56 protein-coding genes (1 of these 56 only partly in view) are annotated in these 57,071 nt (G+C 64.3%); 9 read left to right on the top strand and 47 right to left on the bottom strand.

Going from position 1 to position 57,071, the window contains the following annotated elements:
- The 33 genes from flhA to motA form a co-directional block, all read right to left on the bottom strand.
- Positions 1-1,225 carry the 5' portion of a flagellar biosynthesis protein FlhA gene (gene flhA, locus IF809_RS08780; protein WP_462837386.1) on the bottom strand. Its footprint begins 857 nt before the window's first position, so only the first 1,225 of its 2,082 coding nucleotides appear in the window; it begins with the start codon at positions 1,223-1,225; its stop codon lies off the left edge, out of view.
- Positions 1,226-1,303: 78 nt separating this feature from the next.
- Complete coding sequence (gene fliQ / locus IF809_RS08785; protein ID WP_128964483.1) at positions 1,304-1,570, bottom strand: flagellar biosynthesis protein FliQ; 267 nt, start codon at positions 1,568-1,570, stop codon at positions 1,304-1,306.
- 2 nt (positions 1,571-1,572) lie between these two features.
- Entirely contained in the window at positions 1,573-1,995 is a 423-nt protein-coding gene (gene flgD, locus IF809_RS08790; protein WP_462837387.1) for a flagellar hook assembly protein FlgD, read from the bottom strand.
- Between the two features lie 14 nt (positions 1,996-2,009).
- Positions 2,010-2,417 (bottom strand): flagellar biosynthesis repressor FlbT, encoded by a 408-nt coding sequence (gene flbT / locus IF809_RS08795; RefSeq protein ID WP_128964481.1) that lies wholly within the window; start codon positions 2,415-2,417, stop codon positions 2,010-2,012.
- Positions 2,417-2,764, bottom strand: a complete 348-nt coding sequence (gene flaF / locus IF809_RS08800) for a flagellar biosynthesis regulator FlaF (protein WP_453982238.1) — start codon at positions 2,762-2,764, stop codon at positions 2,417-2,419. The genes flbT and flaF overlap by 1 nt, the downstream gene beginning before the upstream one ends.
- 58 nt (positions 2,765-2,822) lie before the next feature.
- Positions 2,823-3,869, bottom strand: a complete 1,047-nt coding sequence (locus tag IF809_RS08805) for a flagellar hook-associated family protein (protein WP_453995664.1) — start codon at positions 3,867-3,869, stop codon at positions 2,823-2,825.
- A 3-nt stretch (positions 3,870-3,872) separates the two neighbouring features.
- Complete coding sequence (flgK, locus tag IF809_RS08810; protein ID WP_462837388.1) at positions 3,873-5,348, bottom strand: flagellar hook-associated protein FlgK; 1,476 nt, start codon at positions 5,346-5,348, stop codon at positions 3,873-3,875.
- A gap of 34 nt (positions 5,349-5,382) precedes the next feature.
- Entirely contained in the window at positions 5,383-6,636 is a 1,254-nt protein-coding gene (locus IF809_RS08815; protein ID WP_128964477.1) for a flagellar hook protein FlgE, read from the bottom strand.
- A 101-nt stretch (positions 6,637-6,737) separates the two neighbouring features.
- Positions 6,738-7,322 carry a transglycosylase SLT domain-containing protein gene (locus tag IF809_RS08820; RefSeq protein WP_462837389.1) on the bottom strand — a complete coding sequence of 195 codons (585 nt, stop codon included), beginning with the start codon at positions 7,320-7,322 and terminating at the stop codon, positions 6,738-6,740.
- Positions 7,273-8,619 carry a flagellar hook-length control protein FliK gene (gene fliK, locus IF809_RS08825; RefSeq protein WP_462837390.1) on the bottom strand — a complete coding sequence of 449 codons (1,347 nt, stop codon included), beginning with the start codon at positions 8,617-8,619 and terminating at the stop codon, positions 7,273-7,275. The genes IF809_RS08820 and fliK overlap by 50 nt, the downstream gene beginning before the upstream one ends.
- The gene (locus tag IF809_RS08830; RefSeq protein WP_462837418.1) at positions 8,616-9,764 is read right to left on the bottom strand and encodes a chemotaxis protein; all 1,149 of its coding nucleotides are present in this window, start codon (positions 9,762-9,764) and stop codon (positions 8,616-8,618) included. The genes fliK and IF809_RS08830 overlap by 4 nt, the downstream gene beginning before the upstream one ends.
- A 32-nt stretch (positions 9,765-9,796) precedes the next feature.
- Positions 9,797-11,116 (bottom strand): MotB family protein, encoded by a 1,320-nt coding sequence (locus IF809_RS08835; RefSeq protein ID WP_453982232.1) that lies wholly within the window; start codon positions 11,114-11,116, stop codon positions 9,797-9,799.
- Positions 11,117-11,123: 7 nt separating this feature from the next.
- Entirely contained in the window at positions 11,124-11,828 is a 705-nt protein-coding gene (locus IF809_RS08840; RefSeq protein ID WP_462837391.1) for a hypothetical protein, read from the bottom strand.
- Positions 11,825-13,450 carry a flagellar basal-body MS-ring/collar protein FliF gene (fliF, locus tag IF809_RS08845; protein ID WP_164938478.1) on the bottom strand — a complete coding sequence of 542 codons (1,626 nt, stop codon included), beginning with the start codon at positions 13,448-13,450 and terminating at the stop codon, positions 11,825-11,827. Before fliF ends, IF809_RS08840 begins: the two co-directional genes overlap by 4 nt.
- 293 nt (positions 13,451-13,743) lie before the next feature.
- Positions 13,744-14,652: a flagellin N-terminal helical domain-containing protein gene (locus tag IF809_RS08850; protein WP_128964470.1), complete on the bottom strand. Its 909-nt coding sequence runs from the start codon at positions 14,650-14,652 to the stop codon at positions 13,744-13,746.
- A 277-nt stretch (positions 14,653-14,929) separates the two neighbouring features.
- Positions 14,930-15,838 (bottom strand): flagellin N-terminal helical domain-containing protein, encoded by a 909-nt coding sequence (locus IF809_RS08855; protein ID WP_128964469.1) that lies wholly within the window; start codon positions 15,836-15,838, stop codon positions 14,930-14,932.
- Positions 15,839-16,105: 267 nt separating this feature from the next.
- The gene (locus tag IF809_RS08860; RefSeq protein WP_128964468.1) at positions 16,106-17,011 is read right to left on the bottom strand and encodes a flagellin N-terminal helical domain-containing protein; all 906 of its coding nucleotides are present in this window, start codon (positions 17,009-17,011) and stop codon (positions 16,106-16,108) included.
- Between the two features lie 240 nt (positions 17,012-17,251).
- Entirely contained in the window at positions 17,252-17,992 is a 741-nt protein-coding gene (fliP, locus tag IF809_RS08865) for a flagellar type III secretion system pore protein FliP (RefSeq protein ID WP_453982229.1), read from the bottom strand.
- A complete protein-coding gene (locus IF809_RS08870) occupies positions 17,989-18,432 on the bottom strand; it encodes a flagellar basal body-associated FliL family protein (protein ID WP_128964466.1) in 444 nt (147 codons plus the stop codon). The genes fliP and IF809_RS08870 overlap by 4 nt, the downstream gene beginning before the upstream one ends.
- Positions 18,433-18,462: 30 nt before the next feature.
- On the bottom strand, positions 18,463-19,158 hold the full coding sequence (gene flgH, locus IF809_RS08875) for a flagellar basal body L-ring protein FlgH (RefSeq protein ID WP_453982227.1): 696 nt from the start codon (positions 19,156-19,158) through the stop codon (positions 18,463-18,465).
- Positions 19,159-19,932 (bottom strand): MotE family protein, encoded by a 774-nt coding sequence (locus IF809_RS08880; RefSeq protein ID WP_462837392.1) that lies wholly within the window; start codon positions 19,930-19,932, stop codon positions 19,159-19,161. It abuts the gene before it with no gap.
- A 67-nt stretch (positions 19,933-19,999) separates the two neighbouring features.
- Positions 20,000-21,130 (bottom strand): flagellar basal body P-ring protein FlgI, encoded by a 1,131-nt coding sequence (gene flgI, locus IF809_RS08885; RefSeq protein ID WP_462837393.1) that lies wholly within the window; start codon positions 21,128-21,130, stop codon positions 20,000-20,002.
- Positions 21,127-21,603 (bottom strand): flagellar basal body P-ring formation chaperone FlgA, encoded by a 477-nt coding sequence (gene flgA / locus IF809_RS08890; RefSeq protein WP_462837394.1) that lies wholly within the window; start codon positions 21,601-21,603, stop codon positions 21,127-21,129. Before flgA ends, flgI begins: the two co-directional genes overlap by 4 nt.
- A 13-nt stretch (positions 21,604-21,616) precedes the next feature.
- On the bottom strand, positions 21,617-22,408 hold the full coding sequence (flgG, locus tag IF809_RS08895) for a flagellar basal-body rod protein FlgG (RefSeq protein WP_128964461.1): 792 nt from the start codon (positions 22,406-22,408) through the stop codon (positions 21,617-21,619).
- 18 nt (positions 22,409-22,426) lie between these two features.
- A complete protein-coding gene (locus IF809_RS08900) occupies positions 22,427-22,756 on the bottom strand; it encodes a flagellar hook-basal body complex protein FliE (protein WP_462837395.1) in 330 nt (109 codons plus the stop codon).
- Between the two features lie 2 nt (positions 22,757-22,758).
- Positions 22,759-23,175, bottom strand: a complete 417-nt coding sequence (gene flgC / locus IF809_RS08905) for a flagellar basal body rod protein FlgC (RefSeq protein ID WP_128964459.1) — start codon at positions 23,173-23,175, stop codon at positions 22,759-22,761.
- Between the two features lie 11 nt (positions 23,176-23,186).
- Positions 23,187-23,567, bottom strand: coding sequence for a flagellar basal body rod protein FlgB (gene flgB / locus IF809_RS08910; RefSeq protein WP_453995638.1), 381 nt, complete (start codon positions 23,565-23,567; stop codon positions 23,187-23,189).
- Positions 23,568-23,652: 85 nt separating this feature from the next.
- On the bottom strand, positions 23,653-24,738 hold the full coding sequence (flhB, locus tag IF809_RS08915) for a flagellar biosynthesis protein FlhB (protein WP_462837396.1): 1,086 nt from the start codon (positions 24,736-24,738) through the stop codon (positions 23,653-23,655).
- Positions 24,739-24,751: 13 nt separating this feature from the next.
- Positions 24,752-25,792 carry a flagellar motor switch protein FliG gene (locus tag IF809_RS08920; RefSeq protein ID WP_128964456.1) on the bottom strand — a complete coding sequence of 347 codons (1,041 nt, stop codon included), beginning with the start codon at positions 25,790-25,792 and terminating at the stop codon, positions 24,752-24,754.
- Positions 25,793-25,794: 2 nt separating this feature from the next.
- Positions 25,795-26,169, bottom strand: a complete 375-nt coding sequence (gene fliN, locus IF809_RS08925) for a flagellar motor switch protein FliN (RefSeq protein ID WP_128964455.1) — start codon at positions 26,167-26,169, stop codon at positions 25,795-25,797.
- 72 nt (positions 26,170-26,241) lie between these two features.
- A complete protein-coding gene (locus tag IF809_RS08930; protein WP_462837397.1) occupies positions 26,242-26,556 on the bottom strand; it encodes a hypothetical protein in 315 nt (104 codons plus the stop codon).
- Entirely contained in the window at positions 26,537-27,478 is a 942-nt protein-coding gene (locus tag IF809_RS08935; RefSeq protein WP_128964453.1) for a flagellar motor switch protein FliM, read from the bottom strand. The genes IF809_RS08930 and IF809_RS08935 overlap by 20 nt, the downstream gene beginning before the upstream one ends.
- Positions 27,475-28,371 carry a flagellar motor stator protein MotA gene (gene motA / locus IF809_RS08940; RefSeq protein WP_453995632.1) on the bottom strand — a complete coding sequence of 299 codons (897 nt, stop codon included), beginning with the start codon at positions 28,369-28,371 and terminating at the stop codon, positions 27,475-27,477. Before motA ends, IF809_RS08935 begins: the two co-directional genes overlap by 4 nt.
- Positions 28,372-28,513: 142 nt before the next feature.
- Between motA and IF809_RS08945 the strand changes: the two genes are divergently transcribed.
- The 4 genes from IF809_RS08945 to IF809_RS08960 all read left to right on the top strand — a co-directional run bounded on the left by IF809_RS08945 (position 28,514) and on the right by IF809_RS08960 (position 32,880).
- On the top strand, positions 28,514-29,305 hold the full coding sequence (locus IF809_RS08945; protein WP_462837398.1) for a DUF1217 domain-containing protein: 792 nt from the start codon (positions 28,514-28,516) through the stop codon (positions 29,303-29,305).
- Positions 29,306-29,308: 3 nt separating this feature from the next.
- Positions 29,309-30,037, top strand: a complete 729-nt coding sequence (gene flgF / locus IF809_RS08950) for a flagellar basal-body rod protein FlgF (RefSeq protein WP_462837399.1) — start codon at positions 29,309-29,311, stop codon at positions 30,035-30,037.
- Positions 30,038-30,073: 36 nt separating this feature from the next.
- Positions 30,074-31,399 carry a flagellar protein export ATPase FliI gene (gene fliI / locus IF809_RS08955; protein ID WP_462837400.1) on the top strand — a complete coding sequence of 442 codons (1,326 nt, stop codon included), beginning with the start codon at positions 30,074-30,076 and terminating at the stop codon, positions 31,397-31,399.
- An 845-nt stretch (positions 31,400-32,244) separates the two neighbouring features.
- Positions 32,245-32,880: a MarR family winged helix-turn-helix transcriptional regulator gene (locus IF809_RS08960; RefSeq protein ID WP_128964448.1), complete on the top strand. Its 636-nt coding sequence runs from the start codon at positions 32,245-32,247 to the stop codon at positions 32,878-32,880.
- Positions 32,881-33,782: 902 nt separating this feature from the next.
- On the opposite strand, the gene IF809_RS08965 is transcribed toward IF809_RS08960, so the two are convergent.
- Positions 33,783-35,366 (bottom strand): porin, encoded by a 1,584-nt coding sequence (locus tag IF809_RS08965; protein ID WP_453982215.1) that lies wholly within the window; start codon positions 35,364-35,366, stop codon positions 33,783-33,785.
- Positions 35,367-35,884: 518 nt separating this feature from the next.
- Here IF809_RS08965 and IF809_RS08970 point away from each other — a divergent pair.
- Positions 35,885-36,364: a MarR family winged helix-turn-helix transcriptional regulator gene (locus IF809_RS08970; protein ID WP_128964446.1), complete on the top strand. Its 480-nt coding sequence runs from the start codon at positions 35,885-35,887 to the stop codon at positions 36,362-36,364.
- A gap of 81 nt (positions 36,365-36,445) precedes the next feature.
- Here IF809_RS08970 and IF809_RS08975 read toward each other — a convergent pair whose 3' ends face one another.
- Positions 36,446-37,528 carry an alpha/beta hydrolase family protein gene (locus tag IF809_RS08975; RefSeq protein WP_462837401.1) on the bottom strand — a complete coding sequence of 361 codons (1,083 nt, stop codon included), beginning with the start codon at positions 37,526-37,528 and terminating at the stop codon, positions 36,446-36,448.
- Positions 37,529-38,065: 537 nt separating this feature from the next.
- On the opposite strand from IF809_RS08975, the gene IF809_RS08980 reads away from it, so the two are divergent.
- Positions 38,066-39,130 (top strand): ketopantoate reductase family protein, encoded by a 1,065-nt coding sequence (locus IF809_RS08980; RefSeq protein ID WP_128964444.1) that lies wholly within the window; start codon positions 38,066-38,068, stop codon positions 39,128-39,130.
- A gap of 19 nt (positions 39,131-39,149) precedes the next feature.
- On the opposite strand, the gene IF809_RS08985 is transcribed toward IF809_RS08980, so the two are convergent.
- Positions 39,150-40,154: an Acg family FMN-binding oxidoreductase gene (locus tag IF809_RS08985; protein ID WP_462837402.1), complete on the bottom strand. Its 1,005-nt coding sequence runs from the start codon at positions 40,152-40,154 to the stop codon at positions 39,150-39,152.
- 499 nt (positions 40,155-40,653) lie between these two features.
- Between IF809_RS08985 and IF809_RS08990 the strand changes: the two genes are divergently transcribed.
- Both IF809_RS08990 and IF809_RS08995 read left to right on the top strand, forming a co-directional pair.
- Positions 40,654-41,472 carry a CxxCxxCC domain-containing protein gene (locus IF809_RS08990; RefSeq protein WP_462837403.1) on the top strand — a complete coding sequence of 273 codons (819 nt, stop codon included), beginning with the start codon at positions 40,654-40,656 and terminating at the stop codon, positions 41,470-41,472.
- Positions 41,473-41,576: 104 nt separating this feature from the next.
- Positions 41,577-43,088 (top strand): helicase HerA domain-containing protein, encoded by a 1,512-nt coding sequence (locus IF809_RS08995; RefSeq protein ID WP_462837404.1) that lies wholly within the window; start codon positions 41,577-41,579, stop codon positions 43,086-43,088.
- 5 nt (positions 43,089-43,093) lie between these two features.
- Here the strand turns inward: IF809_RS08995 and IF809_RS09000 are convergent, their stop codons facing one another.
- The 10 genes from IF809_RS09000 to IF809_RS09045 form a co-directional block, all read right to left on the bottom strand.
- On the bottom strand, positions 43,094-44,119 hold the full coding sequence (locus IF809_RS09000; protein WP_462837405.1) for a HoxN/HupN/NixA family nickel/cobalt transporter: 1,026 nt from the start codon (positions 44,117-44,119) through the stop codon (positions 43,094-43,096).
- Between the two features lie 173 nt (positions 44,120-44,292).
- Entirely contained in the window at positions 44,293-45,033 is a 741-nt protein-coding gene (locus IF809_RS09005) for an ABC transporter ATP-binding protein (protein WP_462837406.1), read from the bottom strand.
- Positions 45,030-45,878 (bottom strand): ABC transporter ATP-binding protein, encoded by an 849-nt coding sequence (locus IF809_RS09010; protein WP_164938474.1) that lies wholly within the window; start codon positions 45,876-45,878, stop codon positions 45,030-45,032. The genes IF809_RS09005 and IF809_RS09010 overlap by 4 nt, the downstream gene beginning before the upstream one ends.
- Complete coding sequence (locus IF809_RS09015; RefSeq protein ID WP_128964437.1) at positions 45,878-47,701, bottom strand: ABC transporter permease; 1,824 nt, start codon at positions 47,699-47,701, stop codon at positions 45,878-45,880. The genes IF809_RS09010 and IF809_RS09015 overlap by 1 nt, the downstream gene beginning before the upstream one ends.
- Before the next feature lie 53 nt (positions 47,702-47,754).
- A complete protein-coding gene (locus IF809_RS09020; RefSeq protein ID WP_462837407.1) occupies positions 47,755-48,909 on the bottom strand; it encodes an ABC transporter substrate-binding protein in 1,155 nt (384 codons plus the stop codon).
- 32 nt (positions 48,910-48,941) lie between these two features.
- Positions 48,942-49,520, bottom strand: coding sequence for an alkylhydroperoxidase domain protein (locus tag IF809_RS09025; protein ID WP_128964435.1), 579 nt, complete (start codon positions 49,518-49,520; stop codon positions 48,942-48,944).
- A gap of 14 nt (positions 49,521-49,534) precedes the next feature.
- Positions 49,535-50,134: a CMD domain protein gene (locus IF809_RS09030; protein WP_164938982.1), complete on the bottom strand. Its 600-nt coding sequence runs from the start codon at positions 50,132-50,134 to the stop codon at positions 49,535-49,537.
- 33 nt (positions 50,135-50,167) lie between these two features.
- Entirely contained in the window at positions 50,168-51,202 is a 1,035-nt protein-coding gene (locus IF809_RS09035) for a putative FMN-dependent luciferase-like monooxygenase (RefSeq protein WP_462837408.1), read from the bottom strand.
- 130 nt (positions 51,203-51,332) lie between these two features.
- A complete protein-coding gene (locus IF809_RS09040) occupies positions 51,333-52,115 on the bottom strand; it encodes a MetQ/NlpA family ABC transporter substrate-binding protein (RefSeq protein WP_462837409.1) in 783 nt (260 codons plus the stop codon).
- A 176-nt stretch (positions 52,116-52,291) separates the two neighbouring features.
- The gene (locus IF809_RS09045; RefSeq protein WP_462837410.1) at positions 52,292-53,719 is read right to left on the bottom strand and encodes an MATE family efflux transporter; all 1,428 of its coding nucleotides are present in this window, start codon (positions 53,717-53,719) and stop codon (positions 52,292-52,294) included.
- Between the two features lie 155 nt (positions 53,720-53,874).
- Here IF809_RS09045 and IF809_RS09050 point away from each other — a divergent pair, with 155 nt between their 5' ends.
- Entirely contained in the window at positions 53,875-54,450 is a 576-nt protein-coding gene (locus IF809_RS09050; RefSeq protein ID WP_462837411.1) for a TetR/AcrR family transcriptional regulator, read from the top strand.
- Between the two features lie 219 nt (positions 54,451-54,669).
- Here IF809_RS09050 and IF809_RS09055 read toward each other — a convergent pair whose 3' ends face one another.
- Positions 54,670-56,991, bottom strand: a complete 2,322-nt coding sequence (locus IF809_RS09055) for a molybdopterin guanine dinucleotide-containing S/N-oxide reductase (RefSeq protein WP_462837412.1) — start codon at positions 56,989-56,991, stop codon at positions 54,670-54,672.
- Between the last annotated feature and the right edge of the window lie 80 nt (positions 56,992-57,071).

Consider the following 57,071-nt stretch of genomic DNA (forward strand, 5'->3'; position numbering starts at 1 on the left):
ACAGATTGTCCGACAGCTTGATCTCGGGAATGACGAAACCGTACTGCTTGGCGAATTTCTTGCGGATCTTGCTGACGCGGTGCGCGAGCTCGTTGCGCGAACCGAGCAGGTGGACCGACAGATGGCTGCCGAGCGACAGCTCGATCTCGGCGGTCTTGAGCGATTCCTTGACGGACTCCTTGGCCTCGTTCTGCGCCCGCTCCTCCGCCTTGTGCGCGTCATCCTTCTGCTTCGCCGCGGCCTGCCGCTTCGGCAGCGAGTAGCCGATGAAGGCCATGACGCCGCCCAATAGTACGAACGGCGCCATCGGCAGGCCCGGCATCAGCGCCAGCACGAACATCATCAAGGAGGCCGCCGACACCGCGCGCGGATAGCCGCCGAGCTGGCGCAGCACGGCCTGCTCGGCCGAGCCCCTGGTGCCGCCCTTGGACACCAGAAGACCCGCCGACAGCGATACGATCAGCGCCGGCATCTGCGACACCAGGCCGTCGCCGACCGAGAGCTTTGTGTAGACGTCGGCGGCGCGCGACAAGGTCAGCCCATGATGGGTGACGCCGATGATGATGCCGCCGAAAATGTTGATCGCAGTGATGATCAAGCCGGCGATGGCGTCGCCGCGGACGAACTTCGATGCACCGTCCATCGCACCAAAGAACGCGCTCTCTTCTTCGAGCTCGCGGCGCCGGCGCTGCGCTTCCTTGTCGTCGATCAGACCGGCCGATAGATCCGCGTCGATCGCCATCTGCTTGCCGGGAATGGCATCCAGGGTGAAGCGGGCGCCGACTTCCGCGATACGCGTCGCGCCCTTGGTGATGACGACGAAATTCACCGTGACCAGGATCGCGAAGATGATCAGGCCGATGACGAAGTCGCCGCCCATGACGAATTTCGAGAAACCGGCGACGACGTGGCCGGCAGCCTGCTCACCCTCTCCGCCGCGCGACAGGATCAGGCGGGTGGTCGCGATATTCAGCGCCAGCCGCAGGATCGTCGCGATCAGGAGAACGGTGGGAAAAGCGGAGAAGTCGAGTGGCCGCTGGATCCACAACGCAACCATCAAAATCAGCGCGGACAGCGCGATCGAGAAGGCGAGACCGAGGTCGATCAGAACAGGAGGAATCGGCAGGAACAGGATCGTGAGCATGGTCACGATACCGCCCGCGAAGAAGGCATCCGCGCCGAAGCGTCGCGGGTTCGGCAGGCTAGCAGCTAACGTATCGGCCATGGGTCACCGGCAGCAGGGTCCGCCCCGCAATCTGCCCCCCAAAGCTTACGCGAGGATGGTGGCTGGAGGTTCCGCGGATCAGAACCCGTGCTCGATCCGCGAATAGACCATCTCGGTGAAGGTGGAGAGATGCGCACCGATGAAGGAGCCGGAGATGGCCACGACGACGAGAATGACGATGATCTTCGGAACGAAGGTCAGCGTCGCCTCCTGGATCTGGGTCAGGGCCTGGATCAGCGCGATGAGGATGCCGACCAGCATCGCCGCCCCGACTGCGGGTCCGCAGGCGACGAGAATGGTCCAGATCGCGGCCTGGACGATGTCGAGAGCATCCCGCTCGTTCATCGCTAGCCGCTGATCGTGAGGCCGGGGCCGACCGCAACCTTGGTACCGTCCTGAAGGGTTGCGACGGAACCGTTGCTGTTGATCGAGATCGAGGCGATCTTGCCGCTGAAGGTGGCACCGGTCGAGTCGGTGAAGCTGACGGTCTTCCCGATCAACCCGTCCGCCTGCGACAACGACTGGGAGGACAATAGCGAATCCAGCTTGGTATTGGTTTGCATCGCCTGCTCGACGGTCGAGAGCTGGGCGAACTGGCTCATATATTGCGAGGTATCGGTCGGATTGGTCGGATCCTGGTTCTTCATCTCTGCGATGAGGAGCTGGAGGAAGGTATTGTAGTCGACGCCCTTGCTCATCGAGGTCGCGCCGGTTGAAGTCGAACCGGCCGGATTGGTGCCGCTGGTATCGGTCGCGCTGGGGACGTTCATGTGCCTCTCCGCTGTCAGGCCGCCTTGAATGGGGATTCCGTGGCGCCGGCCAGGATGGCCTGCTCCAGGGGAAACAGCGCCCGGATCCGCTTCAGCGCCTCGAAGTATCGGGTCCCGCCGACCATCTCGTCGATCGCGGCGAGCCCGTCTAGCATTTCGCGGTTCTCGCACACGGCAAGCAGGGCCGCATGATGCTGTCCATAGAGCGAAGCGGCGGCGCCGATGTCGGTCGGGTTCATCAGCATGAGCTGGACGATGAAATAGAGCTGGCGCATCGCCGTGGTGGCGTCGGAAGCCTGCATCACCTGCCCTTCGAGCAGGAACATCACGTCGTTGACGAGCTCGAGCGAGACCTTGCGATCCACGCGCAGCACCGCACCGTTGATGTAGATTCGTTCACCCGCGCGCAAGGAAATCTTCATTAAAGCGCGTCTCGGATCAGGCGGTTGATTTCGACGAGCTGCATGACGTCGTTCGAGCGTTCTTCACGCAGACGATCGGTCTCCTTGACCACCCACAGGCCGATGGAGATGATGTCAGCGCGCAGTTGCTCGGGCAGCCCGTTCTCGGGATGAGCGAGATCCTCGATGAAGATGGTCCATAGCCGCCGGACATAGAGCAGGCTCTGGACCTGGTCCTCGATGCTGAAGCGCTGCTCCTTCTGGAGACGCTCCAACCGCTCGATGCCGAGGCTGAGCGCCTGGCGCTCGCGCCCTCGCGCCTCGTAGCCGCTGTCTTCAACGACCGTCTCATAGGCTTCAAAAGTCATGCGGACAACTCTGCCAGGATATTGCAGGAAACTGAATCGGGAGCGACGGTCGCCGGGCTCAGAGATAGTTGATCAGGCTGATCTTCTGGAGCTGCGAGGTGAGCGCGAGCGCGGTTTGGATCTGGGTCTGCAAGGCATTGACCCGCGTCGACGCTTCCGCCGGATCGACCTTCTCCATGCCGACGATCTGGTTGCTCAGAATGTCTTTCTGGGTCTTGAGCTTGTCGGTCGCGGTGGTGATCCGCTGCTGGACCGTTCCGACGCTGCCGCCGAGCGCAGCAAGATCCGTAATGGCGCTGCCGACGAGGCCGATGGCCTTGTCGACGACCACCTGGAACGTCGACTGGTTCAGGTTCGCATTCCCGAGATCGGCCATCATGGTGTAGGCCTCGGCGAGCTTACGGAAGCCGATCTGGTTGGCACTGACGGACGTATCGGCGATCTCGGTCGTGGAGATCCTGCTTTGCATGACCTGGTCGGTCGCCGTCGACCAGTTGGTGTTCCAGGCCGGGCTTGCGAATTCGGCATCGAAGCTGGTGTTGAGAAACGTCTGCATTTGAGCCGGCGTAATGCTGCTCACGCTTGCCGAGGATTGCGAGAAGCCGAAAGCCGCAAGGAAGTCGCTGTCGACCTGGTTCTTGCTGGCCGAGCCGGCGGTGTAAGCCGTAATCGGCTGGTTCTGCGTGTTGATGCCCGAGAACAGATAAGAGCCGTTGTACGAGATGTTCAGCGCGCCGATCAGATCCTGGAGGTTGGAGGACGCAGGCGGCAGGATGATACGCCCGCCGCCGTCGGTGCTGCGGGCAGCGATCAGATCCTTGAGGAAATCCGTGGCGGTCGTGCTGAGCTGGGTGATGCGGTCCTGGGTCACATCCAGGCGCCCCGCGACGAGCCCGTTGGTATCGACCAGTTGGTCGGCGAAGTTCAGGTCTGCCCGCAGGGTGACGTCGCCGCCCGTGGTCGCACCAAGCTGGAGGCCGACATCGGCGAAGCGGCCGGTGGTTGCTTCCGTCGAGGCCTTGCTCAGCGCGGCCTGGTTGTTCGTGATGGAATACCTCAACGACGAGGACAACATCAGGGTGGAAATGTAGTTTGCGCTCATCATGACTTAATTCCCCACGGCGGCCAGCAGGCTCTGCATCATCTGATCGACGGTCGAAATGATCTTGGATGACGCCGAGTAGGTCCGCTCGACCTGGAGCATCAATGACATCTCGTCGTCCATGTTGACGCCGCTGACGTTCGACAGCGCCGTCGTGCTGCGGTTGAGCAGCGTCGTCTGATACTGGGAGCTGTCGTTGGCGGTCTTGCGTTGATTTTCGATCCAGCTCGTCGATGACGACGCGTAATCGATCAAGCTGCCGTTCGGCTTGCCTTGCGTCGTTGCATCGAACGGCTGCGAGGCATCCATATTGCTGATGAGCTGCTGAAGCCGCGTCGAATAGCCGCCGTTGCCGGCCGTATTGTATTTGTAGGCGACGTTGCCGCTGATCGCACCATCGCGCAGCAGATTGGGGTTGCCGCCCTGGGCCGGGTCGACCGATGCGGCAACCGAGATCGTGGCGGCTAGACCCACCGAGACGGTGGCGCTCGCCGGCATCGCGGGCGCGCCGGGATAGGTGAAGAGGCCGGGAACATCAGGCAGCGCAGCGCCCGATTGATCGCTTTCCCTGAAAGCGTTGATCAGGCCACGGGCGACTTCGTCGAGCTGGCTCTGATAGGTGACCGTATCCTTGTCGCGCAGTTGGGCGAGACCGGCCAGCTTACCGGACTTGATCGGCATCACCGAATTGGCGCCGGTCACGGGCACGCCGTCGATGAAGACCGCGTTGCCTGTGATGCTCGCCGAATAGGAGGTGGTCGGGGCGAAGCTCACGGTGCGCGCGGTCTTGTCGAACAGGACCACGCCGCTGTCGGTGTAGAGCGCGGCATCGCCGTTGGTGCGGATCGACATCGTGACGCCGACTTCCTGCGACAGCTTCGAGACGATGTTGTCGCGCTGATCGAGATAATCGGTCACGTCGTCGCCAGCGATCGTTCCCTTCACGATCGCCGTGTTGACAGTCTGGAACTGGGAGAGCAACTGATTGATGTTCTGGACCGATATATTCATGTCGGCATCCGCGCCTTCGCGGACCGACTGCACGGTCTGAGTCGCCTGGTTGAGCGCTGTCGCCATGTCCTTGGCGGACGTGACGGCTGCTTGCGCCAGCGTGGTGTTGTCAGGCGCGTTGGCATATTGCTGCAACGCCTGCTTCAGCGCATTGAGCTGGGCCGTCGGCGACTGATCGAGCTGCGGATCGTCCACCGTGGCGGACGCGATCTTCTGGAGACCGTCATAGATCGCGCTCTGCGTGGCCGCCGCTGAGGTTGCGGTCAGGACGTTGCTGTACAGGCCCGACGACGCCGCGCGCTGGATCGCCGCCACATAGACGCCGGCGCCGGGGAGATTGTCCAGCTCGGTGATCTTGCGCGAATAGCCGGTGGTGCTGGCGCCGGCAATGTTGCGCGAAATGGTCGAGGACTGGATGCCCGACGCCATAAGCGAAGAGCGGGCAGAGTCGAGGGCAGATGTAAGGGACATGGGGAGCTCTTGCCCGCAAACCGCGCTGAGGGACTCAGCGCTTCAGGTTGACGACGACGTCGAGCAGATCGGCGCCGGTCTGGAACGATTTCGAGTTTGCGGTGAAGCCGCGCTGCGCCTCGATCATCGAGGTCAGTTCGTTGGCGAGATCGACGTTGGAGTCTTCCAGCGCGCCCGACTGGATGGTTCCGAGACCGCCCTGGCCGGCGAGGCCGACCTGCACGTTGCCGGAGTCCAGGTTCGGCGAATAGACGTTGCCGACCTCGGGCGTCAGATGGTCCGGGCTCGGCACGGTCGCGAGCGCCACCTGGAAGCTCGGCAACGTGGTGCCGTTCTTGAGCACCGCGGTGACCACGCCCTTGCTGTCGATATTGACCTTGTCGACGGCAGACGGCGCATTGCCATCGACAGTCGCCTTGAAATCGAAGCTGGAGGCGACCTGGGTCATGGCCGACATATCGATCTTGAACGTGCCGGAACCGCCGGGAATTGCAACCGTGAGCGAGGTCGCGCTTGGCGGCGGGCCCACGAGGTCCAGCTTGCCTTTTCCAGTCGAGCTCACGTCGAACTTGAAAGTGGTCGCGGCAGAGGGGCCGCTCGTCAGCGCGGTGGCACCATTGTAGACCTCGATGTCCCAGGTGTTCGCGGCGGTCTTTGCGGCATATACGTCGAGCGTCACGGCATTGCCGATATTGTCGTAGGTTACCATCGACGTCTTCGAGGTGTAGTTGCTCGGGCCAGCTGCAGCGGCCGGTGCAGCGACAACCGCCGCGCTCGGATCCAGATTGGCGGCCACGGTCGCCAAGGTCGACGGCGAAGCCTGCAGCGCCATCTTGTTGACGTTGATGACCTGGAGCCCGCCGAAGCCGTTGGCGGCAACGTTCGGTGCGGCGCCGTTCTGGATGTTGTAGCCCATCAACTGGAAGCCGGCCGTATTGACGAGGTTGCCGCTACTGTCAGGCACGAACGAGCCCGCGCGGGTGAGGAAATTGTTGCCGTTCGCGTCCTGCACGACGAAGAAGCCGTTGCCCTGGACCGCAAGGTCCGTCGCGGAGGTCGTGAACTGAAGATTGCCGCGATCGGTGATGGCGTAGCGGACCGTGGTCTCGACCGCGCCGGAGTCGTAATTGCCGGAGCCGCTCTTCAGGATCAGGGAGGAGAACTCCGTTGAAGCCCGCTTGTAGCCGACCGTGTTGACGTTCGCGATGTTGTCCGAGACCGTCGACAGCTTGTTGGACTGCGCGTTCATCCCGGAAACGCCGGTGCGCATAACACCATACAGGCTCATGTAGTGGGCTCCTTTGGCAGATTGGATTTACAATGGGGGGTCTTGCTTGCGCGGGGCTGATGGTTGGCGACGATGCACAACTTGATGCGCCGCTTGGTCATTCAGGTCATCTTGGGTTGGCAGAACGAGCGTGCCTTATCGGTCCACGCGCCGAAGCCGCTGGAGACGAGATGCGCGACGATGTGGCAGACATAGCGCTTCTGCGCCGGCTGGTTATTGGGGCCGGCATTGTAGCGGGCGACCGCCATGGTCCAGCTGCCCTCGCGCTGCTTAAGCTCCTTGAGGAAACGCGCGGCGTAGTCGACGTTCTTGGCCGGATCGAACATCGCCCGCACCGAAGTGAACTTGTCGCCGTGAAAATGGTGGTTGATCTGCATGCAGCCGAGATCGATCAGCTTGATGCCCCTGGCTCGCATCGCTTCGAAATTCGCCATCGCGTCATCCAGGTCCTTGGCGAACACGGTCTGTCCTTCGGCCCCGAGTGCGTAGGGATAGAGCGCGCCGCGCCGCCCGGTCTCGGTGAGGCCGACCGCATAGAGAATGCCGAGCGGAATCCCGTGTTGTTGCGAGGCGCGCGCCATCTCTCGCTCGCAGGAGCGTGCAACGTCGGTCGCCGCGGCTGCGGCGGAGCCGGTGTTACAGATAAACAGGGCCGCGACGAGTGTGCGGCGCCACGTCCTGGTCATGGCGTGCCTCCTGGTTAAGCTGCCGTTCCTGTCGGGCTTGCCTGGCTCCGCCGTCGGACTGACCGGACGACGTGCCCGCGCCGCCGAACGCGCCTTGCGACTGGGACGATTGCTGTTGCTGGCCCGAGAGCTGCGGCTGCGACTGGCCGGATCCGGACTGGAATCCGTCGAGCGAGCCGTGCTGTACCGGCGCGACGTCGGCCACATAGCCCGCCGACTGCATCAGGTCGCGGATCTGGTCGCGCTGCTGATCCAGCATCGTGCTGGTATCCTTGCGTTCGGCAGCGAGCTGGACCGAGACTTCGTTGCCGACGAGACGAAGGCGCATGGTGACATTGCCGAGATCAGGCGGCTCGAGATTCACGGTGAGTATCCTGAGCGGCTGATCCGGCGAATTGCTCTGGGCACCCATGATACCGGGCGAGGCGGATGCAGCCGGCGCGGGCGAACTCTTCAATTCCGACACAACGGCATTTGCGACCTGCTGGGTCGCGCCGAACTGCGCCACGGGAGGCAGATGCGTCTCCTGCTGAACCACCGTGACCTTTGTTGTCTCGGGCAGCGCGTCTCGGCCTGCGGACTTTGCAGCATGCTCGACATTCGCCGCGACGGCTTCGAAGTCAGGCATAGGTAGGCCTTTCGGCTGGACGTCGCTTTCCTGTGGCATCGCCTGGCCGGCCGCCGAGGCCTGAGCGGCCATCGCCGGTTGCGGGCGCGGCCCGGATGCATCGCTCGCGGAATGGGCGGCTGTCGACGGCATGGTGGCGGATGGCGCGACATCTGCCTTTGCCGTGCTTGTCGTGCTCTGTACCTCGCGCTTCGTTGCAGCGGGCCGCTCGTCCCGAGCCGACGTCTCCTTCTTGTCGCTTGACGGCTGGGCCGTTTGCATTGTCACGGCCGGCGCGGCGGCGAGCTCCTGCCCCATGATCGTAGGAACGTTTGACCGGTTCGGGACCTCCGCTTTTGCGGATTTATCGATCCGATCCTGCTTGCGCGACGATTTGCTCTCTCCGGATCGCTCGTGCGCGGTCTCATCCTTCGGCGTGTCGCGCCCAGTGAGCTGGGCGATGCGCGGAAGCACCGGAGCAGCGGTCTTGGCGGTCGTGTCGCCGTTCTGGTCGTCCAGAGCCCGCTTGGCCATGTTCGAGACAGTGTGGAGCAGATCGTGGAACGAGGAGTCGTCGGGTGTTTTTGCCCCCGTCGTCGCCGATCCCTTCACCGAGCGGGAGACCCCGCGCACGAGAGATTCGGCGAGGCCTGCGAAAAGCTGTCCGGAGGTTCCACTAAGCTTGGTCATGGACGGCGATCCCTCGTGAGAAGCTCCAGTTCGCCGAGCTGCGTCTTGGCGCGCGCGAGCGTCGCATCGGATGATGCGAGATCGATCCGCGCCGGCGTCGGTGGCGGTTTTTCGGCCGATGCGAGCGCGGGCGGAGCTGCAATCGGCTTACGGATGTCGAGTGCGAGCTGAAGAGTTGCGTTGAGGAGCTGGACGTCGCGCTCGGCCAGCTTCGATCTGTCGAGCGCCTTCAGCTCGGCCAAACCGCCGTCATACTCGTCGGTGAGCGCGCGGGAGGCGCCCCGGTAAAAATGGGCGCGCTCGCGATCGGCCGCAGCATCGGCGCTGAGCGTCAGAGCGCGCTCGCCCGCGAGCCTGACGACGGTGAGCCTGCCGCGGATCAGAGCGCCGCGCGCGATCACCAGATAGAGCTTGAGGCGGCTGGCGCGGTCGACCTGTTCCAGCAAGGCCGCGATCCGCGCAAAACGACGTTCGTCCAGGGCAAGGCTGGATTGCGTCAGGCCCGTGGAGAATCGCTGCCAGAAATCGCCGGCATAGACCGAGTTCCGGTAGTGGCGGATATAGGCCTGCGTCAGGAACTCGAACTTGTCGAAATCCTCGGCCTGCCCGACCAGCAGGATCTCGCGGCGCAGAGCCGCCTCTTCGACGAGCGTGCCGGGCAACAGCAGGCGCGCGTCGTCCAGACGCTCGATCGCGAGCGAGGCTTCGGAACGAGCGAACAGCGCGCCCTGGACCAGCGCGACCTGGCCGCCCATGCCGGACGAGATCGTGCGCGGCTTGATGTCCTTGAGCAGGTCCCTCGCCTCGTCTTGCCGGCCTTCGACATAGGCCAGCGCGCCGTCGAACAGCCGCGCATCGACATTGATCTTGTCGCGCGGCAACTTGCGGACGATCTGGGGCGCGCCGCCGGAGAGCAGATAAATCACGACTGCCTGGCCGTTCTGCGGAATGCTCCACACGGCGGGATCGGCGGCGAGGAATTTTTCGCCGATCTGCCGAATCAGCGCGATATGGCTGCCATGCGCGGCGGTGTCGCCGTTTGCTATCCCATCCTGCACCGCTTGCAGCGCACGGACGAGCTCATACGGCTCGCCGGACGGCCGTGGCGGATCGGCGACCGCACGTGTCGCCACGAGCGATAACATCGTCAGCAGCGCGGCACCGAGCAGCGACCTCTTCAAGGGCGCTTCTCCCGGATCAGGATCTCGATCCGACGGTTCTGCGCGGCCGCCGGATCGTTCGGGAGTTTCGGTCTCCTATCGGCATAACCCTCGACATGCTCGATCCGCTGCGCATCGATCCCGGATCGAACCAGCATGTAATAGGCCATCTGCGCGCGCGCCGAGGACAATCGCCAATTGTCGTAATTGTCCGATTTGTAGGGACGATTGTCGGTATGACCGCGCACGATGATCACGCCGCGGCGCTTCGCGATCAGCGGTCCGATCTTGTCGATGACGCGGACCAGTTCGGGCCGCGGCTCGGCCGAACCGACCGCGAACATGCCGAAGCTTGCATCGTCGGTCAGGCTCACCAGCAGACCCTCCTCCACCTGGCGAACCTCGGCCACCGGTCCGGCTCCGGCCTTGATGTCCGACAGCGCGTCGGCAATCGCGGACTGAAGCTGCTTGACGGTGGGCTGCTGGGTCTGGGCGGTGTCGCGCGGCTCGGCTTCCTTCGGCGCATCGGTGGCACGCGCCTGCGGTGCTGCATTGGCCTGAAGGTGGGGCTGCGGGTTCGGTTGAGTGTTGCCATCGCGCGCAGCCGATGACGGTGGCGGTCCCGGCGGCAGCAACGGCGACAGACTCGTCGACGAGGCCTGCGCGTCGGGAGCCACGCTGCCGCCGGCATCATCCGTCCTGCCGCGGCGCGGCTCGCCTTGATTTGTCGCAGCCGGGTTGTCGCGCGCTGATGCGTCAGGCTTCGGCTCGCCGTCCATGATGCGGTCGGCTTCCTTCGACGCCTCGGGCGCGAGTTTCCAATAACCGGGATCGAACGGGTCGCGATAGGCTTCACCGCCCTTGAGGCCGTCCTCCTCGACCGACGTCAGCGCGCCGGCGCGCCGCTGGCCCGATGCCTGGTTCGAGCTCGCGGCGATTTCAGCCAGCGTCGCGTAGGGATCGCGGAACAACACCTTCTCTTCGTAGAAGGGCGGCTTCTCAGCCGTCGGCGAGTCGCCGCGGCGCTCTTCGTTCGGCCCCGCCGGCTGACGCTTGCCGTCCTGACCGTCGAACGTCGTCGGCTCTTTCTTGGTGAGATCCTTCAGGCCCTTCGGCGCGGGCGCGTTCTCGGCGAGCTTGATCGGGTTGAAGTAGCTCGCGACCACCTGCTTCTGGTCCTGGTTGAGCGCGTTGAGCAGCCACATCACCAGGAAGAACGCCATCATCGCGGTCATGAAGTCCGCATAGGCGATCTTCCAGACGCCACCGTGCGCCTTCTCGTCCTCGAAGGCGCTCCGCCGGCGGATGATGACGAGCTCGTGCTTGACCTCCTCCATGGTGAAGCTACCGGCGCGCCTCTTTCAGCCGATCCATCCAGATCGAGATCTGCGTCTCGATCGTGGTCTGGTCAGCGAGGACGCGAACCTCGACGGTGTCGGCGGACTGATACTCGACACCCGTGCGGCCCGCGAGATTGAGTTGCGTCCTGACGAGATCGATGAGTTCGCTTGGGCCGGTGACACGGAACGCCGGCACAGGAGAATTCGAAGTCAGCGCCGATATCTGATCGACCAGGGATGCGATCGCCTTGTCGCGGACCGCCTCAGCGAGGAACGACAGCAATATCCGCGCGACCGAGCTTGCGATGTTGCTCTCGATCTCGCGGCACGCCGCATCAAACCCGTTGACGATTGCGACCGCCTGCTGATCGGACCATTTGGCCCGTTCCTCACCGAGCCGGATCGCACTGCGGACCCGCTCTTCGGCCAGCTTGGCTTCACCTTCCGCGAGGCCGGCGGCATGGCCGCGGCGATAGGCATCGTCGAGGAGATTGGCCGGTGCAGCTTCCGCCGGCGCCGGTTGAAGTTGCGGCTGCGCCGGCGCCGGGCGCTCCTGACGCTGCGGTTGAAGTTGCGGCTGCGATGGAGGCTCGCGCCGGATTTCCTTCCTTGCCAGAACGTCCTGGATCTTGGGCGGCGGAGGCGGCGGTGACTTGGCCCGGCCGTTGGCGTCGAATTGCGTCAGGAGTTTTCCGATTGCCGCGTTCATGCCGCCTCCTCGCGTCGCATCCAGTCTTTAAGGATTGCTGCCGCCTGCATCTGATCGAGGCGAACGATCTGTTCCAGCCGCTTCTGCGGCGTGCGCTGCATCTTGCCTTCGAGATCCTCGACGAGGTTGAGCTCGGGATCCTGGCTGTCTGCCAACGCGAGGGCCGCCGCAGAGTCGAGTTCAGCAGCTTCCGCCGCCTCGGTCTGCTCCTGCTGCGCGCGATGGGTCAGAATGCCGTTGACGGCGGGCCGAAGTCCGAACCAGACCAGCATCGAGGCGACGGCCAGGATCGTCACCGCATTGATGACGCTGCCAAGCTGCTTGTTTATCATCTCGACGAAGCTGATCGGCGGCACCGGAGCGAGATCGCGCGAGCCCTCGACGAAGTCGACCGCGGTCACCTGGATCTGGTCGCCGCGCGCCTTGTCCAGGCCGCCCGCGGTTGCTGCCAGCTGGCTAATCTCGGCGAGCTTGCTGTCGACGATGGCCTGGTTGGTCTTGTCGCCGAGGTCGGCGACGAGCCTCGCGCGGTTGACCAGCACGGCGATGAAGAGCTTCTTGACCGAGTAACCATCGCTCACGGTCGTCGTGGTCTTGGACGAGACCTCGAAATTGGTGACGTCCTCGCGGCGCGTTTTGTCCTCGCTCGAGTTCTTGGTTCCGCCGGAATTGACCTGCTGATCCGGCAGGTTCTGCTGCACTGTGGTCGGCGTCGAACGATCTGCGTTGGATGATTTCTCGTTTTCGCGGACGTTGCGAACGGAGCGCTCGGCGCGGGCCTCGGGATCGTAGACGGTCTCATTGATCTGCCGCTTGTCGGTCGAAAGCTGCGGCGCGACACTGACCTCGAAATTGTCCAGGCCCAGATAGGGCGTCAGTGCCTTGCGGATATTCTCCTGTACCATGCCGCCGACGGTCTTCTGAAGGCTCGCCATCTTGGTCGGCGCAGCGCTGGCCTCGTCTTCCTCGGCGAGCAGCATCGAGCCGTCGGCATCGAGGACGGTGACCTTGTCGCGCGTCATGCCAGGGATGGCGGCTGCGACGAGATGACGGATCGACTGAGCCGTGCGGGCTTCGATCGCGCCGTCGGTGCGCAGCACGACGGAAGCGGAGGGCGGTTGCTGCGTGGCGCGGAACGAGCCGCGCACCGGCATCACGATGTGCACCCGCGCCGCCTTGACGCCCTTCATCAGCTGAACGGTGCGCGCGATCTCCCCCTCAAGTGCGCGAAGCTTCGTGACCTCCTGCATGAAGGAGGTCAACCCGAGCGATCCAATTTTGTCGAACAGTTCGTAACCGGAATTGGCGCTGGTCGGCAGGCCCTTCTCGGCGAGAAGCATGCGCGCCTGGCTGGTCTGGCTCGGACGCACAGAGACGGTGTCACCGGCCGCGTTGACGTCGAATGCGATATTCTGCTCGCGCAGCGCGGCGCCAATGCGTGTCACGTCTTCGCGGGTCAGGCCGGTATAAAGAGACTCGAACTCCGGGCGGCTTAGATAGTAGGCCCCCCCGACCACGGTGACGAGGACGGCGAAGCCGATCAATCCCAAGGCCATCAGACGTCGCGGCCCAAGTTCCAGCAGATTGTTGAGCAGCTGCTGTAGCTGCGCGCGACTGAGCATATGACCTCGTACCAATGCGAATGGCAAGGACACTCCGCTGCCAACCTTGTCTGAAGGTTGCGCGCAGACTGGAATGTGTCCGTTCGCAGGCGAGACGTGGCAATTTTTCAGGAGTCTGGGTCGACGCCATCGGTCCCACGGCGACAGGCGGGCGCGCGCATTGTCGCGCGAAGCACGCACAGCATGACGTCTGGTGTCAGGAGATCATGGCGGGCACGTCATGTGCCGGTACATCCGCCGGTCGCGGCGGGACCGTGCTCCCGAGGGAGCACGGTCGTGTTCGATGCCGGAGCTTACTTGAACAGCGAGAGGATGCTCTGGCTGTTCTGGTTGGCGATCGAGAGCGCCTGAACGCCGAGCTGCTGCTGGGTCTGAAGGGCCTGGAGGCGGGTGGATTCCGCGTTCATGTCGGCGTCGACGAGCTGACCGACACCGCGGGTCACCGAGTCCATCAGGGTCTTGACGAAGTCGGTGTTGGTCGCGATGCGGTTCTTGACGGCACCGAGACCGGCGGCGGCCGACGCCACCGAGTTGATCGCGGTGGTGACCTGGGCGATGTAGCCGCTGAGCGTGGTCTGGTCAGCCGCCGAGTCGGTCAGCGTGCTGATGTCGATCGTGTCGACCGACGCGGTGCCGCTGACCTTGTCCAGGATACCGCCCTGGGTCGAGGTATAGAGCGAGTAGTTGGCGATCGTCAGGGTGATAGAGCCGATGGTGGGCGTGCCACCGACGCGGGAGAACGACGACACCAGGTCGAAGGTCGCGGGCGTCGTCGCCGTCGTGCTCAGCCAGTTCACACCGTTGAAGGTTGCCGCCGAGGCAGTGCCCTTCATCTGCTGCTGGATCTGGGTGATGTCGGCCTGGATCTTGGTACGATCGATACCGGCGGTCTTGGCTTCCACGAGCAGCGCCTGCAGCTTGGTGAGGCCGCCGGTGCTGTCGCCGACGACCGCAGTGAGAGCGGTGTATTCGGTGTCGACGGTCGCAGCCGACAGACCGAGCGAGTCGGAGACGGCGGAGAGCGCGGCGTTGTCGGCGCGCATCGAGGTCGCGATCGACCAGTAGGCGGCGTTGTCCGACGCGGTGGCGACGCGCTGGCCGGTCGAGATCCGGTTTTCGGTGGTCTGGAGGCTGGAGCTGACGTTGCGCAGGGTCTGCAGCGCGGTCATTGCAGCGGAGTTGGTGAGAAGGCTAGAGCTCATGTTGACGTCCCCTTGAAAACGAATTGAATGTGTCGGGACATACCGGGCTTGCACCGGTACGACAGGGCGGCATCATGCCTTTGGGCTGCGGAAAAGCGCGCTCAACCTGCCGTAAGGGCGGCGATAGCACGCGAAGTTTGTGCGAAGCTTGTGGCTCGATCACAGCCAGGTAGCGATTTCGAAGCGCCAAGTTGAGATCTCGGCGCGCAAGCAACACAGAGCAAACGAAAGGGCCGCGCTTCGCGAGAAGCGCGGCCCGCTCAGATGGTTTTCAGGCCTAGCGGAACAGCGAGAGGATGCTCTGGCTGTTCTGGTTGGCGATCGAGAGCGCCTGAACGCCGAGTTGCTGCTGGGTCTGGAGCGCCTGAAGGCGGGTGGATTCCGCGTTCATGTCAGCGTCGACGAGCTGACCGACACCGCGATTCACCGAATCCATCAGGGTCTTGACGAAGTCCGTGTTGGTCGCGATGCGGTTCTTGACGGCGCCGAGGCCGGCGGCGGCCGAGGCCACCGAGTTGATCGCAGTGGTAACCTGGGCGATGTAGCCGCTGAGCGTGGTCTGGTCAGCCGCCGAGTCGGTCAGCGTGCTGATGTCGATGGTGTCGACCGACGCGGTGCCGCTGACCTTATCCAGGATACCGCCCTGGGTCGAGGTATAGAGCGAGTAGTTGGCGATCGTCAGGGTGATGGAGCCGATGGTGGGCGTGCCACCGACGCGGGAGAACGACGACACCAGGTCGAAGGTCGCGGGCGTCGTCGCCGTCGTGCTCAGCCAGTTGACGCCGTTGAAGGTTGCCGCACCGGCGGTACCCTTCATCTGCTGCTGGATCTGGGTGATGTCAGCCTGGATCTTGGTGCGATCGATACCGGCGGTCTTGGCTTCGACCAGCAGCGACTGCAGCTTGGTGAGGCCGCCGGTGCTGTCACCGACAACGGAGGTCAGAGCGGTGTATTCGGTGTCGACGGTCGCAGCCGACAGACCGAGCGAGTCGGACACGGCGGAGAGCGCGGCATTGTCGGCACGCATCGAGGTCGCGATCGACCAGTAGGCGGCGTTGTCCGACGCGGTCGCGACGCGCTGGCCGGTCGAGATCCGGTTTTCAGTAGTCTGGAGGCTGGAGCTGACGTTGCGCAGGGTCTGCAGCGCGGTCATTGCAGCGGAGTTGGTGAGAAGACTTGAACCCATTTTGATGTCCCTTCGAAGATTGATGATGGGGGACATACCGGACTTGCACCGGTACGACAGGGCGGCGTCATGCCTTTGGGCTGCGAAAAGCGGTTAGGGCCCAACCTGTCGTACGGCGACCGTATCGCGCGAAGCTTGTGCGGGGCTTGTGGCTCTGTGTCCCGGCCGCAACAGGGCCGCCGAGATTGCGACGCGGGCGAGATGTCGCGTCAAACGGAAAGGGCCGCGCTTCGCGAGAAGCGCGGCCCCCTCGGATGGTGTTCAGACTTAGCGGAACAGCGAGAGGATGCTCTGGCTGCTGCTGTTGGCGATCGAGAGCGCCTGAACGCCGAGCTGCTGCTGAACCTGGAGGGCCGACAGGCGGGTGGATTCCTGGTTCATGTCGGCGTCGACGAGCTGACCGATACCGCGGCTCACCGAGTCCATCAGCGACTTCACGAAGTCCGTGTTGGTCGAGATACGATTCTTGACGGCGCCGAGGTTGGCGGCGGCCGAAGCCACCGAGTTGATCGCGCCGGTGACCTGCGAGATGTAGCCGCTGAGTGTGGTCTGGTCCGCTGCCGAGTCGGTCAGCGTGCTGATGTCGATCGTGTCGACCGACGCACTGCCGCTGACCTTGTCCAGGATACCGCCCTGGGTCGAGGTATAGAGCGAGTAGTTGGCGACCGTCAGCGTGATGGCACCCGTGGTCGGCGTGCCACCGACGCGAGAATAGGACGACACCAGGTCGACCGTCGTCGGGGTCGTCGCCGTCGTGCTGAGCCAGTTCACGCCGTTGAAGGTCGCCGCGGAGGCGGTGCCCTTCATCTGCTGCTGGATCTGGGTGATGTCAGCCTGAATCTTGGTGCGGTCGATACCGGCGGTCTTGGCTTCGACCAGCAGCGACTGCAGCTTGGTGAGACCACCGTTGCTGTCACCGACCACCGAGGTCAAAGCGGTATACTCAGTATCGACGGTCGCGGCCGACAGACCGAGCGAGTCGGAAACGGCGGAGAGCGCGGCGTTGTCGGCGCGCATCGAGGTTGCGATCGACCAATAGGCGGCGTTGTCGGAAGCGGTCGAGACGCGCTGGCCCGTGGAGATCCGGGTCTGCGTGGTGGCGAGTTGCGAACTCACAGACCGCAGGGTCTGGAGAGCGGTCATGGCAGTCGAGTTCGTAAGCAGGCTTGACATTGCGAATGTCCCTTTATGTACGCGTTACATTTTCACGAGGGGACATACCGGGCTTTCACCGGTACGACAGGGCGGCATCATGCCTTTGGACGATGTGGGTGGGGTCCAACCCGCCGTGCCGCATTGCTAGCACGCCGAATCTTGCTTCCGGCTTAATGTAAACTGGAATTATGTAGCAAAATCATATGGTTAATATCACCACTTGCTAACCTTAACCAATCCTTAAGACGATGCTCTCTGTTACGAGAACGACCGCACCAAGCCGGAGGCGAGCAGGTTCCAACCGTCGATCAACACGAAGAACAGCACCTTGAACGGCAATGCGAGGATCGACGGCGGCATCATCATCATGCCCATCGACATCGTCAGCGTCGCCACGATCATGTCGATGACGAGGAACGGCAGGATGATGAGGAATCCGATCTCGAAGGAGCGCCGGAGTTCGGAGATCATGAAGGCCGGGATGATGACGCGCATGTCGATGCGCTTGTCGTCGAACTTCTTGCGGAAGCTTTCCGCGGCAAGCGACTCGAACGTCTGCAGGTCCTTGTCGCGGACGTGTGACAGCATGAATTCGCGGAACGGATCGCTGATCTTCAGATAGGCTTCTTCCTCCGAGATCTCGTTCTTCATCAACGGCTGGACGCCGGTCTCCCAGGCGCGATCGAAGGTCGGAGCCATGACGTAGAACGTCATGAACATCGCGAGGCTGATCAGCACGAGGTTCGGCGGCGTCGTTTGCAGGCCGAGGCCCGCGCGCAGGAACGACAGCGCGACGGCGAAGCGTGTGAAGCTCGTCACCATGATGAGCAGCCCCGGAGCGACGGAGAGCACCGTCAGGAGCGCCATCAGCTGGATGATCCGGCCGCTGGTCGAACCGTTACCCGGCGGCAGCAGCGAATTGAGGTCGGGAATCTGGGCGAATGCCACCTCGGGCAACACGACCAGCAGCAACGCGAGCAGCAGGACCTTCAATTTCACTGGATCACCAACGTCTCAATGATCAATTCGCGGACCTTTCCGGACGAGCGGATGCTGGCGCGTTCGGACAGATCGTCGCGCAGATGTTGCAGTCCGCGCGTGCCCTCGAACTGCGTGACCGAGGCCGACCGCAGATAGGTGACGATGTCTTCGCTGATATGAGCCGCCAGAATGCCGGCATCCTCGTCGCTCATGCTATCGGTCACCATGGAGGCCTCCACCCGGGCCCAGTTGTTGGCTGGAGCGGCGAGATTGGTCACGATCGGCGACAGCTTCCTGAGGCGTGCGCTGCCGGCGTAGCTCGACGCGATCGGCGGCGGTGTGGCGCCCTTCTTCGCGTCGGCGACGCGTTCGACGGCAGCGAACAGGTGCAGGCCCGCAAGCGCGCCCGCGCCGATCGCGACCAGAGTCAGCACGACGATGGCGGCAATCAGGCGCATGACGCCTCCTGCTCCCACGACGATCCAGCCTCAGAACGGTGCCACGGCATCATAGATCCGATGTCCCCATCCCGGCTGCTGCACGTCGGACAGATTTCCGCGACCGCCGTAAGATACGCGCGCCTCGGCGATCTTTTCGTAGGAGATCGTATTGCCGCGCGAGATGTCGCGTGGACGCACGATGCCGCCGACGTTCAGCACACGCATTTCCGTATTAACCTTGAATTCCTGCGAGCCGCTGATCATCATATTTCCGTTCGGCAACACGTCGGTGACGATCGCGGCGATCGAGAGCTTGATGTCCTCGGCGCGGTCGATCTGGCCGTTGCCCTTGATCTGGGTGTTGGTCGAGAGGTTGGCGTTGGCCTGACCTGTGTCGCTCCATCCGGCGACATTCATCAGCCAATCGAGCCCGAACTTGATCTGCGAATCGCGCGAACGACCGGTCTTGTTGTCGAGCTTCGCCTTGTCCTGCATCGAGATGATCACCGTCACGACGTCGCCGGTGTGCCGGGCGCGCGGATCGCGGTACAGATCGGTGCCGTCGTCCCAGGTCGAGCGATAGCTCACGGGCGTGCGGACACGCGGCGTTACCGGAATCGGATCGGCCTGCGACCTCAAGCCACTACCGACCGGCGACACCTGCGGACCGGTCAGGATCTCCGCCGGATCGTGCGAGCATCCGGCAAGAAGCACGAGCGACAGGATGAGGATCGGCGTCTTCATTCACTTGGTCTTTCCGTCGTCCACGCGACGCATTCCGCCGAGCAGATCGGCGAGATGGGCCGCGCGTGACGTTTCCATCTCGTTGAAGATCGCGCTCGAGCTTCTCGGGCTGAGCTTTGCGAGCACCGCGGCGGCGGTCTCGTCCGCCATGCCGGCGATCTGGGTGGCGGCAGCGTCCGGTTTCATCCGCGAATAGATCTCGACGACGCTCGCCTCGGCCTTCTTCAGGAAGTCGTCGCGTAGCGCCATCCATTTCTCGTATTCGGCCCGCTTCGCCTCGACTTCGGCGATCCGCTCCCGTAGCTGGGTCTCGGCCTTCTCCAGCTCTTTCAATTGCCAGGCGAGCCTGGCATCGACGGCAGGATCCGCTACGTTGCTACAGAACAGCGCTATCTCGTTGTCTGTAGGCGCGACTGCTTGCGCGGGCGCTGGCTTCGGCGGCGCCGCAACGCTGCCGGGCTTCACCGGACGCGTCGGCACAGGCGGTGGAGCGGGAGTGGCGGCCGGCGGCGGCGGCGGAGCCTCCGGCATCGGCACGGCGCCGGTGGTCGCGGGTCCCGAATCCTCGGCCGCCCACGCGCTTGCCCGGGTGTTATCGCCTGGGGCCGATGCATGCGGCTTCTGCGGCCCGGGCGCGCGGGCGCGCGCGAAGGACAGCAAGTTGAGCGGCTTCGACGGCTTCGGCTCGTCCAGCGCCAGCGCCGGCAATGTGCCCGCGAGCGCGAACATTGCTGCGAGGAGAAGAAGTTGCGCTTTGTGATCCAGCTTCAGCATCGGGTCGCGTGCGATTCTCGGTCGAGACCAGAGCATTGAGCGACCAAGCTTGCACGACGCTTATGCATCATTGCACGATGACTTCGGCCTGCAGCGCGCCGGCCGTCTTGATCGCCTGAAGGATCGCGATGATGCCAGACGGCTTCAGTCCGATCTGGTTCAACCCGCGCACGAGGCGCTGGAGATCGACGCCGCTCAGGATCGCCACCTGCGATCCCGCCTCGTTGGCCTCGACGACCGTCTGGGGCACGACGACCGTCTGTCCTTGGGAGAACGGCGCCGGCTGCGACACCACGGGCAGCTCGGTGACGCGGACCGTCAGATTGCCATGCGTGACGGCGACCGTCGAAATCCGCACGTCGCGTCCGATCACCACCGTGCCGGTGCGTTCGTTGATCACCACGCGCGCCGGCGTATCGGGTTCGACGGTCAGCTCGCCGATCTCGGCGACGAAGCGGACCGGACCGACATAGCGCGGCTTGGACAGCACGATGGTCCGGTAGTCGCGCTCGAAGGCGATCTGGGACCGGTAGCGGCCACCGGCATAGCGATTGACGGCATCGAGGATTCGCGTCGCGGTGACGAAGTCGGGGTTCTTCAGCTCCAGCACCAGGAATTCCATTTCATGGAGGCTTCCTTGCACCTCACGCTCGACCAGCGCACCGTTCGGAATGCGGCCCGCCGTCGGCGTGCCCTGGCTGACGTTCTGCGCCTGGCCTCCGACGCTGTAACCGGCGACGGTGACCGCCCCCTGCGCCACCGCATAGACTGCGCCGTCGGCCGCGCGCAGCGACGTCATCACCAGCGTGCCGCCGAGCAGCGACGTTGCATCTCCGAGCGACGACACCGTCACGTCCATCCGTTCGCCCGGCCCGATCGACGGCAGCAGGTCCGCGGTCACCATCACGGCCGCGACGTTGCGCGTGCGCAGAGTCGTCGGCCGCGGCGGATTGGTGGTGCTGGTCGTCTCGTTCCGAACGTTGATGCCCATGTTTTCGAGCATCGACTGGAGCGACTGTTCCGTGAATGGTGCGTTGCGCAGAGTGTCGCCGGTGCCGTTGAGGCCGATGACCAGGCCGTAACCCACGATCTGGTTTTCACGCAGCCCCTTGATGTCGGCGATGTCCTTGATGCGGACGGCAGCCTGGGCGCTGGCGGCGGAAAGAATCAGGATGAGGGCAATCAGCAATCTGGTCATGAACCGTCCGCGACCTTGACTGTGCCGTCCGCCTGGACGATCGCCCTGATGATCACGCCTGTGTCAGTGTTCCGCACGGTGATGAGCGAGCCGGGCGCGCCGGATTGCATGGCTGAACCGTAGGTCACGATTGACAGGCCCGAGTCTTCGACCACGACCTTGACCGTGGCGCCACGGGCAATGGTCCAGGGATCTTCCACCGAATTGGTCGGAATCGGTTGCCCCGGCAGCAGCGCTCGCCTCGCCATGCGGCCGACCAGCACCTGACGGCCTTCGATGAACAGGGCGACACCGAGCACGTTCGGCGCAAAGCTGCGCTCGATGATCATGTCGTCCTTGATCAGCTCGCCGGCGCGGATCGCTACCGCCGGCACGGGAAGCCGCCGCTCGTCCGCCGCGGCAAGCCGCCCGGAGACGAGCACCAGCAGCGCGGCGGCCAACCCGCGCGCGATCAGGCCCACCCAGTTCAACATCGATATACCAGAACTAGCGACTGAGATTCTTCGACACCGTCTGCGCCATGTCATCCGACGCCTGGATCACCTTGGCATTCATCTCGTAGGCGCGCTGCGCCGAGATCAACTCGGTGATCTCCTTGACGGGATCGACGTTCGAGGCCTCGAGATATTGCTGGTTGATCTTGCCGTAGCCGGCATCGCCCGGGAGGCCGACGACCGGCGTGCCCGACGCCGTGGTCTCGCGATAGAGATTGCTGCCCAGTGGCTCGAGGCCGGCTTCGTTGGCGAAGTTGGCGAGGTTGATTTGGCCGATCTGCCGCGGATTGACTTCGGTGTCGAGCTTGGCGAAGACCTGCCCGGTCTGGTTGACGGTGACCTGCACCGTTCCTTGCGGCACCGTGATGTTGGGGTCAAGCAGGTAGCCGTCGATCGTCACCAGCTGGCCGTTGGCATTGGTGTTGAACGAACCCGCGCGGGTGTACTGCACCTCGTTGTTCGGACCGAGCACCTGGAACCAGCCGCGACCGTTGATCGCGAGGTCGTAGGGATTGCCGGTCTGAGTCAGCGCGCCCTGGATGTGCAGCTTGCGAATCGCTGCCGACTTGACGCCAAGGCCGAGGTTGGCGCCCTCCGGGATCGGCGAGGAGCCGTTGACATTCGCGACACCCTGCATGCGGTCCATCTGGTAGAACAGATCGGTGAACTCCGCACGCGCGCGCTTGAACGACGTCGTGTTGATGTTGGCGATGTTGTTCGCGATGACCTCGATATTGGTCTGCTGGGCATTCATGCCCGTGGCCGCGATGGCGAGCGATTTCACTATCGTCACTCCTTCAGATCAAATCGACATGCGAACGACTTCTTGGTAGGCCTGCACGACCTTGTCGCGGACCGCGACCGCCGTCTGCAGGGCCTGCTCGGCCGACATCAGCGCCTCGACGACCTTTCGTGTCGATTCCTTGCCCTGCATCGCCGAGATCGAGGCCGCCTCACCCGCCTTCAGCGTCCCGATGGCGTCCGTGGTCACCTGCTTCATCACGGAATCGAAGCCGAGGTCGCCAGCGGATTGAACCGCAGACGTCGCCGTCGGCGCGATGGACTGTGTTTCGGTGGCGCGGGAGGCCGCCTGCCCTGCCGTGATCGCGGTGGACGAAATTGCCTCAAGCATTGTCAGCTCCTCAGGAGATCGATGGTCATGCCGAGCATCGACCGGACCTGCTTCACGACCTGGAGATTGGCTTCGTAGGACCGGTTGACTTCCCGCATGTCCGCCATCTCGATCATCATGTTGACGTTGGGCATCTTGACGTAGCCCGCCTTGTCGGCCGCCGGGTGTCCCGGGTCGTACTCGACGCGATAGGGCGTGGTGTCGACACCGATTTCCTTGACCTTGGCCAGCTGCGTGCCCGATGCGCGATCCATCGCCGCATCGAACGTGATCGTCTTGCGCTGATACGGATCCGCACCGGCCGTGCGCCCCGTTGAGCTGGCATTGGCAAGATTTTCCGAGACGATGCGCATGCGGGTCGATTGCGCTTCGAGCCCGGAGCTCGCAACCGTCAATGAAGCCGAGAGAGGGTCAAGCATGTCAGTTCACCTCAGACCTTCGCACCTGTCAGAATCATGCGGTTGAACGACCGCACGATCGCCGAATTCATCGAGTAGTCGCGGTTGACGTCGTTGCCCTTGATCATCTCCTGCTCGAGGCTGACCGAGTTGCCGGAATGGACGACGTCCCAGCTGTCCTTCTTCGCCGTCGCGCGCGTATCGGTTTCGGCCGGAGACAGCTGCATATGCGCGGGCGACGTCGTCGCGAGCCTCACCGGCATTCCGTCGAGCACCTTGTTGAACGGCTCGACGTCGCGCGCCTTGAAGCCCGGCGTATTGGCGTTGGCGACGTTGGTGGCGATGGTCGATTGGCGAAGCTCGAGCCAGCGCGCTTGCGACGATGCGAGTTCGAAGAGATAAAGCGGTCCCACGACGGCCCCATTATGGTTCGTTGCAAAGAACCCTAGGGCGTTAAGCTTTCGTCAAGCTGTTGCGCGAAGCAGCATCCTCCGAACTCTACCGCACCTTCTCGGGTCGCGGCGTCTGCTTCGACTGGAGGAAGTAGATGATCTCGGCGACCGGGCGGAAAAATTCGGCCGGGATCACCTGATCGACCTGCACCGCCTCGTAGAGCGCGCGTGCGAGAGCCTTGTTCTCGATCACCGGGATCTTGTTCTGCTCGGCGACTTCGCGGATCTTCAACGCGACCAGATCCATGCCCTTGGCCACCACGAGCGGTGCGGGATTCTCCTCGCGCTGGTAGCGCAGCGCGATCGCGAAATGCGTCGGGTTGGCGATCACCAGCGTCGCGCGTGCTGCGGAGGAGATCATGCGCTGGCGAGAGCGGTCGCGCGCCAGCGAACGCAGCCGCGCCTTGATCAACGGATCGCCCTCGGCCTGCTTGTGCTCGTCCTTGATCTCCTGCTTGGTCATGCGCAGCTCGCGCCGCCAGTGGAAGCGTGCCCAGGCAAGGTCGATCGCGACCAGCACGATGGTCGCGATGCAGATCGCCGATACGATCCGCATCGCGATGGTGAGGATCATCTCGGGCAGCGCAACCGGATCGGTATACATCGCCTCGAACGCCCTCGCCTCCGACGATCGCAGCACGAAGCAGACGACTGATGTCACCGAGGCAAGCTTGAACACCGACTTGGCGAATTCCACGAGACCCTGCGTGCCGAAGATGCGGCTCCAGCCGCTGGCCGGCGAGATGCGCGAGAAGTCCGGCATGATGCGATCCAGCACCAGACGGGGCGTATTCTGCAGCAGCGAGGCCGCAAGCCCGAACACCGCCAGGATCACGACAAGAGGCACCAGGAACCGCAAGGCCTCGAGGCCTACCACGGTAAGAAGGTTCTGCGCATCCGCCGCGGTCCTGAGCCGAAAGCCGCCAGGATCGTCGATGAAGCCCATCAAGGTCGGCGTCAGCTGCTGCACGCCCTGTCCGATCAGGAACGCCTGAATGACCATCAGTGCCGCCATGGACGCGAACATGGACGCCTCCCGAGAGACCGGGATCCTGCCCTGTTCGAGCGCATCGCGGACTTTCTTCTCGGTCGGCTCTTCTGTTTTGCTCTCCTGGTCGGATGTCTCTGCCATGCCGGTTCAGCGGTCAGCGGAAGACCAGCTCATCCTCCTGCTCGGGGTTGAGCTCGATTTCACCCTTTTCTGCGAGGTCGAGAGCGAGGTCGGTGATCACGCGTCGGGCCTCCAGCACGTCGCGCTGGTTCGACGGCTCGCCGATTGCCAGCTCGTGCTCGACGACGCGACGAACGCGCGAGGCGACGGACGACAGGATCAGCTCGCGGAACTGCTTGTCGGTCCCCTTCAGCGCAATGACGATGCGATCGGTCGGCACCTGATCGAAGATCATGGTCCGCGCCTTCGGCGTCAGGTTGACGACGTCGTCGAAGGTGAACAGCAGTTCCTTCAGCACCTCCGCCGACTTCGGCCGCTTCTCCGACAGGCTCTTCAGCATGTCCTCGATATGGCCGCGCTCCATCTTGTTGATGATGTCGGCGACGCGGGCGTAGGTGTCGGCTCCCAAATTGCGAGCGAAATTCAGAGTCAGGTCTTCGTGCAGGGTCTTCTCGAGCACCTTCATCGCGTCATCGACGATCGGCTTGAGACTGAGCACGCGCCGCATCAGCTCGTTGCGCAGGCTCGACGGCAACTGGCTCATTACCTTGGCGGCGCAGGACGGCTTGACCTTGGACAGGATCAGCGCCGCGGTCTGCGGATGCTCCTTGGAGAGATAGGTCGCCAGCGAGTTCTCCGACACCGACGAGACGCGGTCCCACACCGAGCGGCTCGAATTGCCGAGCAGGTCCGACATGATCGCCGTGACCTGGTCAGCCGGAAGCACATCGCCAAGCACGGCTTCGAGACCGCCGATCGTGCCGAGAATGTTCGCGCCCATCGAGAATTGCTGGGCAAACTCCTCGACGATCGCCTCCAGCTCCTGCGCCGTGATCGGCCGCAGCTCAGCTGCGGCCTTGGTGACGATGCGAATGTCTTGCGGCTCGAACTGCGCGAGCACGCTCGCGGCCGCCTGGCGGCCCATGGCCAGCAGCAGCGCCGCGACCTTTTCCGTTCCGCCGAGCGTGGCAACGCCTCGCTGCTTGATGGGAGCGATGCCGACCTGTGCCGCCATGGTCAGGAATCACTCTGCCCCAGAGGTCCGACGATCTCGGTCAGCGAGACACCGAAGCGGGAATTGTCCTCTTCCACGACGACCACCTCGCCCCGGGCAACGACGCGGCCGTTGACCACGACATCGACGGGCTCGCCGACGCGATGATCCAGCGGGACCACGGCACCGCGACCGAGCTTCATCAGGTTGGCGACCGGGATCGTCGCCGATCCCAGCACAACCTGCATGGTGACGGGAATGCGCAGGATGGCGTCGACATTGGCGAACTTGCCGGCCTCCTCGGCCGTGCGCGCGGCGATGTCCGCCAGCCGCTCCAGCGAAGACGTCTCGGCATCATCGGATGCAGTTGCAGATTCGTAGTCGAAGGATTGCGCCATTTGGTATCGCCTCTTGGTATTTCCAGTCCCGGAGCGTCGCGACGTTCAGTTCCGTCTTTGGCCGTGCCGGTCCTAATGTTTGTTGGCTTCGGCGCCGCTCACGCTCGCCGCGGGCCGGAGCCCATTGCGCGCATCGAGCGCCGCGATCGCCTCGTGAGCCTGGTCGATCTTCGTGCTCAGCACGTTGGCGAGCCGGCCCAGATTTGCGGTGGAGTCATGCGCCGCGTTGATCACCGTATCGAAGGCGCCTGCGGTCTCGTGGACGATGGTCGAGAACTCGCCCTGGTAGCTGCGCAGCCGCGCCAGCTCGCGGCGCATCCGGGTCACCCGCATGCTGGTGAAGGCCAGCGCAATCAACAACACCGCATCAACGAGATAGGATATCATCGACGAACTCCCGCTTCTGATCGACGGGATCTGCCACCTGCATGGCGTAGTAGCCATCGAGCTGACCGATCTGGCACCAGAACAGCACCTGGTTGTTGCTCTCGAGCCGCGCAAGCGTGCGCGGCGTGGCCTCGAGCTCAAGGACCTGCCCAACCTTGAACTTCACGACGTCCTCGAGGGAAATCATCTTCTCGTCCAGCACCGCGCTCAGCGTCACCTCGGTCCGGTGAACTTCGCTCTCCATCTGCTCGCGCCAGCGCGGATCGGCCGCGCCGCCCTCGCTGACGACGACATGCGCCAGCTTCTGCCTGAGCGGGTTGAGCGCCGAGTGCGGAATGATCAGGAACATCTGGCCGCCGCGATAGAGCGCCTGCAGCATGATGTTCGCGCAGATCGACATGTTGCCGCTGCGCCCGATCGCCAGCGATGCCATCGCGGTCTCGACCCGCTCGACACGGAAACTGACGTTGGAGGTGCCGGCGAAAGCGGTTTGCAGCGCCTTGGCGAACCGTTCGAACAGCGCCTGGACCAGGCGGATTTCGATGTTCGAGAACGAACGCTCGACGTCGAGGGGCGGCTCGGCGCCGTCGGAGCCGAACATCGCCTCGACCATGGTGAAGACGAAGTCGCGGTCGAGCACGATGATGACGCGGGAGTCCCACTGCTCGGCGTAGAGCACGGCAGCGACCGCATTGCCCTCGTAGTCCTTGATGATGTCGCCGACGCGATCGTTGGTGATGCCGTTGACCGAGAAATAGCAAGGCGTTCCGGCCATCGGCTGCAGGCTGTCCGTGCATGATGCCGCCATGCGATCGAAGATCACATTGAGCATCGGCATGCGTTCGATCGAGATGCCGGCCGCGTCCAGCAGATAGTTCGGCAGCTGCTTTCGCTGATCCACCTCGACGTCTTCCATCGTCATGCGCGTGCAGCCTTGGGTTCAGCGTCGGCCACGACGGCCTTGGGGCCTGCGATCGTCTCGTTCTCGACGACGTCGATCGACGGCCGCTCACCGCTAGCGATCATCTTGCGGCCGTGCTCGACCGCGATCTGCGGCATGGCACCGTTCATGAACGCCAGCAGCGTCTGCTTGACGATGATGTAGGGCCGACACTTCTTCTCGCGCGTCATTTTGATCTTCAGCGCGAAGGGGGAAATGATGCCGTAGGACAGGAAGATGCCGGCGAAGGTACCGACCAGCGCCGCGCCGATGAAGCCGCCGAGCAGCTTCGGCGACTGGTCGAGTGCACCCATGGCCTTGATAACGCCGAGCACGGCGGCGACGATCCCGAGCGCCGGCAGCGCCTCGGACACCGTCACCAGCGAATGGTAGGGCGTCAGCTTGCTCTTCACGATGGTATGAATCTCCTCATCCATCAGCGCCTCGATCTCATGGGTGCGCGCATTGCCCATGATGATGAGGCGGACGTAGTCGCAGATGAACTGGAGCAGCGCCGGATCACCGAGCACGCTCGGAAAAGCCTTGAAGATCTCCGAGGACGAGGGATCGTCGATATGCGCCTCGACCTCGTTGCGGCCCTTGCCGCGCAGCTCGCGCATCAGGGCATGAAGCGCTCCGAGCAGATCGAGATAATAGCGCTCACCCGGCACCGCGCCGGTGATGGCCTGCACGCAGGCGACCCCTGTATCCACGACCGTTTTCCAGGGATTGGCCACGATGAAGGTGCCGACTGCGGTACCCATGATGATCACGAATTCCCACGGCTGCATGAGCACGGCCAGGTGCCCGCCCATCGCGGCAAATCCGCCGAGCAGCGCCACCACCGTGATGAAAATCCCCACGAAACTGAGCAACCCGCCACTCCATCGCCGATCCCACCGGGGATATCTAGTCGGCGAGCCTTGCGCGAAGCTGGCTTGCGCATGGCCAGCCCCGCGCAAGCAATTCGCGGCAGCTTGCAACGCGGTCGCAACGACGGCCAAAGGGGCGCGTGCCATGCTATCGACCATCGCGGACTACACCAGAATAACCAGCAACATGGGCAAGTCGATGACCCAGGTCGCGACTGAGCCCGATGTCAGCCGCGAGACCGACTACTTCCTGAGCCATATCGGCAAGGTGAAGACGATCGACGAGTTCCTGGGGGACTACCGGCTGTACTCCTATGCGATGAAGGCCTATGGCCTCAGCGACATGACCTACGCCAAGGCCTTCATGCGGAAGGTCCTGACCGAAGGTGTGTCGAACAAGGACTCCTTCGCCAACAAGCTGAGCGACTCCCGCTACCGCGAATTCGCCACGGCTTTCAATTTCGCCGCAAACGGCGCCAACGCAACTTCGACCACCGCAGCGACCACCGGCACGGCCACCCAATACGTCACGCAGACGATGGAGCAGAACGCCGGCGACCAGAACGAGGGCCTGCGGCTCGCGCTCTATTTCACCCGCAAGGCCTCCTCGATCGGCAATGCCTACCAGATCCTCGCCGACAAGGCGCTGACCCAGGTGGTGCAGACCGCGCTCGGCTGGTCGCCGACCGTCAGCTCCGGCGACATCGATGGCCAGGCCAAGATGATCACGAAGAGCATCAATCTCACGGATTTCAAGGACCCGGCCAAGGTCACCAAATTCGTGCAGCGTTTCGCCGCGATGTGGGATGCGACGCAGGCCCAGAGCGACACCTCGACCAACCCCGCCCTGGTCCTGATCACCGGCGGGTCGACAGCGTCGGCCAGCATGGACACCAACACGCTCACGACACTTCAGAACATCAAGTTCAACAGGTAAGCCATGCAATCGGCTCTTTACGTGGTGTTGTCGGCGCAGGTCGCGCTCGAGAAGCGTCTCCAGACGATCGCCAACAACGTCGCCAACGTCAACACATCGGGTTTTCGCACCGACGTCGTGAAATTCGAGACGGTCCTCTCCAAGGCCGCCGCCAACCCGGTCGCGTTCTCCTCGCCCGGCGAGAACATCATCTCGCGCGAGCAAGGCAACATCACCGAGACCGGCAACCCGCTCGACGTCGCCGTGGTCGGACAAGGCTGGATCGCCTTCGCCGGCCCCAACGGCACGGTCTATACCCGCGATGGCCGGCTCCAGATCGCCCCCAACGGCGACCTTCAGACGGTCTCGGGCTTCCCCGTCATCGATTCCGGCGGCGCGCAGCTCACGCTCGATCCGAACGGCGGTCCGGTCTCGATCTCGCGCAGCGGTGCGATCACCCAGGACAACAACGAGATCGGCACCATCGGCCTGTTCAACATTCCACCCGACGCCAATCTCGACCGCTACGGCAATTCCGGCGTCACGCCCGACCGGCCCGCCACCGCCATCGCCGATTTCAGCCGCGACGGATTCAAGCAGGGTTATGTCGAGGGCTCCAGCGCCAATCCGATGATGGAATTGACGAAACTGATGTCGGCCTCGCGCGCTTTCGACAGCACCAACTCGCTGATCGACGGCACCGAGAGCACGCTCCGGAATGCAATTCAGACGCTGGGCGATCCCGGTAAGTAGACTGCGCCTCGCGCGCAATTTGGGTGGACGGTTTCCTTGAACGCTCTTCGCCAACTCGAGTGGGCGCTGCTCGAACTTCAGCAGAGTACACCGCTGGCCAGCATCAGCGGCGCAATCTCCGAGATCGCGCCGACGCATTTCCGCGTCTCCGGCCTGTCGCGTTCGGTCAGGCTCGGCGAGCTGATCGGCATCAACTCCGGCGGCAAGCCGCAAATCGGCGAGGTGGTACGGATCGACAGCGAAGGCATTGTCGCCAAGCCGTTCGATCGGCACTTTGCCGGCGGGCTCGGTTCGGTCGCCTACCGCATGCCGGCCTTGTCGTTCGCACCGGATCCGAGCTGGAAGGGCCGTGTCATCAACGCGCTCGGCGCACCACTGGATGGAATGGGTCCTCTCACGCCGGGATCGCGGGCCGTCTCGGCCGAGACGGAGGCACCGCCGGCCATGAAACGGGCGCGCGTCCACAAGCCGCTGCGCACCGGCGTGCGCGTCATCGACCTGTTCGCGCCGATCTGCGCCGGCCAGCGCGTCGGCATCTTCGCCGGCTCGGGCGTCGGCAAGTCGACGCTGCTGGCGATGCTCGCCCGCAGCCAGGGCTTCGACACGGTCGTGCTGGCGTTGGTGGGCGAGCGCGGCCGCGAGGTGCGCGAATTCATCGAGGACGTGCTCGGCAACGACCGCGACCGCGCGGTCACCATCGTGTCGACGGGCGATGAGAGCCCGATGATGCGCCGGCTGGCGCCGAAGACGGCAATGGCGGTGGCCGAATATTTCCGCGACCGCGGCGAATCGGTGCTGCTTGTGGTCGATTCGATCACCCGCTTCGCCCATGCCGCCCGCGAGGTCGCGCTTGCGGCCGGCGAGCCCGCGGTGGCGCGCGGCTATGCGCCGACTGTCTTCACCGATCTGCCGCGCCTCCTGGAGCGTGCCGGGCCGGGCGAGGAGGGATCCGGGACCATCACCGGCATCTTCTCCGTCTTGGTGGACGGCGACGACCACAACGAGCCGATCGCCGACACCATCCGCAGTACGCTGGACGGGCACATCGTGCTCTCCAGGCACATTGCCGACCAGGCGCGCTATCCTGCCGTCGACGTGCTGGCCTCGGTCTCCCGCCTCGCCCACAACGTCTGGGATCCCGAGGAGCGCGAGCTGGTGAGCAAATTGCGCACCCTGATCGCCAAATACGAGGACACCCGCGATCTCCGCCTGATGGGCGGCTACCAGTCGGGACGCGATTCCGGGCTCGACCAGGCGGTCGACATGGTTCCGCGAATCTACGACGCCATGCGACAAGATGCCTCTGCTCCGCCGAGCGCCGATCCGTTTCGCGAGCTCAGGGACATGCTCAAGGGCGGCTAGCGGCAGCGCAGCGGCTAGGCGCAAGCCGCGCGTCGCCGCGTGTGACGAACGCGTGTCATCACGAAGCGCGAGCAGCGCAGGCGTTTGATTGTCCCCAATGTTCGCGAAGCGGCTCTCATCCGTTCGGGTGAGACGACGCGCCTCAGCCGGTAAGCCGACGCGTGCGATAGCGGGACACAACACCGAAGCAACCGGCGCGTGCAATCCTTCCGAGTTCCCCTGATGCTTTCTTGGCGCGACCGGAAGCAGATCGCGGAAGTTGTGGATGATTTCCGTGGCCCGCTCGCCTGTCGTGCACAAGCTTCGATCAGGTTGCATCGACAAGAACGGCAATATCCGTGCAATCAGGCAAGCGTAGAACTACGTGCATGCCGGCTTTTAGGCCGTGTATTGCGCTCACCATCATGTGTCCTGAAGATCGCGATTGTCTTGAACTTTACATTCCACTGCAACGACATCCGATCTCCACGAGTGTCTTGACTTGATTTTGTTGAGAAGCTCATTCATCGTTTCGGTCGAACATAAGAAACGTCTGCGTGTGTTTTGAAACTCAGGGGCTTCGGTTGAACAACTCCGATCCATCGTCCAGCAGTGACGGCAGCTCGGGCTTTCGTTCGACGGCCCCGCGGTTGGCATGCCATCGGTCTCGTTTCTCGCGCAGACTTCTGCGACGCCGATCTGTCCAGGTCGGATGCCCTGCAGTCCAAGCCTTCGCGCTGAAGCCGGGCACGAGGCACGCATCGGACATCGCTGCGCATCCGGCATCTCGTGAGGCATTCGTGGGCGACGGCGGAGAGCGGCTTCGGGATGCCGCACACGCGATTCCCGGAGCGAGGTAGGAATTCATGCCGTTGGCACGCGAAGCAGTCGAGCTGCTGGTTCAGGCGGCCAGAGCCTGGTATTTCGAAGGCAATCAGCACGGGTTGCGTGATCGGGAGTGGATGGCGCTGCGCTTTCTCGGGCGCGCCAACCGCTTCTCGCGCACACCGTCCGCACTCGCCGGGTTCATCGGCGCGACGAGGGCGACCGCCTCGCAGATCGTGAAGACGCTGGAGAGCAAGTCCTTCCTGGTGCGCAAACCGTCGCAGGAGGACAAGCGCTCTGTCGTTCTGCACGTCACCCCACAGGGTGAGAAATGCCTGAGCCAGCACGATCCGATCAATCACGTGGTCAATGCGGTCAACTCGCTCGGCACCGAGGAGTGCATCAGGCTTCGCGACTCGCTCCGCGAGATTCTCAATCATCTCGATGCAGCTCATCAGCGGCTCGACGCGAGCATCTGCCGCGATTGCATGTTCCTCGCCGAACGCAGCCCTGGCACGGGCAAGGGACGCACGACCGCGGAATTCATGTGCCGGTTGTATCGCGCTCCCGTCTCGCTCGAGGAGACGGAGCTGCTCTGCACCAGCTTCGAACGCACCCGCGACCGTCCCAAGATCGAGGAGCATTTCGATCGCGCGCGCGTCGCAAGCCAGGGTTGAGCTGCGCAGTTCGTTGCGACGTGTGACGTTGCTCTCCAAATCACGGCGTCATTCCCGCGAAGGCGGGGAAGCCAGTACTCCGCGGCTTCTGGGTTCAACCATTGCCGTCTCGGAGTACTGGATCGCCCGGTCAAGCCGGGCGATGACAGCGAGCTTGTAGACGCAGACACGCCTTCGCGATCTCGCGGCGCATTTCGCCCGAGCTTTGCTTGATCTGGCCGCCCTCTGATCCAAGAGGGCGCAGGGAAGACCGGGTGCTGACCTTGCACCCGCGGTCTGCTGCGCGAAGATGTAGCGCAAAAAGACCGCACAGCAGCATACAGGTGGTGCCAATCACTCGGCCTTCCCTGCGCGATGGTTTGACGGCTTATGCCGCGCTCTCCCGGGAGCCGATTTCCCTCTGGCCTCCCTCGCCTCGCGAATTGGCGATGCAGTTAACCCGGTTGGGCGCTCCACACCTCCGCGACGGCTTGACCGTAGCTACGACGGCCAGGACCACACGGTTTTGCCGTACGCGCATTCGCCGGCCACAGGGTCTTGCAGCAGTGTGCACACGCGCTGCAGGAATGTTGGCGCAACGAACTGAACAGCCTCGTTCGTCCCCACGCAGGTTTCGGGCTCACAGGGACTACCCGCCCTGCCCGCACCCCATCGTGCCGACGCTGCCGCGTCCACCGCATCCCCGGCTCGCGAACGTGACGACGGACGATCGCCCCTCAAGACCAAGCCGGGATGGGCGACACATACGTCATTTCCGAATTTCGGTAAAGCGGAATATTTTTGCGCAAGCGGATTGACAGCCTCAGCGGTGTTTTGCCCGTCGCCCCACAGCCCTATCCGGCACAAAAAAACACCCGGCGGTTTCCCGCCGGGTGCGCGTTACGTGTCTGGATCGATCGAGCTTACCAGTTGCGCTGGGCGCGCAGGATCAGAGCCAGCGAGTCCTGGTCCTTCAGCTCGTAAACCGCGACCGGCTTGGCAGTCGTGACGCTCGGGGAGATACCAACCGAACCCGCGTACTTCTGGTCGAGGTGGGTCCAGGAGAGGTCCGCGGAGAACGTCAGGTTCTTGACCGGAGTCCAGCGGGTGACGACACCCATCTGACCGATCGCGAAGTCCGGGTTACAGCTGGTCACACCAGCCAGGCCGCCGAACACGCCGCCAGTACCGCCGGCGCCGCACAGGGTGGTCTTGGCGAGCGTACCAAACTGGGCCTGAGCGTAGGCGCCGTAGAGCGAGGAGTTCCAGTAGGGATCCCAGTTGTGGGTGTAAGCGCCACGGAAGCCCCAGGTCTTGACCGTCTCCTGCGAGCTGCCGGTCACGAACACCGTGTCGGGCGCCTGGGCGAAGCCGAGGCTGCCGTAAGCGCCGGCAGCGCTCGAGCTGCCGTACAGAGCATAGCTGCTGCCAGACAGGTTCTGGAAGTTGTAGCGCGTCGCACCGTCGGTGTAGACGCCCTGGATGTTGATCGTGTCACCTGCGCCGGTCGGGATGTTCTTGATCGACAGAGCGAGCTGCACGGCCCAGCCCCACTTGTCGTCGGGGTGGCCAGTGGCTTCGGTCGCGCCGTAATAGCCAACGTGGTTGTCATGCGCAGCCACCGACGCCTGGAACAGGCCCCAGGCCTGGTCGACTCGCACCGCACCGACGAGGTTCGGCGAACGCGAACCGCCGATGGCGTTGGTGCCATACGAGCCGCCGATCATGCCGCCCGCCGTCGCGCCGCTCATGTTCAGGTTGCCGGCCTGATAGTAAGCCGTGGCATCTTCAGCCGAGAACGACGCCGTCACGCCCTGGCCGAAGTCGGCCGTATAGGTGAACTGAGTGACGCCGGTAACGGTGCCGCCGCCGCCGACGAGGTTGTCGGTGAGGTTGCCGGGATAGTTGGTCCAGGGCGCGTCGAACTGCGACACGGCCTTACCCATCGTGAAGCCGGCGAACTGGATGAAAGCGTAGTAGACGCCGAGTGCACCGGCCGAGGTGTTGCCGTCGGTGCCGTTGACGCTGCCGCTGCCGTTCGAACCGACGAGGGCGGTGCCCGCAGCGTTCAGACCGAGCGCGCCGCTATACACGGTGCCGCCCGTTGCCGAACCGGTCGGGGTGTAGTTGCCGGTCGTCCAGGTGAAGACGCCATCGAAGAAGGTGCGGACCACGCCGTATTCGGTCGCGGTGCGGGTATCGATGTTCAGGTCTTCACGGGCGCGGAAGGTGTAGTAGTTCATCAGGCGGTTGCGGGCACCCGCAGTACCGCCCTGGTTCGGATTGAAGTCCGAGTTGGTGCCGAGGTTGGCATCCGCACGCAGATAACCACCCAGCTTGATGCAGGTGTCGGTGCCCGGGATGTAGTAGAAGCCGGCGCCGTACAGCGAGCAGATCTTCACGTATTCGACCGCCTTGGCCTTCACGGGGAGATCGGCTGCGAACGCGCCCGAGACAGCCATCAGGCTGGCGGCCGTGCCGAGAAAGAGCGTCTTCGTCAACTTCATTAGTAAGCCTCCAAGTCGGTTCCGGGGGCTCGGCTCCCCGATGGGAGGCCGCTCTGCCCTCTTCAATTTCCGTTCAATCCAGTCCGCACAGAAGGTTCGGAACTGAAACGACAGCGAGGTGCCCCCTCCATCGTGGACTCACGTATAGTTTATAAAAACAACCGTCTCAATTTGTTGATTTGGTAAATCGAAACTTCGGAACCGAATGTTGCACGGGGGCAACAGGGCCCGCATCCGGCTTAGTAACCTTCAGTTAACCGGCCCGATTAACGGAAAAAGCCCTCGGGGGGCATCCCGAGGGCTTTCTTGGAGGTCTCACATCGCTGTCGTCGAAAGGTCAAGAGCAGCAAATTCTGAGGACCACAGACCTAATTTAATTAATTGCTTTTTGCAAGCAATAAGCGTCCTTGCGCTTTGGTATGATAGGTCTACGGCCCCAACATGGCTTGCGCGGGCGGGCAAGGCCTGTCCATATCTCATCAAAAAAATGACCAAGCCAAACGGAGGGGACAAGCCGCATGATCGAGAAGAAACTCGACAGAGCGATCAGAGACTTCATCTGGAACGTCGTCGAGATCCATTCTCAGCTGGAGGACATCCACACCAGCTGGGCTGGACTGCTGGGTATTACCGAGCCGCAGTGGCTGATCCTGATGGCAATCACCGAGCTCGACGAAGGGCGCGGCGTGGCCGGCATCGACATTGCGAACAAGCTGCGGGTCCACCCGGCCTTCGTGACCAACCAGACCAAGAGTCTCGAAAAGGCAGGCCTCTTGTCGCGGCGCCCCGGCGCCGACGATGCACGCTTCGTCCTGATGTCGTTGACGACAAAGGCGACGGCCGACATCGAAAAACTATCCAAGCGCAAGCTCGCTCTGAACTCGACCATGTTCAACGAACTCGACGAGAAGACCCTGGCTGATCTCAATGCCACGCTCGCAACGATCGCCAAGAACGCCCGCTTGGCTGCGCGCCTGCTGGCGATCGATGCGTCCTGAGCCGTCGATCATTCCACGCGCAGCGACGGCCCGGGCTCACGGCGCCGCAATTGTTAGAGCGCGCACTTTCGGAATCGTGCGTCAGAGGTAGGTCACGGCATCGAGCTTCCGCTCGGCTCCGAGCTTGCCGTCCAGCCATTCGAAGATAAAGTCGTCGACCGCGACGAAATTCTCGACCTCGCCGAGAGGATGCGGGATGCGGTTCGGCACGGCGACGGAGCAATCGGCTCCGGCCTGCCGATAGCCGGCTTGCAATTCGAGAGCGTCCTGCTCCCAGACCATGGAGCGGCTGCCGACAACCACGAGCAGCGGACATGCGATCCGGCGCGACGGTACCAACGATGCCGCTGCGGTGCCGTCATCGACGGACGGGCCCATGCCGATGGTCCGGCGCAGCCACGCCCGACGCATGGCCGGCATCGCAACACCGCCGTCACATATGGCGGCAGCAATCCTGCGATCCGAGAACGCAAGCCGGGACGCGTGCGCGGCGCCCGCTCCTTCGCCATAGATCGCGATCCGCTGCGGATCGACATCCGAACGGGCTTCCAGATAATCCAGCCAGCCATGAAGCGCCTGCTCCTGCCGGGACGGACGGCGAACGGAGGGTTGGCCGACGTCGATGAACAGCAGCGACATGGTCCCGCAGAGCGAGCCCGGCAGCAACCGGCTCATCATCGAGCCCCGGGCCATGCCCTCGTCGCCGACGCAGATGACCACGGGTGCGGAAGACCCGTGATGGCGCGCCGGAAGAAAGAAGCCGGCAAGCACCGCTTCATCGGGGCCATCGATCTCGACCCGCTCGATCGCCGGACCGGCGTCATCCGCGAAGCCCCGCAGGCCCTGACCGACCTTCTCCGCGAGATCGGTGCCATCGAGGTCTCCCGGACAGGCCAGGCTGCGCGCAACCTCGAGCGCCGTCAGCCCGCACAGCCACGCCTCCCGCGCATCTTGCGCAGAGCCGTCGTTGCGCGCGGTCGCCGCGAACGCCAGGTGCTCGTCCGCGATCCTCGACCAGTCCGAAATCCATACATGCCTGCGCGTCTCGCGTACGAGCTCTGCGACGGACAGGCTCTCGAAGAATCCGGACGCGCGGCTTCGCAACCTCGCCAGGTTTCGCCCGGCGCCGTTGCACGAGGGACGAGAGCGATGATCAGCTTGCATCTCGGCGCGCTCGTCAGCAATTGGCGGGATATGCGCTCGGGCCTTCCGGCCTTCGCGCAGCGACCCGGCCGGACCAAACCGCCGGTCTTTCCAACGAGCCCGTTTCGATGCGAACGTCGCGCGGCCTCAACTCAATCGTCACGTCTCAGCTCCGTTGCTGACGTACTGTCATAGTCCGCGCACTCTGCCATTTTTGCGACGCCGGCTTTGCAATTTTTTGTTGCCACCAACGACTAAAAATAGATCCCATTGATGACATTGAAGGCACGAGGATGTGCGGCGGATTGCCGCCTCGCCGATGCTCGACGACTCCCGGCTTCCGTAAAACAGCAGGCCTCTGAGCGGAGGGCCAGTCGGCGATCCTGTTCAATCGGGCAATGACGGCCGCCTGGGCCAGCCGGCTTCGGAAAAGGCGGCGGTCCTTGTATGCATTATCCCAGTTGCCATCACTGACCCGTTTGACTTACATGCCCCTCAACGCACCTGGGATCACGGACCGGGGCTCAAAAATCACACCAGATATCGAGGGGACGAAACATGGCGCGTAACATTTTGATTTTAGGGGCTTCCTACGGATCCCTGCTGGGCACCAAGCTGCTGATGGCCGGGCACAACGTGACCCTGGTCTGCCGCGCCAAGACCGCGGAGCTGATCAACCGCGACGGTACCGAGGTGCGCATCAAGCTGCGCGACGAAGCCGTGCACCGCGCGATCTTCTCGCGCGACCTGCCCGGCAAGTTGGATGCGGTGACGCCGCAGAATGTCGACGTGTCCCGCTACGACATGGTCGGGCTGGCGATGCAGGAGCCGCAATATACCAACCACACGGTCCGCATGCTCATGGTCAAGATCGCCGCGGCGAAGCTGCCGTGCCTGTCGATCATGAACATGCCGCCGTTGCCGTACCTGAAGCGCATCCCGGCGCTCGCCGACATGGACCTGGAAGAGGCCTACACCAATGCGCAGGTGTGGGAGCGGTTCGAACCGGGGCTGGTCACGCTGTGCTCGCCCGATCCGCAGGCCTTCCGTCCGCCGGAAGAGGCGGCGAACGTGCTGCATGTCGGGCTGCCCACGAACTTCAAGGCCTCCGTTTTCGCCGACGATAAGCACAACAAGGTGCTGCGCGAGCTCGAATCCGACATCGACGCGGTGACGCTCGACGGCAAGGATGTGCCGGTCAAGCTGAAGGTGTTCGATTCGCTATTCGTGCCGCTGGCGAAATGGTCGATGCTGCTCACCGGCAACTACCGCTGCATCACGCCGCACGAGCCGCAGTCGATCCGCGATGCCGTGCATGGCGACCTCAAGCGCTCGCAGACGATCTACGACCATGTCGACGCGATCGCGCGCCGCCTCGGCGCCGACCCCGCGGACCAGGTGCCGTTCGCGAAATACGCCAAGGCCGCCGAGAGCCTGCTGAAGCCGTCGTCGGCGGCTCGGGCCGTGGCCAGCGGCGCGCCCTTCATCGAGCGCGTCGACCTGCTGGTGAAGCTGATCTCGCATCAACTCGGCGTGCCCAATGCCGAGATCGACCGCACGGTCGAGACCGTCGACCAGAAGCTGAACGAGAAGATCGTGCAGGGCGGATCGGGCGCGCAGTGACGGCTTTAGCGCGGCGGCGTTATTTCGCGCCTCTCGCGATCACCTGAGCAACGGGCCGGCGCAACGACTTGGGCAGCTCCGGCCCGGTGCCGAAACGCACCACCAGATCGGGCAGGCGCGCGCCGAGGTCGAGATAGGCCGCCAGTTGACGGCGGAGGCCCGGCACCTCGACCGGCTGGTTGACGAAGGCATATTTCAATCCGAGCGCCGTCGCCTGCAGGGCGAAGCGCTGGCAGGCGCGTCCCACCTCGACCCAATGTGCGGCGTCGTCACGCTCGGCGACGAACACCGCAAGGCCGGCGGAGCTCTGGATACCGGCGCGGTATTTGTCGTTCTCGCTGCGTTCGGTGAGCACGAAAGGCAGCAGCGGCTGCGCCAGCCAGCGCGGCAGAGCCGGATTGCCCGAAGCGCGCGAGAACAGGCCGTCCATGGTCGCAACCGCCTCGCTCTCGCTGAAGCGGATCCAGGCCTTGAGCTCGTCCATGAACCTGGCGTCACGCATCTGCATCGTGTTGCCCTCGACCACGTAATCCGTCACCGCCGCCATCTGCCCGCGGTCGGTGACGAGAAGGATCGCAACGCCTTCCCCGGTGCCGGCCCGTTCCAGCTCGCGCAAGAGGTCGGTCGCCACGGGCTTGCCGTCATAGACGGCGCGCGTCGACTGCCGGTGCGGGATCGCGGCCAGCAGCGCTGATTGCTCCGCCGCAGTGCTTTCGAGATCTGCCATGATCGCATCGGCTTCGAACCGCAGCGTCGGCCGCAGCCCGAGGGCGGGGGCCGCATGTGTCAGGTTCTCGGCCGCACAGCCGAGGCTGACGAAAACATGATGATCGTTCGGATCGACCGCGGGACAGCGACGCGAGAAATCCGGCGCGATGGTGATGCTGCGCGGCCCCATGGTGAAGCGCCAGGGCTGGGTGTTGTGGCTGTTGGCGGCCAGCGTCGCATAGCGGACGATTTCGCCAAGGCCGCCTTCGGCGCGCAACGGTGCCCAGGTGGCGCGCACCGCCTCCGCGTATGTCATGGCTGCGGCCGCGTGCGACGGCTGTGACCGCATTGCAGCCGCGCAGGCAATTCCCGCCATGAAACGTCGTCGGTTGAGCATGCAAGACCGCCCTGCAGTGTTCGACGAGGATGCCGCGCGCGCTCGCCTCCGGCGTTGACGTCGCGCAAGTTCGGCAGGAGAGATCGAGCGATATCACGACTGCGTGACGACAACGCCTGTCACGCTCGATCTTCTGGCGACTCTGCGCACCGCCACGGCCTCATCAGGCCGCGAATTGAGCCGCGCGGCCGAATTCACGCTCCAAATGACGTCAATGACGGGCGTGACCACGCTTCGTGATCTTGCATTTCCGCAAGCGCTGCATGCGCACACGGCAGGCCCCGTCTTCTTGTCCTGAAGCAGAAAGGTGATCATTATAGCTGTTCAAGTCAGGTGTCCGTGACCTGTTTGCCAGTCTGCTGTTTCGGCGCCCGCCGGGAGGCCAGGCAGGAAAACCGAGGCAACAAGAACAACAACAATGGACCAGGCGATGCTGAGCGTCGTCCGCGCGGTAGAGGCAGGCGCGACGACTATGAAGGGCGTGATCGACGCCACCGGACTATCCCGTCTCAAAATCGAACGTGCGTTGAATGCGCTCGAGAAGCAGATGCTGCTGGTTCGCGACAGCCGGGGCTTTCGCGCGACTGGCCTGCCGAAGTCCGCGCCGCTGACCCGGCAGTGCGGATCGTGCAACGCCTGCTGCGACATTCTCGAGGTCGCCGCAGTCGACAAAGCCGCGCACCAACTCTGCAAGCACTGGCGGACAGGCACCGGCTGCACCATCTACGACCGCCGCCCACAGATGTGCCGCGCCTTCGCCTGCGCCTGGCTGCAAGGCCACCTCGACGACGAATGGTTTCCCGCGAAGTCCGGCATCGTCGTGCATTTCAGCCAGGATGCCGTGAACGTCACGGTCGATGACCACTGCCCCGATCGCTGGCGCGAAGAACCCTATTTCAGCAAACTCGCGGAATGGTCGCTGAACGGGATCAGGCGAATCGGCAACCGCGGCTATGCGACCCTCGTGGTCTCCGGCGCGAACCGGTTCCTGCTGCTCGGACGCACGGTCGTTCCCGAACCGACGCTATCAGGCACGGCATTTCTGCCGCTGACCGCAGACACCTTTCGATTCTGGCGGGCGACGTCGGCGGAGCATCTGCAGCGGCTGCATGAGCGCATCGCCGAGATCGAGCGGATCCGGCAGGAATTCGGCTCCTGCGCGATCCCTGAGAATGACGACGACGATCCTCGCGCACCTTATCGGCCCGCACTTCTACGGCTATCCGGTCACGCCTGAAGTCCCCCGTGGGCAACGCGGCCTGATTCGCCCTGTTTCCCTCGACGCGTCCCGATCCGGTTGATAAGCCCCTGTCCGCGAATGGCGGGATTTGAGTCGGGGACATGACGGTTGCGATCGAGATGGGGCTGACCACGGCGGGCGCCGCGGCGGCCATGGACCTCGAGGAACTCCTGGCGACCCGGCTTCTGGTGCAAGGCAACTCCGGTTCCGGCAAGTCGCATCTGCTCAGGCGCCTCTTGGAACAGAGCGCGCCCTGGGTGCAGCAGGCCATCATCGATCCCGAAGGCGATTTCGTCACCCTGGCCGAACGATTCGGCCATCTCGTGATCGACGCCGAGGATCACACCGAGCGCGGCCTGCAAGTCGCGGGCGAACGCGCGCGGCTGCATCGCGTCTCCACCGTGCTCAATCTCGAGGGACTGGACGCCGAGAACCAGATGCGGCGCGCCGCCGCCTTCCTCGGCGGGATGTTCGACGTCGAGCGCGACCATTGGTACCCGATGCTGGTGGTCGTCGACGAGGCGCAGCTGTTTGCGCCGGCCGTCGCCGGTGAAGTCTCGGACGAGGCGCGCAAACTCTCGCTCGGCGCCATGACCAATCTGATGTGCCGCGGCCGCAAACGCGGACTCGCCGGCGTCATCGCGACGCAACGATTGGCAAAGCTCGCCAAGAACGTCGCGGCGGAAGCCTCGAACTTCCTCATGGGCCGGACCTTCCTCGACATCGACATGGCACGTGCCGCCGATCTGCTCGGGATGGAGCGGCGGCAGGCGGAAGCCTTCCGCGATCTCGAACGCGGGCAATTCATGGCGCTGGGACCTGCGCTGTCGCGCCGTCCGTTGCGCCTGAACATCGGCCCGACCGACACATCTCCGCGCAATTCGACGCCGCGCCTGATGCCGCTGCCTGGAGCGACGCTGGAGGATGCGCGCGCGGTGATCCTGGCTGCGCCGCCGCCCGATGCCAGCCGGCCACAGCGCCGGCCGGCGCCTGATTTGCTCGAGCAGCTCCGTGCGGCGAAGGCCGCTGCGCCCGAGATCAGCCTAGAGGAGGTCGAGGTCCCCGTCAGCGCCGAAGAGCTCGCCGAGCGGCGCGAACGCGTGGATCGAACGCTGCGCGCCGTGCTGGCCGCCCCCGATGCCGGCTTCCGCGCCATCGGCGTGCTCTATCAGGAATTCGTGGTCCGCTGCCGGATCGAAGGCCTCGGCGCCTCCGTGCCTGACCTCAGCGAATTCCGCCGCATGCTGACGCATGCGCGCGCCGGGCTCGGCACTGATATGGCCGAGGACGATGCGTGGCAGGAGGTGACGCTCCGTGCTTCGATCCTGCCCGACGACATGCAGGGCGTGTTCATGATGATCGCGCGCGCCGCCAAGGAAGGTTGGCCTTGCCCCGGCGATGCCGCGATCGCCCGCGCCTACGGCTCGCACTCGCTGCGCCGGGCGCAGCGCCTGCTCGGCTACATGGAGGAGCAGGGCCTGATCGTGGTCCAGCTCGACGGCGGCGGACGCCGGATCGTCACGCTGGTGGAACTGGCCTGGGCGACCGCGCCAGGCGATCCCAACGGCGACGATCAGCCGGCGGAGCAGATGCCGAGCGCGGCGTCGGCCTGACGCTATCAAGCTGCCGCAAACACGCGGCGGTAAAACAGGCGCGAGACCATCCAGGCGATCACAAACAGCGCGATCACCGCGAAGCCGATATTGGTGAGCGATTCATTGAGAACACCGACGAGCGCCCACACACCGCCGTCGAGTCCAAACCGATCGGAGATCAGGCCAAGCGCCTCGACGCCGCCGATGAACAGCGCGACCGCGACGGACGCGCCTGTTATCGTCAGGTTGTACCAGAGCTTGCGCAGGGGATCGACGAAGGCCCAGCGATAGGCGCTCACCATCAGCGCGGAATCGGCGGTGTCGACCAGCGCCATGCCCGACGCGAACAGCGCGGGGAAAACCAGGATGTCGGCAAGCGAAGCACCGCGCGCGGCTTCGGAGGCGGAGATGCTGAGCAGGCCGATCTCGGTCGCGGTGTCGAAGCCAAGGCCGAATAGCAATCCGAGCGGGAACATGTGCCAAGGTTTGGTCACCAGGCGGAACATCGGACCGAACAGCCGCCCGAGAAATCCGCGGTTGGCAAGAAGTGCATCCAGTCCGGCGGCGTCGTGAACGCCCTGCTCGCGCGCCGCGCGAAAGGTCCGCCACAAGCCGGCGAAGATGGCGAGGTTGATCGCCGCGACCGCCAGCAGGAACAGCGCCGACACCGAGGTGCCGATCAGGCTGCCGACCTCCTTCAACAGGCTGTCGCCGCCGAGGCTGACCACGCCGAAAGCGAGCAACATGGACGCGACCACCACGACGCTGGAATGGCCAAGCGCAAAATAAAGGCCGACGCTGCGCGGCGTATCGCCCGCCTGCATCAGCTTGCGCACGACATTGTCGATGGCGGCGATGTGATCGGCGTCGACCGCGTGACGCAGGCCGAACACCCAGGCGAGCAGCGCGGTCGCCATCACCGCAGGCCGGTCGCCGAACGCCGCGAAAGCCCAGGCCCATGCGACAACATTAGCGGCGAGGAGACCGCCGAACAACAACACGAGTCCGGGCTCGATCGCCCGCTTAGACGATATCGTCACGTCACGCATTCCGCCGCACACCATTGCTTCAGCGGTATGATCTTTTCACAAGATGGTCATACTGACTAGCCCAGAACGAGGTCGTCATGCCCGGGCTTGTCCCGGGCATCCACGTTCTTCGCTGCAAAGCAAGACGTGGATGGCCGGTCGAGCCCGGCCATGACGATGGAGGCAGCGGTGCCCTATGCCGCCTCGGAGCCGCCGAGATAGGCATCGCGCACGCGCGGGTCTTCCTTCAGTGTCCGCGCCGGGCCCGACAGCACGATCTTGCCGGTCTGGAGCACATAGGCTTCGTGGGCGATCTCCAGCGCAAGGCTGGCGTTCTGCTCGACCATGAAGATCGAGACACCTTCCTGGTTGATGGTGCGGATCAGCTCCAGCACGCGATCGACATAGAGCGGCGACAGGCCCATGGTCGGCTCGTCCATCACGATCAAGCGCGGCCGGCTCATCAATGCCCGCGCCATTGCGACCATCTGCTGCTCGCCGCCGGACAACGAGCCCGCGCGCTGCGCCAGCCGCTGGCCGAGCTTTGGGAACAGCGTGAGCATTTTGTCGAGATCCTGCGCCACGGCGCTGCGGTCGTTACGTACGAAAGCGCCCATCAAGATGTTCTCGCGCACGCTCATATCCGCAAACAGCCGTCGCGCCTCCGGCACCGAGGCGATGCCCCGGCGGACGATCTGCGGCGTCGTGAGGCCGATCAGCGAGACGCCGTCGAACGTCACCTCGCCCGAGCGCGGCTTCACCAGGCCGAGAATGATCTTCATCGTCGTCGACTTGCCGCTGGCGTTGCCGCCGAGCAGGCACACGATGTGGCCGCGGCCCACCGTGATGGAGAGGTCGAAATGGACCTGGGCCTGGCCGTAGAAGGTGTTGACGTTGGTCAGCGCCAGCAGCGGTGCGGGTGCGCTCGTCGTCATGCCGCGCTCTCCTGCTCCGTCGTTCCCGAGAGGCCGTGGCCGAGATAAGCCTCGATCACCTTGGGATCGCCACGCACCTGTTCGCCCGGTCCTTCCGCGATCTTCTTGCCCTCGTCCATGACGATGACACGGTCGGAGAGGCGCATCACCATCTCCAGCTTGTGCTCGATCAGGAGGATGGTCAGGCCCTCCGCCTTCAGCTCGGCGACCAACGCCTGCATCTCCGCGGTCTCGCTCGGGTTCATGCCGGCGGTGGGTTCGTCGAGCAGCAAAAGACGCGGCTTCAGCGCCAAAGCGCGCGCGATCTCGACGCGGCGGCGATTGGCGTAAGAAAGGCTGTAGGCGGGCTGGTCGATCCGCGGTAAGAGCCGCTCACCAAAACGGGCGAGAATGGCTTTGACCTCTTCGCGCAGCCGCTCCTCCTCGTTCCTGACGCTTGGAGGACGCAGCAGCGCCAGTCCCAATTCCAGCAGCGGGCCGATCACCGGCACGGCAGGCTTCACCGCACGCAGGCGCGTGTGGGCGCCGATCAGGACGTTGTCCATCACGCTGAGATTGCCGAAGACGCGGCCGAGCTGGAAGGTGCGCGCGATGCCCTGCCCCGCCAGTCGTTCCGGCGACAGGCCGGTGATGTCTTGCCCCTCGAAACGAAGCTCGCCTGCGTCCGGCCGGTCGAGCCCGGCGACGAGGTTGAACAGGGTGGTCTTGCCGGCGCCGTTCGGGCCGATGATGCTGACGAGCCCGCCCTTGGCGAGATCGAGATCGATACCGTCAACGGCCGTCAAGCCGCCGAAGCGGCGCGTCAGCCCGCGCAGCGATAACAGCGGTGCATGCGGCTCCCCCATCAGATCGTCCCCAGCAGGCCCTGCGGCCTGAACCGCACGAGCAGCAGCAGCACGATGCCGTAGATCAGGATGCGATACTCGGCTGCGATTCGGAACATTTCGGGCAGGCCGACCAGCGCGACCGCACCGACAATGGCGCCGACGACATTGCCGAGGCCGCCGAGGATCACGACGGTCAGCGCCAGGATCGATTGCTGCGTGTTGAAGGTCTCGTGGTTGATGTAGGAGTAGAGATGCGCGGCAATGCCGCCGCTGATTCCGGCCGCGAAACCGCCGAAGATGAAGGCCAGCGATTTATAGCGGTTCAGGCTGAGCCCATAGGCACGCGCGGCGATATCGTCGTCGCGGATGGCGCGAAAGCTGCGGCCCAGATGAGAGCCGAGCAGGCGGGCCTGCAACAGTGCGAGCACGACCATCACCGCAAAGGCGAACCAGTACACCGACGCAGGGCTGATCAGATCATAGCCGAACAGCGACAATGGCGGGATGCCGGAAATGCCAATGGGCCCGCGCGTGACGCTTTCCCAGTTCAAGATCACCAGCGAGACGATCTCGCCGATGGCGAGCGTCGCGATCGAGACGTAATGCCCGCGCAGGCGGAACGAGGGCGAGATCAGGATCGTGCCGAGCGCGGCGCTCATCAACCCGCCGGCAATGATGGCGAGGCCGACTGGAACCGAGAGTGTCAGCGACAGCAGCGCCGAAGTATAGGCGCCGATCGCAAGCAGCGCGGCGTGCCCGAGCGAGACCTGGCCGATCGTGCCGGCCACCAGCGTGAGGCTCAGCGCGAGCATGCCGAGCAGCCAGGCGTTGATCAGGGTCTGGAGCACGTAGAACGACACCGGCAGCAGCGGCAGGAGCACGAACACGGCAACCGCGACGGCCAAGGCCCAGCGCGGAATCCGCACCGGCCGGCTCGGTGCGATGAAGGTGCCGGTGAGCGGCTCGGGCGGCGCCTGCCGGGCGCTGGCGAACAGGCCGTTCGGCCGCAGCACCAGCACGATCACCAGCAGCAGGAAGGCGAACAGATTGCGATAGCTGGTGCCGAAGACGGCGACGCCGTAGCTCTCGACCAGTCCCAGCAGAAGACTACCAACCACAGCGCCGGGCACATTGCCGGCGCCGCCGACGACCTCGGCGACGACGCCCTTCAGCGTCGCCTGCAGGCTCATCGCAGTGTCGATCTGATTGTAGTACATGCCGACCAGAAGGCCGGAGACGCCGCCGAGCGCGGCCGCGATGCCGAACACGGTCTGATTGACGCGGTTGACGTCGACCCCCATCTGCATCGCGGCGTCGCGGTCCTGCGAGGCCGCACGCACCGCCCAGCCGAGCTTGCTATAACGCAGGAACACGAACAGCAAAAGCGCGCTGGAAATGCCGACGCCGGCAATGAGCAGGTCAAGCGGTCCGATCGTGCCGCCGCCGACCTGGAAACGCACGTCAGGCAATTGGCTCGGCAGCGCGCGCGGATTGGGCGAGAAGGTCAGCATCACCAGCTGATCGAGCACGAAGCTGATCCCGATTGTGGCCAGCAGCGGCGCAATGCGCACCGAGTTCTGCAGCGGCCGTAGCCCGAACCGCTCGATGACCAGTCCGACCAGTGCCGCCAGCACCGCCACGAAGATGATGGTGAGCGGCAGCGGCGTATGCAGCTGCACCACCGCGACCCAGCCGATATAGGCGCCGACCAAATAGATCGAGCCTTGCGCAAAGTTGATCAGCCGGCTGACGCCGAAGATCAGCGCGAGCCCGACCGCAACCAGAGCGTAGACATTGCCGACGATCAGGCCGTTGATGGTGTAGTCGAGCCAGGAAGACACGCAGGGTTCCTAATGGAGGGAGAAAGGCCGGTGGCGAGTGCTCCGGCCATCATTCAGGTCGGCTTGCCGTCCCAAAGCGCGAACTGGCCCTTGCGCACGACGAGCTCGGCATTCATCGCGCCCTTGACGCGGCGGGTCGCGACGTCGAAGGTCGCGGTGCCGAAGATCACGCTGGGCACGTCCTTGACCTTGGCGAAGGCGTCGCGGATGGCGCGACGGTCGGTGCCGCCGATTCTCACGAGGGCGGCGGCCATGTTCATTGCATCATAGGAATATGCGTTGAACGCGTCGGGCTCCTGCCCGTTGTACTTCTTCTTGAAGCCGGCGATGAATTTCTGCACCTCGGGCCGCGGATCTTCCGGGAAATAGCGCGTGCCGACATGAACGTCCTCGACGGCATCTCCGCCGAGCTCGAGAAATTTCGGCGAATAGACCGAGCTCGCGGCACAGATCACCTGCTTCAGCCCGATCTGACGCGCCTGGCGCGCGATCAACGCACCGTCAGAATAATAGGAGATCAGGACGAGGCCATCAGGATTGGCGTCACGCACGCGGACCAGCGTGGAGCGGAAGTCGCGCTCCTCGGCGATGTAGCCTTCGGTGATGACGATCTCGGCGCCATATTCCTTGGCCGCGTTGTTGAAATAGTCGCGGCTGGTGCGGCCCCAATCGGTGTTGAGGTGCAGCACCGCGAGCCGCTTGAGGCCGAGGCCCTTGACCGCATATCGCGCGAGCAGCGGCTGCTCGTCGGCTTGGCTGACCGAGGTGCTCCACATGAAATCGCCGCCCTTGGTGAAATCAGGGTGCGAATTGGTGAAGCCGAACTGCACGAGTCCGCCGCGCTGATAGATCGGCGAAGCCGCCATCGAGGCGGGACTGGAGAAATCGCCAAGCTCCAGCACGATCCGAGGATCGGACACGAACTTCTGGGCGATCGCCACCGACTGGCGCGGGTCGCTCTGGCTGTCCTCGAAGGTGTAGGCGAGCTTGCGGCCGTTGATGCCGCCGGCGGCCATGATCTCGTCGAGGGCGAGATCGAAGCCTTGCTTCCATTGCGTGCCGTATTGCGCGTTGGGCCCCGTGAGCGGACCGCTGACGCCGAGCAGGATCGGATCGGTGTCGGCATAAGCGGCGCGCGAGAGCGACGTCCCCGCCACTGCAGCGGCGAGTGAGCCCTTGATCAGAGTTCGACGATTGATGTTGCTCATGTACGGCTCCATCCAGTCAGATGTTGAAAAGACTATTTCGAGGGCTCGCCCAGCGACAGCATCAGCCGATTCGCCCAGTTGAAGAACGAGGCGCCGTTGATGACGTCGACGATCTCGGCATCGTCGAGGCCTGCTTTCCGCAGCTCCTCGATGTTATCAGGGCCGAACGCGATCGGCGTCGAGGCCAGCGCCACCGAGGCTTTGACCACGGCATTCCAGCGTTCGCCCAGATCGGCATTGACGCCCTCATCGAGCAGCTTCTGCACGTCATCGCGGCGCTTGGAATAGGTGCTAGCAAAGCGCGCATGAACCGAGGCGCAATAGATACAGCCATTGTAGCGCGACGTCGCAGCGGCAGCCAGCTCGCGCTCGGCGCGCGGCAGGCCGTCGGCGACATTGTAGAAGATGTCCTTGTCGGTCTTGGTACGGGCTTCCAGCACCTCGGGATCGCGCACCAGCAGGCGGAAATATTCCGATTTGGCGCGGGCGCGATCGACAAGGCCGGCGAAGTGCCGCTCGGTCAGTTCGGCCTCCGGCAGCGGTTCGATCCAGGAGACCCAGCCGAGCTCATCCTGGGTGAAGACGACGGGCGGATTGACAGCGGCGCTCATGTGCCAGCCTCCTCTTATGCGTTCACGGTGGCGAGCGTGCGCAGGCCGCAGACAACCCGGACCTGGAACGAAAGGAACGCGACGAGCTGTGAGAACGTGACGATGCCCGTGGGAGACCAGCCGGCGGCAAGCAGCGCCTTCATGTCGCTGGACGCCGCATCGCGCGGCCGGAACACCAGGAGGTGCGCATGCTCGAACGCTGCGACGAGCCTGGCGCCGAGCACGGGCTTGCTTGCCGCGCTCACGCGGTAAATCAGGCCTGCCGTGTTCTCGACCGACAGCGGACCGGCCGGAAACGAGCCATACGGACCGGAAGTCTTGCCGCGCGCGATCTCCGCATCGATCGTTTCAAGCAGAACCGCACCACCGGCGCTCGCCGCAAGCTTGTCGCGATAGAAGGTGGCAACCGGGGACTCGCCATGCAGTCCGGTCACGAAAGCCGCGACCGCCGCACGTTCGAGCAGCGAGAATTCGCCAGCGTCGATCGGCTCGAACAAGGCGAGATAGCTCTTCTGCGCGTTCTCGCGCGCCTGCAGACGCTTGGCGCGAATGGCGTCCAGCGCCGATCCCGGTTCGATTCCGGCGAGCGTGTCGATGATATCAGTCGGCGCCATCATTCAAACCTCGTGCAATTCCGTAAACTCTGACTAGCCCGCCAGAGCCACGTCCGACGCAGTCCGGCTCCAGCCCAGCGCCGGCGCGACCTTGTCGGCGACCAGCTCGATCGAGCGCAGGACGTAAGGATGGGGTGCATCGACCGAATGGACCTGGAACACGAGATCCGTCACCCGCTCCAGGGTCGCATCCGTGCGCAGCGAAGCGATCACCTCATCAGTGCCGCCGACATGCGTGTCGAACGCTGTGATCATCTCCTCCAGCGTCTCGCCCGGAGGAAGGTGACCGCCCTTCATGAACTGCGGCAGCGCGCGCCGCAGCCCAATATCCGCAAGCCCCAATGCCTCGCGATGATCGTCGGCGACGAAGACACTGCGCGATGCCATGATCCGTGGTTCGGCGCCTGGTGGCAGCGCGGCGAGATAGGCATCGATGATCGGGTTCTGGATTTCGGCAAGCGTGGCGTTTGGCGCCTCCTTGGCCCGCGGCTGGGTGCGCGACAGCAGCAGGCCGTCGCCTGCCTTGCCGGCGCGCGCGCCGCCCGCCACCGAGAACGTCGCCTGCCAGATGCGCTTGTCCAGTTGCGGCCGCTGCGGATAGAGCGTGTCGCCGCCCTCGAGCGGCTTGCCGGTCAGCGCCTTGCGCACGACGTCGAGATTGCGGGCAAATATCTCGTTGCGCTGGGCGCCGTCGAGGCCGAAGGCGGCGAAGGCGGACGGGTTCCCCCCGGTGCCGACGCCGAGCTCGAACCGGCCATTGCAGAGCAGGTCGAGCACCGCGGCGTCCTCCGCCACCCGCACCGCGCTCTCCAGCGGCAGGGTGACGATCCCCGTCCCTAAGCGAATCCGCGAGGTCTGAGCGGCGACGTAGCCGAGGAAGGTGAAGGGCGACGGCAGCCCGCCCTCGCGCTCGTGAAAATGGTGCTGCGCGATCCACGCGGAATCGAGACCCGCCTTCTCGGCACGCACGATCTGCTCGGCCGCGAAGCGGTAGCGCTCCGCCGGCGGCGCCTCGTCCAGCAGCCGTGTGAAGAATCCCAGGCGTTTCAGGTTGGCAAAGCGTTTCATACGACCCCTGTCGGGCGAGGATGGCCACGGCCCGATGATGTCGGTTGCCGCGGCCCGAGACAAGCGGGCAATGCGCAAGGCTGCCGGCCGGGATCGGCCTCCAGCGCAGGACTTTGGTTAGGCAGCTTGCCTACCAGCTCGGCAACACCGCGCCCTTGAACTTGGTGAGGATGAACTCCTTCACCTCGGGCGTGTGATAGCTGTCGACCAGGATCTTGACCCAGGGCTTATCCTTGTCGGCGCTGCGCACAGCGATCAGATTGACGTAGGGACCCTTGGGGTCCTCACGCAGGATCGGATCCTTGACCGGATCGAGGCCGGCCTGGGTTGCATAATTGGTGTTGATCGCGGCGGCGTCGACGTCGTCGAGCGCGCGCGGCGCCTGCGCCGCATCGACCTCGACGAATTTCAGCTTCTTTGGGTTCTCGGTGATGTCGAGCACGCTCGGCTTGAAGCCGACGCCGTCCTTCAGCTTGATCACGCCCTTGTCGCGCAAGAGCAGCAGCACGCGACCGCCATTGGTGGGATCGTTGGGGATCGAGATCTTGCCGCCATCCGGGACGTCAGCCCAGCTCTTGTGCTTTTTCGAATAAACGCCGATCGGAAAATTCACGGTGAGGCCGACCGACTCGATCTTGTAGCCGCGATCGGCCTTCTGGTTGTCGAGATAGGGCTGGTTCTGAAACGAATTGGCCTGGATATCACCGGCATCGAGCGCGGCATTCGGCACGACATAATCGGAGAACTCGATCAGCTGGATGTCGAGGCCCTGCTTGGCCGCGACCGGCTTCACCGCCTCGAAGATCTGGGCGTGCGGGCCTGGCGTCACGCCGATCTTGATGGTCTCGGCGGAGCTTGCTGCCGACCATGCGGCGAGCACGGTTACGAGGATCAAGGCGGGACGAAATGACATCGAGGGTCTCCATAACTCAGCAATGGTAACAGGGACCGTATTCGCTTCTCCGCCGGGCGAAATCAATGAAATGAAAATCCATATTGACCGCCCGCGGCGGGCGACGCTTCTCCATTCACCGCCAAACAGGAAACGAATGCAGATTGGGGCCGTGACCAGCCGCGTGAAAGCCCTACCTAGGCACGCCGCTCGGCACCCCAGGTCGACGGTGACAGCATGATCAGCACGCAGATCATCGCATAGGCGGCGAGTGACGCGGTGATCAGGCTGGCGAGCCCGGTCATGCCCGCGCCGAAATAAGCCACCGCAATCCAGCCGCCGCCGGCCGCGATCAGGATGCGCGCGACCGCGGACATCAGCGGGCCCATCGCCCGGCCCGTGCCCTGCGCCGCGAAGGAGGTGACGAAGCCGAACCCCAGCGCCGCATAGGCCGGCGCGACGATGCGCAAGTAAGTCACGCCCTCGCTCACGACATCAGCGTCATGGCTGAAGAGATGCAGCCAGGCCGTCGGAAAGATCGCGACCAGCAATCCGATGGAGCCGGTCATGATCAGGCCGGCGGCGCCGCTGACCCAGCCGATCCTTTGCGCCCGCGCGGTCTGCCCGGCGCCCATGTTGACGCCGACCATGGTCAGCGTCGCCGTGCTGATGCCGAACAGCAGCGGGATCATGATGTAGTCGAGCCGCGAGGCGATGCCGTAACCGGCGAGCGCCGAGGTGCCGAACAGGCCGACCGCGCCGGTGACGAGGATCACGGTGAGATTGGTCAACACGGCGTTGAAAGCGGTGGGGATGCCGACCTTCAGCATATCGCCGAAGATCTTCGCACGGAGCGGCACGATGTGCAGCCGCAGGCCGGACGCACCGGAGGACATGTAGCGCAGCAGGAATAGCATTGCCGCTCCGTAATAGAGCCCGAAAGCAAGACCGGCCCCGGCGATGCCGAGGCTCGGGACCGGCCCGAAGCCGAAGATCAGCAGCGGCGAGACCGGAATGGTCACGATTGCGCCGATCAAGGTCACAAGCGCCGGCACTTTGACGTTCCCGGAGCCGCGCAGCGCGGCCGCCTGGAGGTTGACGACCCACACAGGGATCGCGCCTGCGAACAGATAGCTGGAATAGCTGACGGCGGCTTCGAGCGCGCCGCCCCGCCCGCCAAGGACACGGAACAGCGCCGGGCCGGCAAAGTGCACTCCCAGCGTGAACACCGCACCCGCAATGATCGCAAGCACGATCGCATGGAACAGCGCCGCGTCGGCATCGCCCCGGCGGCCGGCGCCGACCGCGCGCGCTACCGACGAGGCGACGCCGGAGCCGAACCCGCCGTTCGACATCATCGTCATGAGCATGAAGATCGGGAACACCAGTGCCGCGCCGGCCAGCGCATCGGTGCCGACAAAACCGACATAATAGGCCTCCGCAATGTTCACCGCGGTCTGCGCCACCAGGACGGTCACGGTCGGCGCCGCGAGCTTGAACAGCGTCGGCAGGATCGGAGCGGTCAACAGCGCAGCGCGGCGCTGGTCAGCGGATGTCGCCGCGGGTCGAGGCGCGGCCGCCTCCACGACGGACATGGGCGGGGCGATGGCATCCTCGACAGACATTCCTGCGGTCCTGTTTGTCTTTTTCCCGGGCCGCAGAAGGTCGCAGCCATTGCATTACGGCTATAATGCAATATTATGATCGTAATGCAATAGCAGGTCGCTCACGATCCCGTGGCCGCACCTTCGAGGCCGGCGTCAGGAGCGAACGAGGGCCCATGCGCTACGACAAAGGACACAAGGACGACACCCGCCGGCACATCCTCGATGTCGCCTCCGCCCAGTTCCGCGAGAGCGGAATTGCCGCGGTCGGCCTCGCTGGCATCATGTCGGAGGCGGGCCTCACCAATGGCGCCTTCTACACGCACTTCGCCTCCAAGGAGGAGCTGGTGCGGGAGGTGCTCAATGACGCACTCACAAGACGCGAGGAGCGGCACAAGGCCAATCTGGAAAACGGCATCGCGCTCGAAACCGCGATCCGCGACTACCTTTCGACGCGACACCGCGACCGCCCCGGCAACGGCTGCCCGACCGCTGCCCTGGTGGCGGAGGTCGCGCGACATCCCAAGGCGACGCGCGATGCTTTCACCGGCAAGGTCGCCGACATCATCTCGCTGATGGCCGAGCAGATCAGGCAGGGCTCGGCCAAAGAGCGCCGGCGCAAGGCGATCGCGATCTATTCGATTACGGTCGGCGCCCTGCAACTGGCGCGCGCGGTCAACGACAGGAAATTGTCCGACGAGATCCTGGAGGATGCGGCGGAGACGGCGGTAACAATCGCCAGCGAAAGCTGATCCATTCGAAATATCCGGCGGCCATCTGTGGCGGTTTGGAGGCGGCTGCAATCAATCCCTGGCCGTTGCAACACAGCGAAACTTGATATGCCCGCGGCGGCCGGGCTAGCGTCTGCGCGCGGCCTTACAACTTCCCCAAGTTCGCTGAGTTCGCACTGGGCCGCCACCTGACCCTGCCGTCAGGCGGCGGTCCAGTTTCCTTTTTCAAAGACGGTTAGGCTACACCGGATCGAACGCCCGGATCGGCGGCAGATTGCCGGTGAACTTCTCAACCTCCACCGTCGTGAGCTGGCCGGTACAGCCTTGCGCAAAGGACGAGGTGCCGATGTCGCGCGTCAGCACGTTGGGATTGCCGTGGACGCAGAGCGGGGCGTCGTCTTCAGGATCCATCGGATCGTACCAGGCACCGGTCGGCAGCTGCACGACACCGGGCGCAATGTCGTCGGTGACGTGAACGGCGGCGAGGCACGCGCCGCGCTCGTTGAACAGGCGGATGATGTCGCCATCGACGATGCTGCGTGCGTTCGCATCGCGCGGATTCATGCGCGCGACCTCGCGGCCGCGATGCTTGGCGCCAAGCGAATGCCCACCGAAGTCGAGCTGGCTGTGCAGCCGCGTCACCGGCTGATTGGCGACGAGGAAGCACGGCGCAGCAGGCTTGGGCACATCGCTCTTTTCGAGCCAGACCGGATGGCCAGGACAATCCGCATCGCCATGTCCGGCGATCTTCGCGGAGTAGATCTCGATGCGCCCGCTCGGCGTCGGCAGCGGATGCGCAACCGGATCCTCACGGAAGCTGCGCAAGCGGCCACCATCGTCGGGCTGCTGCGGCACGACCAGGCTGCCGCGCCGCCAGAACTCCTCGAAACTCGGAGCTTCAAGGCCGCGCTTGGCGAGCGAGGCGCGGGTCGGCTCGTAGAGATGCTCCAGCCATTGCCGCGAGGTGCGCCCCTCGGTGAACGGCTCGCGAGCGCCGAGGCGATCGGCGAGGTCGGCAAAGATCTCGTAATCGTCACGCGCAAGCCCGAACGGCTCGGCGATGCGGTGCATCGCGACCATCAGGGGGTCGTTGCTGGAATAACCGATGTCATCGCGTTCCAGCGTCATCGTCGAGGGCAGCACGACGTCGGCGTGGCGCGCGGTTGCGGTCCAGGCGAGTTCGTGGACGACCAGCGTGTCGACCTGCGAAAACGCCCTGCGCAGGCGGTTGATGTCCTGGTGGTGATGGAAGGGATTGCCGCCGGCCCAGTAGACCAGGCGGATGTCCGGATAGGTCCGCGTCTCGCCATTGTAGCGATAGGTGCTGCCCGGATTGAGCAGCATGTCGGCGATGCGCGCCACCGGAATGAAATCCCTGACGCCGTTGCGCCCCTGCCCGAGCGTCGGCCCCGGCACGTCGTTGACGCGGCGGCCGTAATAGCCGATCGCGCCCAGCGAATAGGCGTAGCCGCCGCCGGGAAGCCCGATCTGGCCCAGCACCGCAGCGAGCACCATGCCCATCCACACCGGTTGCTCGCCGTGCTCGGCGCGCTGCAGTGAGTGCGAGACGGTGATGAGCGCGCGCTTGCCGACGAGGCGCCGCGCCAGGTTGCGGATCGCATCGGCCTCGATACCGCAGATCGCAGCCGCCCATGTCGCGTCCTTGGCCTGACCGTCGCTCTCTCCGGTGAGATAGCGCAAGAACACCGGCCAGCCCTCGGTATAGCGATCGAGGAAGGCCTGATCGTGCAGACCCTCGCTGACCAGTGTGTGGACCACGCCGAGCATCAACGCGGTATCGGTGCCGGGGATGCAGGTCATCCATTCCGCGCCGGCCTCGACCGGCAGGTCTTCGCGAAGCGGGCTCATCAGGATGAATTCGCAGCCGCGCCGGCGTGCCGCCGCCATCGCGCCACGCTCGACATGCTTGCTGATCGAGCCGCCGGCCACCATCGAGTTCTTCAAGGCCATGCCGCCGAACGCCAGCACGATCTCGGTCTCATCAGCGATCTGCTGCCAGGTGACGTTGCGCTTGGTGATGTCCTCGTAGCCCGCCATGATCTGCGGCAGCAGCACCGAGGATGCGCCGGAGGAATAGGAATTCACCGAGCGGACATAGCCGCCCATCGCGATGTTGAGGAAGCGGTGCACCTGGCTCTGCGCGTGATGAAAGCGACCCGCGCTGGCCCAGCCATAGGAGCCGCCGAACACGGCGCCGGGGCCGCGCGTGTCGCGGATGCGCGCCAGCTCGTCGCCGAGCAGATCGAGCGCCTTCTCCCAGCTGACGGAGACGAATTCATCGCGGCCGCGCCGGTTGTCGGGACCGGGCCCGCGCTCGAGCCAGCCACGGCGGATGGCCGGCTGGGCGATGCGCGCCTGATGGCGCAAGGCACCCGGGAAATTGTCGATGATGCCGTTTGGATCGGGATCGCCCGCATAGGCCCTCACCTCCAGCCCAGCCTTGCCGTTGCGTGCCGAAAACACGCCCCAATGCGAGGTGTGCGGCTTGAATCCATCGGACAAATCGAGGCCGGGGTCGGGGAAGCCGATCATATCGTCCATCGCGTGGCCCTCATCGCGGAACGCGCCGCGCAGGCTGCTCCGGTCGCAATCATCGCGTTAACATAATGAGGGCCGCACGT

The organism is Bradyrhizobium sp. UFLA06-24 (assembly GCF_054967145.1).

Coding starts and splice junctions, on each gene's coding strand:
- IF809_RS08870 (WP_128964466.1), bottom strand. CDS start 18,432: ATGCGCCTGATTGCCGCCATCGTCGTGCTGACTCTGGTCGCGATCGGC.
- flgA (WP_462837394.1), bottom strand. CDS start 21,603: ATGTTGAACTGGGTGGGCCTGATCGCGCGCGGGTTGGCCGCCGCGCTG.
- IF809_RS09020 (WP_462837407.1), bottom strand. CDS start 48,909: ATGAGCAACATCAATCGTCGAACTCTGATCAAGGGCTCACTCGCCGCT.
- IF809_RS08935 (WP_128964453.1), bottom strand. CDS start 27,478: ATGACGATGGAAGACGTCGAGGTGGATCAGCGAAAGCAGCTGCCGAAC.
- IF809_RS08820 (WP_462837389.1), bottom strand. CDS start 7,322: ATGACCAGGACGTGGCGCCGCACACTCGTCGCGGCCCTGTTTATCTGT.
- IF809_RS09030 (WP_164938982.1), bottom strand. CDS start 50,134: ATGGCGCCGACTGATATCATCGACACGCTCGCCGGAATCGAACCGGGA.
- IF809_RS08995 (WP_462837404.1), top strand. CDS start 41,577: ATGACGGTTGCGATCGAGATGGGGCTGACCACGGCGGGCGCCGCGGCG.
- IF809_RS08900 (WP_462837395.1), bottom strand. CDS start 22,756: ATGCTTGAGGCAATTTCGTCCACCGCGATCACGGCAGGGCAGGCGGCC.
- IF809_RS09000 (WP_462837405.1), bottom strand. CDS start 44,119: ATGCGTGACGTGACGATATCGTCTAAGCGGGCGATCGAGCCCGGACTC.
- IF809_RS09040 (WP_462837409.1), bottom strand. CDS start 52,115: ATGTCATTTCGTCCCGCCTTGATCCTCGTAACCGTGCTCGCCGCATGG.
- IF809_RS08835 (WP_453982232.1), bottom strand. CDS start 11,116: ATGGAGGAGGTCAAGCACGAGCTCGTCATCATCCGCCGGCGGAGCGCC.
- IF809_RS08880 (WP_462837392.1), bottom strand. CDS start 19,932: ATGCTGAAGCTGGATCACAAAGCGCAACTTCTTCTCCTCGCAGCAATG.
- IF809_RS08860 (WP_128964468.1), bottom strand. CDS start 17,011: ATGTCAAGCCTGCTTACGAACTCGACTGCCATGACCGCTCTCCAGACC.
- IF809_RS09035 (WP_462837408.1), bottom strand. CDS start 51,202: ATGAAACGCTTTGCCAACCTGAAACGCCTGGGATTCTTCACACGGCTG.
- flaF (WP_453982238.1), bottom strand. CDS start 2,764: ATGACTTTTGAAGCCTATGAGACGGTCGTTGAAGACAGCGGCTACGAG.
- flgF (WP_462837399.1), top strand. CDS start 29,309: ATGCAATCGGCTCTTTACGTGGTGTTGTCGGCGCAGGTCGCGCTCGAG.
- IF809_RS09005 (WP_462837406.1), bottom strand. CDS start 45,033: ATGACGACGAGCGCACCCGCACCGCTGCTGGCGCTGACCAACGTCAAC.
- IF809_RS09050 (WP_462837411.1), top strand. CDS start 53,875: ATGCGCTACGACAAAGGACACAAGGACGACACCCGCCGGCACATCCTC.
- fliQ (WP_128964483.1), bottom strand. CDS start 1,570: ATGAACGAGCGGGATGCTCTCGACATCGTCCAGGCCGCGATCTGGACC.
- IF809_RS08965 (WP_453982215.1), bottom strand. CDS start 35,366: ATGAAGTTGACGAAGACGCTCTTTCTCGGCACGGCCGCCAGCCTGATG.
- IF809_RS09055 (WP_462837412.1), bottom strand. CDS start 56,991: ATGGACGATATGATCGGCTTCCCCGACCCCGGCCTCGATTTGTCCGAT.
- flgD (WP_462837387.1), bottom strand. CDS start 1,995: ATGAACGTCCCCAGCGCGACCGATACCAGCGGCACCAATCCGGCCGGT.
- IF809_RS08980 (WP_128964444.1), top strand. CDS start 38,066: ATGGCGCGTAACATTTTGATTTTAGGGGCTTCCTACGGATCCCTGCTG.
- IF809_RS09010 (WP_164938474.1), bottom strand. CDS start 45,878: ATGGGGGAGCCGCATGCACCGCTGTTATCGCTGCGCGGGCTGACGCGC.
- fliN (WP_128964455.1), bottom strand. CDS start 26,169: ATGGCGCAATCCTTCGACTACGAATCTGCAACTGCATCCGATGATGCC.
- IF809_RS08920 (WP_128964456.1), bottom strand. CDS start 25,792: ATGGCGGCACAGGTCGGCATCGCTCCCATCAAGCAGCGAGGCGTTGCC.
- fliF (WP_164938478.1), bottom strand. CDS start 13,450: ATGCTCAGTCGCGCGCAGCTACAGCAGCTGCTCAACAATCTGCTGGAA.
- flhB (WP_462837396.1), bottom strand. CDS start 24,738: ATGGCAGAGACATCCGACCAGGAGAGCAAAACAGAAGAGCCGACCGAG.
- flgK (WP_462837388.1), bottom strand. CDS start 5,348: ATGTCCCTTACATCTGCCCTCGACTCTGCCCGCTCTTCGCTTATGGCG.
- IF809_RS08855 (WP_128964469.1), bottom strand. CDS start 15,838: ATGGGTTCAAGTCTTCTCACCAACTCCGCTGCAATGACCGCGCTGCAG.
- IF809_RS08985 (WP_462837402.1), bottom strand. CDS start 40,154: ATGACATACGCGGAGGCGGTGCGCGCCACCTGGGCACCGTTGCGCGCC.
- IF809_RS09025 (WP_128964435.1), bottom strand. CDS start 49,520: ATGAGCGCCGCTGTCAATCCGCCCGTCGTCTTCACCCAGGATGAGCTC.
- IF809_RS08805 (WP_453995664.1), bottom strand. CDS start 3,869: ATGATGAGCGCAAACTACATTTCCACCCTGATGTTGTCCTCGTCGTTG.
- IF809_RS08975 (WP_462837401.1), bottom strand. CDS start 37,528: ATGCAAGCTGATCATCGCTCTCGTCCCTCGTGCAACGGCGCCGGGCGA.
- IF809_RS08960 (WP_128964448.1), top strand. CDS start 32,245: ATGCCGTTGGCACGCGAAGCAGTCGAGCTGCTGGTTCAGGCGGCCAGA.
- IF809_RS08945 (WP_462837398.1), top strand. CDS start 28,514: ATGCTATCGACCATCGCGGACTACACCAGAATAACCAGCAACATGGGC.
- IF809_RS08830 (WP_462837418.1), bottom strand. CDS start 9,764: ATGTTATCGCTCGTGGCGACACGTGCGGTCGCCGATCCGCCACGGCCG.
- flgH (WP_453982227.1), bottom strand. CDS start 19,158: ATGAAGACGCCGATCCTCATCCTGTCGCTCGTGCTTCTTGCCGGATGC.
- IF809_RS08815 (WP_128964477.1), bottom strand. CDS start 6,636: ATGAGCCTGTATGGTGTTATGCGCACCGGCGTTTCCGGGATGAACGCG.
- flgC (WP_128964459.1), bottom strand. CDS start 23,175: ATGCTTGACCCTCTCTCGGCTTCATTGACGGTTGCGAGCTCCGGGCTC.
- IF809_RS08930 (WP_462837397.1), bottom strand. CDS start 26,556: ATGATATCCTATCTCGTTGATGCGGTGTTGTTGATTGCGCTGGCCTTC.
- IF809_RS08850 (WP_128964470.1), bottom strand. CDS start 14,652: ATGAGCTCTAGCCTTCTCACCAACTCCGCTGCAATGACCGCGCTGCAG.
- IF809_RS08990 (WP_462837403.1), top strand. CDS start 40,654: ATGGACCAGGCGATGCTGAGCGTCGTCCGCGCGGTAGAGGCAGGCGCG.
- flbT (WP_128964481.1), bottom strand. CDS start 2,417: ATGAAGATTTCCTTGCGCGCGGGTGAACGAATCTACATCAACGGTGCG.
- flgI (WP_462837393.1), bottom strand. CDS start 21,130: ATGACCAGATTGCTGATTGCCCTCATCCTGATTCTTTCCGCCGCCAGC.
- IF809_RS08840 (WP_462837391.1), bottom strand. CDS start 11,828: ATGAACGCGGCAATCGGAAAACTCCTGACGCAATTCGACGCCAACGGC.
- IF809_RS08970 (WP_128964446.1), top strand. CDS start 35,885: ATGATCGAGAAGAAACTCGACAGAGCGATCAGAGACTTCATCTGGAAC.
- fliK (WP_462837390.1), bottom strand. CDS start 8,619: ATGACCAAGCTTAGTGGAACCTCCGGACAGCTTTTCGCAGGCCTCGCC.
- IF809_RS09045 (WP_462837410.1), bottom strand. CDS start 53,719: ATGTCTGTCGAGGATGCCATCGCCCCGCCCATGTCCGTCGTGGAGGCG.